Source organism: Pleionea sp. WD8-19 (assembly GCF_055326765.1).
The window spans coordinates 1-57,671 of sequence record NZ_JBUZOU010000018.1 but is presented as its reverse complement, the minus strand read 5'-3'; the positions used below and the strand labels follow the sequence as shown (position 1 = coordinate 57,671).

Below are 57,671 nucleotides of genomic sequence, written 5' to 3'. Positions count from 1 at the left end.
AAGCAGTGGCCTCTGCGACTCACCAAACCAGGCAATTTCCATAAAGTCATTATCGGGTAACGCTAGGTGTTGCCACGCTCTGGGTTGGAAATGCACCGGCATTAGCAAGGGCCCAATTAAGGTCTGCAAATGCCGATTAGTCAGAAAGAGACTGGGGGTAAAGTTTGACTCAAATATCACAACAGCACTGGATCAATTTTGATGATACGGCACACTGAGTTCATGTACGGCATCTACAAATATTTTAGCATGTTCTGGATCCACGGTTTGATGAATGCCATGCCCCAGGTTGAAAATGTGCCCAGGTCCGGAGCCGTAGCTTGCCAAAATACGGGCAACTTCTTCCTGAATGCGCTCCGGAGAGGCATAAAGAACAGAAGGATCCATGTTTCCCTGTAACGCTACGCGATCTCCCGTTTTGTTGCGAGCTTGGGAGAGATCAGTGGTCCAGTCCACACCCAAAGCATCACATCCGGTATCGGCCATAGTATCGAGCCAATCGCCGCCATTTTTCGTAAACAATGTAACCGGAATTCGTTGACCGTCCTTTTCCCGCGTTAGCCCTTGAACAATTTTTTCCATATAACGCAGCGAAAACTCACGATAATCATGCGGTGTTAAAACACCGCCCCAGGTATCAAACACCATCACCGCCTGTGCACCAGCTTCTATCTGCGCGTTTAAATACACAATGACCGAATCGGCCAGAGTATCGAGTATCTGGTGCATTAATTTCGGTGATTGGTACATCATCGCTTTAACTTCAGAAAAGTTTTTCGTCGAGCCACCTTCTATCATGTAGGTTGCCAGAGTCCAGGGGCTGCCAGAAAACCCGATCAAAGGCACCTTGCCATCCAAGGCTTTGCGAATGGTACTGACTGCATCCACCACGTATTTTAATTTATCGTGAGGATCAGGCACAAACAGGGCTTTCACATCGGCTTCGTTGCGCAGCGGCCGATCGAAAATGGGACCTTCCCCTGTTTCAAATCGTAAGCCCAGCCCCATGGCATCGGGAATGGTTAAGATATCGGAAAACAGAATGGCTGCATCAAGGTCAAACCGTCGCAGCGGTTGCAGGGTTACTTCACAGGCCAGTTCCGGATTGGTTGCCAACGCCATAAAGCTGCCGGCTTCAGCGCGTAATTGACGGTATTCGGGCAAGTATCGACCTGCCTGCCGCATCATCCAAACCGGCGTTTTATCCACTGGCTGTCGCAATGCAGCTCGAATATAGCGATCATTTTTCAAGTTCACAAATCAGACTCCCACTAAAGTTTGTCGCTATTTTACACGAAAAGGCATTATTCCGGAGGGTGATAAAATGTTTGTAATCGAAATGATCCGTTTTAAATGGGTAAGGGTTAATTTTTTAACGTGTGAATGATCGCTTTCCATGTTAAGGCCTTTGGCGAATTTCCATATGCACCTGCTTCAGTGTTTTCAGCCAAGGTTGACCTGCTTTCAGCTTCGACGATAATTTTCGTCGTTGACTATCCGCTACGGACTTCGAAGGAAAGGGCCCCATGATCACCACAAACCAATCAACGCCGTTCCGTTGAGTTCGGTAAAAATGAAGCTCTCCTTCGTTTCGGTACTGCTGCATAAAATCAACAGCATTTTCAAGAATAGCAAAGCCAGAAAGTTGAACGGCCCATTCATCAGACGATTGCCGTAACAGCCACAGTTCTTCACTGGAATACTCCACTTTTGGCGTAACCTGAGCTTTTTCTTTAGCCGCACCGGATGAAACTTCTCCTTCTATGGCTTCACTTTTTAGTTCGCTGTCTGTTTTGCTTTGTTCAACATCACTCTGAGAGCTATTTTTAAGACTCGAAGCTTCACTTTTTTTAAGAGCCACACTTTCTTCCGGAGCATCCTTTGGATCAGAGATTTCATTTTGCTTTTCCTGCAATGCTGAGTCTACGGCTTTCAACGTTGCGTCCGCATCCGATAAACCACTGGATTCTCGATTAGGTTGCGATGTATTTCCTGGGTCGGCATCGGCCAATGTTTCTAACGGATTCTTCTGGGCCTCAAAATTTGCTACCGTTTCCTTACGTGATATTGAGTCAATAAACACGTCTTCCGTTTGCTCCTGCTTTACCGGAGTAGTTGATGAAGGTTGGCTGATTGTTGGTTGAGCTTTTCGCGACTGAGGTTCGATCCATTGATTAAGCTCGTCTTGGAAAACTAAAGCAGCAATTAAAACTACGGCGCCAATTAAATACAATCCACTTTGCAATAATGACTTAAATGACGTTTTTTTTAGCCTACTAAATCCCGAGCCACTTTCTGTAAATTGATTAGCGGCAGCTTGCAGTCTTCCTGGTCGACCTAGTGCAAGTTTAATAACATGCTCTAATTTTTCTTCACCCATTAGAATCGGCAATTGATGCTCGGCGACTTTTAATTTTCGTGCGAGTAAACTTTGTGATTCGTCATCATCAAGAGGGTCCACGGCTAATAAAATTACTCGCTGAGGTGACTCTCGAAGCCAATGAATGTGTGAGCAATTGTCGTCAACGGCAATAATGCAATGAAAATTATCATCTTGCACTTTTTCCGCCAACCGCTCCATTTGTTCTATGCTAAGATGCTCGGCATTATCTAAAACAAGCAACAAATCGGAGTCAGGCTCTATTTGTCCGAGTCCGAATTGAAAACTTTGCGCACCAGCGGTGCTGTGAATACCGTATTGCGACAGCACCTGCGCCATCCAATTTTTTTCTTCGCAGTTAGCGTACAAAACTTTAACGGGTGCTGGTAGATGGCGTAATAGTATTTGAAGAATGGATGTTTTGCCTGAACCACTTGTGCCAATTAAGGCCAACAAACGATCCGAATAAACAGAAAAATGTTCGAGCCGCTCAACCAATTGCATTTGTGATTTCAATTCTATGAGCGGAACAGGAGCCATCAATTGCGAGTAGAGAGGTTCGGTAGAGTTCATCATTGACTTATCGGATACGAGCTTCAATTGCTTTGCGTATTAAATCTGAGCTGCATTCATCAGTAATGATAACTTGCCCTTCTGCATTAGGAACCACCAGTCGAACTTTTTTGCTTTGATTCTTTTTATCATGCTGCATGATTGATAGCAATTCATCCACCGGATATTGTTCTTGTAAATAGACAGGTAAATCAAAGTATTCCAGTAAAGACTCAACTCGACTCAAATAACTCCGTGATATTATTTTTTGGCTTATGGCCAATTCAAACACCATACAAATTCCGATGGCCACCGCTTCTCCATGCACAAACTGATGGTAATCACCTGCTTTTTCGATAGCATGACCAAAAGTATGGCCTAAATTCAAAATCGCTCGCAACCCGGATTCTCTTTCATCCTGGTTAACAACTTCCGCTTTAATTTCACAGCAACGTTGAACGATTGTAGCAATTGCTTCAGTGTCACGTTGTTTGATCGAGTCCTTTCGTCGCTCTAAATATTGAAAAAAATCGAAATCATAAATCAAACCGTACTTAATGACTTCAGCCATTCCCGCAGCAAATTCACGATCGGGTAAAGTGTTCAATACCAATAAATCGGCGACGACAGCCTGTGGCTGATAAAAAGCACCCACCATATTTTTCGCAAGCGGATGATTAATAGCGGTTTTGCCACCAACGGAAGAGTCCACCATTGCCAATAAAGTTGTTGGTACCTGCAAAAAAGCAATACCGCGCTGGTAACAGGCCGCTGAAAACCCAGCGATATCGCCAACAACACCACCCCCTAAGGCGATAATGGTTGCATTTCGACGAAATCCAGACTGAATTAAGGTTGAAATAATATTTTGAAAAGTGTCAAACGATTTATACCTTTCTCCGTCGGGAAAAATATAGGTTTGCACTTCAAAACTGCTCAGGCTTGTGCAAACTTTATCCATATAAAGTTTTGCTACGGTTTCATTGCTAATAACTAAAACTTGCTCAGAAGTGATAAAACGAAGAAAGCTTTCTGGATTAGAAAGCAAGTTACTGCCAATCAGGATTGGATAAGTACGGTTACCTACATCGACAGTAACTTGTTTCATTGCATTCATTGAATCATATGAAAGTACCTACAAAGTACTTTGCTGAACCAAGTCGGCGATCTTGTTCGCTACAGATTTTACAGTGTTCTCGTTCGTTGCCACCACGTAATCGGCAATTTCACGATAAAGCGGATCGCGTTCTTCCATTAAATCCGTCAATGTGTTTTCCGGATCATCGTTTTGCAGTAACGGGCGTCGCTTATCACGTCGGGTTCGTTCAACTTGCTGTTCAATCGATGCTTCAAGATAAACGACGACTCCTCTACCTGCGAGCAGTAAGCGATTTTCATCTCGAATGACCGCTCCACCACCAGTAGCGAGTACGATTCCCTGCATCGAAGTTAAATCTTCGATTACTTTTTGTTCACGGTCACGAAACCCCTCTTCACCTTCAAGGTCAAAAATCCAATCGATGGGCGCCCCAGTTCGACGCTCCAGCTCTTGATCAGAGTCGATAAATTCCAATTTCAGAAGATCTGCCAATTGTTTACCGATTGTAGTTTTGCCAGCCCCCATAGGACCGACTAAAAATACGTTACGTTTATTTTTCATTGCTGCCTAAAAGTAATCCTATCTTATTGATATTAAAGATTTTTCACCTCTCAAAAAAACAAGAACCCGCTCAAAGCGGGCTCTTGCGCCTATTTTGAGGGCCTATCTTACCCCTTCTTTGATAATTTTTGGAGTCACAAATATCAATAATTCTTGTTTTGCTTCGGATTCAGAAGTTCTGCGGAAAAGTACACCCAATCCAGGTATGTCACCTAATAAGGGAACTTTTACCACATCCTTGTTTGTCCTTTGTTGATAAATACCACCCAATACAACGGTTTCTCCATTTTCGACTAACACTTGCGTCCCTACTTCTCGAGTGTTTATTGCAGGACCTGATGGAGTATTTTCTCCACGAGTATCCTGGTTAACCTGTAAGTCCAATATAATGCGATCATCGGGAGTTATTTGCGGAGTCACTTTCAAGCTTAACACAGCTTTCTTAAAGCTAATTTTTGTAGCTCCGGCAGAAGTAGACTCTTCATATGGAATCTCCTCTCCAGCCTCTATATAGGCTTCTTTCTGATTAGCAGTGACAACCTTTGGCGACGCAATCACTTCACTTTTATTCTCACTTTCAAGTGCAGATAGCTCTATATCTAGCGAGAGATCATTACCAATACGACCAATCATCCCAATCGAACCGGCAGGACTGACAACAGGTAAGTCTACGTTATATGCATTGGGAAACTGAAGTCCTTGCGGCTCTAAGTTTCCTTGGTCATCCAAAAGAGTACCACTATACCTTAGCGCTTCTGTATGAGAGCCAGAAACTACGACTTGTCCACCGTCTAACCTTTCAGATACACCAAACTGAACACCAAGATCTTGGCCAACACCATCGTCGGCGACAACTATCCGAGATTCAATCATTACTTGTCGTACAGGAATATCTAATGTTCTAACTAATATTCGAATTTCATCAAGCTTTTTAGCCGTATCCCGAACCATTAAAGTATTGGTTCTCTCATCAACGGTAATACTCCCTCGACTTGAAAGAAACGATGTCTTGTCTCCTTGAATAATTTCAGCCAAAGTTGAAGCCTTTGCGTAATTTATTTGAATAAACTCACCACGCAAAGGAGCCAATTGTTCAACTTGTTGCTCAGATTGCAACTCAAGCGCTTCACGTGCCGCAATTTCATCTGCCGGAGCAATTAACAACACATTGCCGTTTTGACGCTTATCCAATCCTTTTGTTTTTAAAATAATGTCTAATGCTTGGTCCCATGGGACATTTTGCAGTTGAAGTGTAATCGAGCCAGCAACGGTATCACTGGTGACCATATTTACATTGGCAATATCAGCTATCAATTGCAATACTGCACGGATAGTGATGTCTTGAAATGTCAACGACATTCGCTCACCAGTATACTGAGGTTGTTCGCGACGTTTGCGTTCAACTTCCTCTGGTGTAAGAGGCTTTAGCTCTATCGTATAAATATCATCGGTTTGGTATGCTAAAAACTCAAATTCATTTTCCGTTTGAATGGTTACACGAACATTGCCACCAACTTGTTTGGTTTCAATTATTCTTGCCGGGGTAGCAAAATCCAGAACATCTAACTTCCGGATTAAACTTTGAGGTATATCGGCATCGACAAAATCAGCAACAACGTCTCGTCCTTCCTGGCGCAAATCTATTCCAATATTTGGCTCACTTAAGTCGATAATGACTCGACCTTCACCTTGCTCTCCTCGGCGAAAATCGATCGATGTAATTCCTTTTGTTCGAGTTTGAGCTTGACTTTTCGTGGTCGAACTGGTTACTGACGCTGTAGAAGTATTGCCTGTTGCAGCGACCACATTGCTAGCTTGACCAATCGTCACAACAAAATCATTTCCATCCACTTGAGTAGTATAAGGGACACTTTCAACCAAGTTAATAACAACTCGAGTACGCCCTTGAGCTTCGACAGCAGTAACGCTTCGAGTCGCTCCAATTGCAACAGGCAGTGACTTATTGGCTAGTTTTACTTGCGTATCTGAAAAGTCTAATGCTATTCGAGCTGGATTTTCCGTAGTAAACTCTCGTGGTTGTGTTGGCGTAGAGCTCATAGTAAACCTTAATTGAACTCTGTCACCTGGAAGTACATTGAAATTTATGGCATTTAATTCATTTGCGAAACTATTAAAGCCAATAAACGAAACAATCAGTAGCAAGACTGCTCTAATCATCGAAGTGTTCATCGCTTTTTTCCCCGACTTCAGCAATAACATTGTCGTTCTCCTGATCTATCTTTATTCGTTCAAGGCTAAATTAATCACACGCTTTTCCCAGCAGCCTTGCCCATCAGGAACGAGCGTTTCAATCATAATTCGAAACTCATTAATATTGACTATCCGGCCATGATTGACTCCAAGATAGTTACCGTTGGTTACTTTAAATACTTTTCCACTTGACGGCCCGGAAGTCATCTTGACGAGCCCCCAGCTCACATCACCTTTCGACATCGCTCCAACCATCTCCATTGAGTCAAGCGAAAACCTTTCTAAATCTTCACGACGTCTTTGAGGATCGGGTTGCACACTGGCATCACATCCTTCTGCGATAATTTGAAGCTCGCTCTCTACCTCAGGCTCAAGTTCAGCAAACGGACTTCGAAAGTCTCGAGCCGAATACTCAAATGAGGGTGTTTGTTTAACTTCTGGCATGGGTTCGATTGGGCCGGCGGGTTTTGCTTTAACTGACTTTACCCAAGTATCGAGATCTTCGGTATTGGAGTCGCAACCGGTTAAACTCCAAAAAAGTGTTAACATAAAAAGAGGTCGGAAAAACTTAAGCTGCATGATTATTCCTCCCCTCCTTCATCATAACGATACGTTTTAGCCGTCACGGTCATGAGCAACATTTTCTCGCCCTCTGAACCGAACACCTCCCTATCGGTAACTTTAATGTTAAAGTCGTGTAAAGTGACAATCCGAGGCATATTGCTAACCCGACTGACAAACTCTGCTAATTGGTGGTAGCTACCAGACACAATAATTTCAAGAGGCTCTTCAAAATAAATGTCTTTATCAACTTCACCTTTAAGAGAAATGTTTTCAAGCTCCAGTCCTGCGCCTGTAATGGCATAGGAAACCTCGTCGACCAGACCAGCAACTTCGCTCCTTTGTGGTAGTTGCTTAAGCAACGCTTCAAATGAATTTTGAATCATCTTCATTTGGTTTTTATAAGCTTCAAGATGAACCGCTTTCCGCTGCTTGGTTTCGAAAGTTTGTTTCAATTGCCGCTCATTATTAATTTCACGTTCAAGCAGTGCTTCATCATCACTGATTAACAATTGATATCCGAGAATGATGACTAAAATAAAAACAATGACACCCGCTATAACCTTAACCGGAATAGGCCATGAGCCCATATTATTAAAATCAAGGTCATTGACATTAAAATCCTGCAAACTGCTCATTTAAGAACCCTCCTTGACTTTAGCTTTTTCTGCCGACACTTCTTCAATGGTCAAAGAAAATGCTTTTCTCCCGGCACCGTAATCTTTATCCGAGTCAATGTCTTTTAAATGAGGGTTTTTAAACCAAGTCGAAGACTCTACTTTTCTCATAAAGGCTGTAACACGTTGAGCAGATTCCGCAGAACCTATAACAATAAGCCTGTTTCCTTTACGTTCTATAGATTTCAAATTCAACCCTTCAGGGATCGCTCTCACCAACTCGTCAAACAATCGAACAACTCTGGGGCGACTCTGTTGCAAATTGGTTATCATTTCCATACGGTCAATCAGTTGCTGACGCTCTTTTTCCAAAGCTTCAATCTCTTTTATTTGAGATTCCAGTTTTGAAATTTCGATACTTAAAAAATTGTTTCTCAATTTTTGGGCTTCAATTTGCAAGTTTACCGTGTACTTATAGGCAAACACGACGACAAGCCCTAAAACAAATACCAGTCCCAAAATACTTAAAAACTGTCGTTGACGTTCTTTGCGGAGTTCTTCCCGCCAGGGTAGCAGGTTAATCTTAGCCATTAGTCAAAACTCCTTAATGCCAGTCCGCAACAGATCATCAGAGAAGGGGCATCAACACTCAGTGCTTGCGCATTAACTCGATTCGCAATCGACATATCGGCAAAAGGATTTGCAATTGATGCCGAAACCCCCAGCCGTTCCTCTAACATATCTTCCAGCCCCTCGATTACTGCACAACCACCCGCGAGAACAATGTGGTCCACCTCACTGTATTGACTGGAAGAGTAGAAAAACTGAAGTGAACGACTCACCTGTTGAATAACCGCTTCTTTAAATGGCTCCAACACTTCGGGCTCGTAGTCATCAGGAAGGCCACCCTGCTTTTTAGCCATTCCAGACTCTTCGTAAGACAAGCCGTAACGTCTTTGTATTTCTTCGGTCAGTTGCGCCCCACCGAATACCTGTTCGCGCGTATAAATCGTTTTAAAATCTTCAAGTACGCTTAAACTCGTCATTGTTGCTCCAATATCAACAATGGCTACAATTTTACCTTCACCTTGGTCTGGCAACTGATTCTCTAACAAATGAAAGGCCCGCTCCATTGCATAGGCTTCCACATCAACCACTTTGGTCGTCAATCCGCCTAACTCAACGGCATCTACTCGGCTGTAAACATTTTCAGACCGTGAAGCGGCTAATAAAACATCAACTTTATCCGGAGCCTTTTCCGACTCGCCGATCACTTCGAAGTCCAATGCAACTTCTTCTAAAGGGTAAGGAATGTATTGATCGGCTTCGACCTGAATTTGACTTTCCATGTCGTCTTCGGAAAGGTGCTTATCCATCTGAATGGTTTTGGTTATAACAGCAGAACCAGCAACCGCAACCGCTGCATTTTTTAGACTGGTTTTGGAACGGCTAAGCACGCGCTTAATCGCCTCACCCACAGCTTCCGGGTCGCGGATATCACGTTCAGACACCGCTTCTTGAGGCAAAGGTTCTACCGCATAGGCCTCTACTCGATAGCGAGAACCCACTCGTCCTAATTCTAAAAGCTTCACGGAGGTTGAACTGATATCCAACCCAACCACAGAAGGCCGCTTTGTCCCAATTAGTTGAGCCAGCATAAGCGTAAAATTCCTATAACTTTATAGATTTACAACACATATATGTGTTTTCACATTAAATAATAGCGCTAACTATCCGATATTTCACCTAATTTTCAAAAAAATTATCCAGTAGCAACTATTAAACGATATACTGTGTCCAACTTACCGTATCACCACTAAATATATAGTTTGTAGGCAATGAAATATCTACTGAAAGCACTAAATAAGGGCGGATATCTCGTGACTTTGTTCGCATTAGCGGGCTTTATGGGATTTACCGGCCTGTACTTATACCTTGGTCCGCACCTACCCAATGTCGACTCAATCCGAGAAATTCGCTTACAAACTCCAATGACGGTCTTCAGTAAAAACGGGGAGCTCATTGCGGAGTTTGGAGACAAGCGGCGAATTCCAGTCACATTAAGCGAAGTGCCACAAACATTTATCCATGCGCTTATTGCAACAGAAGATAAACGATTTTACGAGCACTCAGGTGTTGATTTTTGGGGAGTAATCCGTGCTTTTGTGAACAATATCACAACGGGTACGCGTAGCCAGGGAGCTAGCACCATAACCCAACTGGTCGCGCGCAACGTTTACCTCAACCGCAAAAAAACATTTACTCGAAAATTTAGAGAAATGTTTCTCGCTTGGAAAATCGAGTCGGAAATATCGAAAAACGAAATTCTAGAATTATTTATTAATAAAGCTCATTTCAGTCACCGTGCCTATGGACTTGGCGCCGCGGCCCAAGTGTATTATGGAAAAAGCCTACCTGATCTTGATTTGCACGAAGTCGCTGTTTTAGCCGGAATTCCCAAGGGAGAGTCCATTTACAACCCAATCTCCAACCCGAACAATGCTTTGCAACGCCGCAATCATGTACTCGGTCGAATGCTAGCCGAAGGATACATTTCCGAACACGATTATCAACTTGCAAAAAAGCAGCCGATAGAAACGCAGAAACACGGTACCGACCCTTCTGTCTCAGCACCGTTTTTGGCAGAGATGGTGCGCCGCAATATGATTGATCGCTTCGGCCGCGAAGCCGCGTATAACAATGGTTACCGCATATACACGACGCTCGATGAAAAGTTACAACTTGCTGCGCAACAAGCCCTACGCAAAAGCCTGCAAGAATATGATGAAAGGCACGGATACCGTGGCCCACTGCAAAATGTTGCCAATGTCGTCGAGTTAACACTTGATGAACAAATCGACTTTCTGAAAAGCTTGCCTGCCAGTACACAATTGGAATCTGCATTTGTTCTGAACGTTGAAGAACAAAGCGCGGAATTACGATTAAGTGATGGCAGTACTCAGATCTTGGATTGGGAAGGCATGTCCTGGGCCGCCCCTTTTATTGATTCCGATTCTAAAGGTCGCTCACCAAAAACCGCCGGAGAAATACTTTCCGTGGGCGATGTTATCAAGGTGGTGAAAAATTCGGACAGCCAATTGCGACTTAGTCAAGTTCCTGAAGTTAATGGTGGATTTGTTGCTCTTAACCCGAAAAATGGTGCCATTGAAGCCCTAGTTGGTGGTTATGACTTTGAACTGAACCAATTTAACATGGTGACTCAGGCACGCCGACAACCCGGCTCCAATATTAAACCGTTTATTTACTCCGCCGCTCTGGAGAAAGGTTACACCGCTGCCAGTGTGCTCAATGACGCCCCTTTTGTGAAGGAAGACATTACTGCAGAAGAATTCTGGCGTCCGAAAAACGACAGCGGTCGTTACAAAGGTCTTACTCGGTTACGTGACGCGTTACGATTTTCAAACAATTCCATTTCCGTTCGACTAATGAACGCAATCAATCCAGCATTTGCTGAAGAATACCTGGTTAAGCTGGGATTTCCAGATGAGTATATGGAGCCCTACACTTCTTTAGCGCTTGGTAGCGCCAGTTTTACTCCGCTAGAAGTAGCCACCGGATACGCGGCTTTCGCAAACGGCGGTTATCAAATTAAGCCTTATTTTGTGGAACGTATCGAAACACCCAATGAAGATGTGCTTTTCGCAGCAGAGCCCATTCAGGTCTGTAAACTTTGCGAAGAATTGTTAGAGCACCAAAAAATCGCAGAACAAGAGCAGCTCGAACTTACAGAACCGGCAGCCTCAGAATTAACGGCCGAATTAATTGCGGTTAGTGACTCGACTCAACAAGATGATATTTATCAACAGCCACTCATTGCTGAACCGCAATTACCAGTCGACTTGGATAAAATTGCACCTCGTGTTATCGAAGAGCGGAACGTCTTTATTCTCAACAGTATTATGAAAGATGTCATACACAGAGGAACAGCCTGGCGCACTCTGTATAACAGTGGTAGCCCATTATTAAAACGAAATGATCTGGGAGGAAAAACCGGGACAACCAACGGACCAACCGACGCATGGTTTTCGGGTTTTAACGGCGATTATGTAGCGACCGCATGGGTCGGCTTCGCCGACTTCTCTTTAACCCTAGGCAACCGAGAATATGGTGGTAGGGCTGCTTTACCTATTTGGCAAAAGTTCATGGAAGTCGCTCTCGAAGGCAAGCCAGAAAATTCATTGCCCCAACCAGAAGGTATCGTGACGGCTCGGATCGATCCTAAAACCGGAAAGTTAGCCAACTCACAAACCGAAGGTGCTATATTTGAAATCTTTCGTTCGGAAAACCTGCCGGAAAAAGAGCCTGAAAACAGGCTCAGTGATTCGCCGAAAGATGGGTTGGATGATATCTTCTAATATACCTAATTAACCTGAAAACTTCACTTTAGGTTGATTGGGTATACTCGCTCTACTTTTCAATAAACAATAAAAAAGGCGCTTTTCAAAGCGCCTTTTTTATAATCGGAATTCGATTTATTTTTTACCGCCACGCGCACCAAAACGCTTACGGAAGCGATCAACTCGACCACCAGTATCAACAATCTTCTGCTTACCGGTAAAGAATGGGTGACAAGCAGAGCAAACATCAAGATTGATATCACGGCACAATGTTGAACCTACTTTGATCTCGTTTCCACAGCTACAAGTCGCTGTGATTTCTTCATATTTAGGATGAATACCATCTTTCATAACAAAACTCTCTTTTCAACGTGGATCGCTATTCAGTAAACTTCCCGCTCAAACTTACAAAGCACTTACCAAACACCATCCACCCAGTGTTAGGGGACGCGCGATCATACTCGCCCACCGAACAAAGTTCAACCAAATCGCAGAAGAAATTCAATAAAGCTTTACATATTAACCCAGTTGCCTAACATGAAGCTCCAAATTCACGGCTACCACGGGACTGATTACCTTTTGACATCAAAGCTGATCCGCGTTGCACTACCGGTACCCCTTCGGCAATTATTTGACTATGCCGCCCCTGGATCTCTGCCAATTATCGGTACTCGAGTCAAGGTTCCTTTTGGTTCACAGCAACTGATTGGATTGGTTGTAGCGCACCCTCAAAGTACTAAGGTCAAGAACGAAAATATCAAATCAATTATCGAAGGACTGGATCAAAAACCTCTGCTAACTCCAGCAATATGGAAACTTGTTAGAAAAGCGGCCGACTACTATCACCATTCACTGGGCGAAGCAGTTGCTACAGCGCTTCCTAATGCGCTAATGAAAGGTGTCAGCAGTGAAATAAAGCGAGAAATATTCTGGCAAATTAATACACTTGGGCAAGAGAACCTTAAATCACTTCCGCCTCGCTCGATTCGCCAAAAACAAGCTTTACTCTATTTAAACCAAGCTCAGCGTCCTGTGTCTTCAGAAGAGTTAAAAGCTCAGGAAATTACCACAGCAACGTTGAAAAACTTGTGCGAAAAAGGCTGGATAACAAGCATCGAACAAGAACCATGCCCCCCAAAGCCAACCAATCAGACTGGACTGCTATTAAACAGCGAACAAAAAGCAGCGGTGCAAAGTATTACGGCAAAGTGCGATCAATTTTCGCCATTTTTACTTGAAGGGGTCACAGGCAGTGGAAAAACCGAAGTCTATTTACAAAGCATTGAGTTTATTCTGTTGAAAGGACAGCAGGCGTTAGTGCTTATCCCGGAAATAGGTCTAACGCCACAAACCTTAAAACGCTTTGAGCAGCGCTTTCCGGGTCAAGTAGGTGTGCTTCATTCGGGGCTGACCGATCTTCAAAGACTCAATACCTGGTTGAAAGCTAAAAACGGCTTATTGAATATTATTGTAGGGACCCGTTCTGCGATATTTACACCGCTCCAAAACACTGGCCTGATTATTGTTGATGAAGAACACGACTTGTCATTTAAACAACAAGAAGGATTACGCTATTCATCGCGCGATCTGGCTTTATTACGCGGGCAGATTGAAAACATACCCGTAGTACTCGGTAGCGCAACACCATCACTTGAAACCCTTAACAATGCTATTCATGGCCGGTACCATCACTTACAACTGACACAGAGAGCCACTCAATCACAATTACCCAGCATTCGGCTGGTCGATTGCAAAGCACAACCTATGAGCGATGGTTTTTCTCAACCACTATTAAACGCCATTAAAAAGCACCTAGCGCAAGGCAATCAGGTGCTGGTATTTTTGAATCGCCGAGGCTTTGCTCCTGTTTTGCTATGCCATCGTTGCGGCTGGATTTGCGATTGTCGTCGCTGCGACAGCTACATGACATTGCATCAATCGGGAAAAGGGCAAGGACAGGATTATTTACAATGCCATCATTGCGGTAACTATCAAAAGCATCCTACACAATGTCCGAAATGCCAATCACAAGAACTGGTAGCCATTGGCCAAGGAACCGAACGCATCGAACAGTTTTTAGCTTCGCAATTCCCAGATGACTTGATCCAGCGTATCGATCGCGATACCACTCGGCGAAAGTCCGCCATGAGCGACTATATTGCCGCAGCGAAAAGTGGTCAAACCCGCATTCTTGTCGGTACACAAATGATCGCCAAGGGGCATCACTTTCCCAAAGTGTCCCTGGTCGCCATTGTCGATGTGGATGGCGCGTTATTCAGTAACGATTTCCGAGCACTGGAACGCGCAGGCCAGTTAATCACACAAGTTGCCGGGCGCGCCGGGCGCGCAGAAGTTCCGGGTGAAGTCTTGATCCAGACGCATCACCCGCACCACTCATTGTTGCAATTACTGGTGAATCACAACTATCGGGCGCTCGCCGAACGATTACTGGCCGATCGCGTTCAAGCCGAGTTGCCTCCGGCCAGTTTTATGGCCCTATTTCGCGCCGAATCCCACAACAAACAGCGTGCATTTGAGTTTTTACAGTATGTCGCCGAGCAAATGCCAACAACGTCTGAGCTCGATATTTGGGGCCCCGTAGCGTCAACAATAAGCCGTAAAGCTGGTCGCTTTCGCTTTCAACTGATCCTCAATTGTCGTAAACGCAGTCATCTACACTCACTATTAAACGCTCGCTTACCTAGCATTACAAAATCAAAGTTTGCCTCTCAAGTTCGATGGTCACTAGATATCGATCCTCAAGATTTGTTGTAATCTTATAATCGAAAAACACCTGCGTTTTTTACTCGCGACTATCGCAATAACCGCCACAATCAAGGATAATGGACGCAATTTTCACTCCCAATTATTGTCAACGCGAACCGTTAATATGAAAGACACCTTACTGCAATTATTAGAACAAGCCGTAAGCCACTTAAAATCCTCCGGCGTTTTACCGGAAGAGATGACCCCACGGCTGCAGGTGACTCATACCAAAGACAAATCCCATGGTGATTTAGCTACTAACCTCGCAATGATGCTGGCCAAACCTGCAGGTAAACCACCACGCGAAATGGCGCAATTGATTATAGATGCCTTGCCTGACTCAGGCGCTATCCAAAAGGTAGAAATTGCCGGCCCAGGCTTTATTAACTTTTTCATGGCACAAGACGCTCAATCTGCCATCATCGAGCAAATCCTTAATTCTGGCGATAAGTTTGGTCATAACCAAACCGGTAAACAACAAAAGGTGCAAGTTGAATTTGTATCGGCAAACCCGACAGGGCCATTGCATGTGGGTCACGGTCGAGGCGCAGCGGTTGGCGACTGTATTTGTCGACTATTAAGGGCCAATGGTTGGGACGTCACCGCCGAGTTTTACTACAACGATGCTGGTCAACAAATTAATAACCTGGCACTATCGGTTCAAGCTCGATGCAAAGGGTTCACTCCGGAAGATGATCTATGGCAAGAAGACTGGTATCGCGGCGATTACATCAAAGACGTTGCCGATGACTATATGGCCAAGGCTAAAATCGATGCCGAAGATCAACACGTAATCGGTAAAGGCGATGCCGACGATCTCAACGCCATTCGCCACTTTGCTGTGGCCTATTTGCGTCGAGAGCAAGATTTGGATCTGAAAGCGTTTGATGTGCATTTCGACGTTTACTTTCTTGAATCATCGCTTTATGAAAGTGGCAAAGTCGAGGAAGCCGTTAACCGACTCGTCGACAATGGCTACACATACGAAGGCTCAGACGCCTTATGGCTTAAAACCACCGAGTTTGGTGACGACAAAGACCGTGTGATGCGCAAATCCGATGGTGGCTACACTTATTTTGTTCCCGACGTCGCCTACCATTTGAATAAATTTCAACGCGGTTTTAAACGTGTGATCAACGAGCAAGGTGCCGATCACCACTCCACCATCACTCGTGTTCGAGCCGGGTTGCAGGCATTGAAAATGGATATTCCTGAGGGTTATCCCGAATACGTACTGCACCAAATGGTCACGGTTATGCGCGGTGGAGAAGAAGTAAAAATTTCAAAACGTGCCGGCAGTTATGTCACGCTACGCGATCTGATCGACGAAGTAGGCCGCGATGCGACGCGCTATTTCCTGGCCGCTCGTCGAGCGGAATCTCAATTAACTTTCGATATTGAGCTTGCTAAATCGCAAACCAATGACAATCCAGTGTATTACATTCAATACGCCCACGCACGGGTGTGCTCGGCGTTTCGACAGCTTCATGAAAGTGGGCGTGAGTTTGATGCCGTTAACGGATTACAACAATTGAGTCTGCTAACCTTAACGCAAGAAACCGATCTGATGGATAAAATGAGTCAGTTTCCTGAACTGGTGAAAAATGCCGCCAATCATTGTGAGCCGCACGTTATTGCGCATTACCTACGTGAATTGGCTGCTGCGCTCCATGGTTATTATCAACTGGGTAAAGAAAGTGACGCTTTGCGCTGGATAGTGGAAGATAAAAACTTGTGTGATGCCCGAATGGCATTAATCACTGCAGTAAAGCAAGTAATAGCCAACGGCCTAGACTTATTGGGGGTAAGCGCGCCGGAGCAAATGTAGTTTTGCCATTTCCGCATTCCCCGGATAATGCACTGCTTATCCGGGTTACCGCCAGAAAAGTCCAAAGGCAGTTTATATTCACCAACAATATCTGTTAACTTCATTAATCAAATTTAAAGCGGCTCAATTTTTAAGCCGTTAAACTTACAGCAAAAAATGAACAACGATAATGGCCAGAGATTTCGCAAAAAAAGGTTCCGCCAAGCCGCGTAAAAAACGCAGCGCCACACAACGAAAAAAAACCGGTTTTCCCACCGCAGCGGTGTTGATTGTCGGTATGCTAGTAGGCGGTTTTGTCGCCTTTCTGGTTTATCTAAAATGGATGCCGCAAGCAAAAGTGCCTGCGCAAACCACACAACAGAAACAACAGAAAAAGCCTGAAGTTGAAAAAGCTCAACCCAAGCAACCCGAAGTACCCAAGTACACCTTTCATGACCTGTTGCAAGACAAGGAAGTGGTGATACCAGAAGAAGAACTCAAGCAACCCGACAATAAAGTTTCGATGGAATATGTAATGCCTTGTGGCTCCTTCCGCAACAACGATATCGCTGACGCACTAAAAGCCAAAATAGCCTTTATGGGTTACGAAAGTAAAATTATTCCGATCGATGCGGAAAGCGGTCGCTGGTATCGAGTGCAATTGGGTCCTTATGCGAGCAAACGCCACGCGGAATCCATTCGCCACCGACTGCAGGAAAACGATATTAACGATTGTAAAATCTGGGGCAAAAAGCTTTAACAACATCCTTGTAAAACCCGGTTCGCGGAAGACGTTAACTCGCCACCACCAACTTCAATCCTTGCAGTTGTAATGATGCTTTTTCAATATGATGTTGGCATTGTTCAATCAACGTTTGATAAGCGTCAATCTCATCCGATCGGATCGCATCGTTAACCGCTTTTAAATTTTGCAGTCGCTTTTTCTCAGAGCCTAACTGATCATTCAACAATTGCATCGCTTTCGATTTTAAGTCTACGACTTGGGACTTGGCCAGTTGCTCACTTTTTTCAACCAGCGATTCCAACTGCCCTTTCACTTGCTCAATAACTTGTCGCGCCACTTTCTTTTTTAAAGGCTGGCTCAGCCTATTAAGCGCATTATGATTCACTACCTGGGAGAGATCTTTTCCACTAGCATCGATCAAAAAACGCAGTGGTTTTTGCGACAAGTATCGATTGAGTTGTAAATGCTTGGGCGCAATCGTTTGCAAGGTAAAGTAGCTTTCAAGCAACAGGGTGCCGGGTTTTAATCCTTTTACCGAAATGGTCGCCGTAGTCGCGTTTCCGACATCGCTTTTTACCAGCATGTCCATCGCCTCTACCAGCATCGGATGTTCCCAGCTTAAAAACTCAATGTCATCACGAGACAGCGCTTTTAAACGATCCAAGGTTACTGTGTTACCGTCTTCCTTGAGTCCAGGAAAATAACTGTGCTTCATATGATCACTGGGACGTAAAATCCAGCTCAGTGTCGAGTGATCTTCCTGTTCAACACCAAATTCTTCAAGCAACTGCTCAAAATATTTAGCCAGTTGTTGCGGTTGTTCTTGCTCGGCCACTAACTCCACCAGCTGATCCGCTTGCGGTTGACGGCAGGAGTTCAACTCCAACAAACGATCGCGCCCTTGCTCCATTTTCTGTGTCAGCACTTTCACTCGTTTCGCAGTCTTATCAATTAATGCTTCGTCAGAAGTTGAAGGGTTTTGTATTGCGCTTTCAATATCTTCTTGAAACTGTTCAAACACCAAATAACCGGCACTGAAACTTCTCTCGAACAAGTTTAGGCCACGATGATACCAGTCGAACATTACGTGCTGCGAAGAGGGCGTTAAATAAGGTACATGAATATTGATGGTTTCCGTTTGACCAATACGATCCAATCGACCAATGCGTTGTTCTACCAAATCCGGATTGCCCGGCAAATCAAAAAAGATCATGTGATGTGCAAATTGAAAGTTGCGTCCTTCGCTGCCAATTTCTGAACAAAACAGAATCTGTGCGCCGTCTTCACGATCGGCAAAGTAAGCCGCTGCGCGATCACGCTCCACTAACGACAAACCTTCATGAAAACAACTACTACGAAGACCAAGTTTTTTACTGAAGTGGTTATGCAGCGTTTTCGCCGTTTCCGCGTGATGAGCAATTACCAGAGTTTTTTCCGGTTTCAACTCGGCGATCTTTTCTTCCAACCAAGTAACTCGCGGATCGCGCGGTAACCAGACTTCTGGCACCAGCTCTATTTCTGGCGTTAATCCCAACCAACCATGATTCATTGGTTCGTCATCATCAGGCGTGTAAATTTCCGGACATTCGAGTGAATAAGCGTGCAGTTGACGTTTTGGAAAGCCGCTGATCGCCGAACGCGTATTTCGAAATAACACGCGACCCGTCCCGTGCTGATCGATTAATTGATTCAACAACTGCTGGCATTGCTCGGCACTCAGTTCATTCGTAATAAGCTCACCTTGCATCGATTCAGGAAGCAAAGGTTTTACACTTTCTGCAGAAACCACTTCTCCTGAATTGAGGAGTGTGACGGCTTGGGAAACAGAGCTCAGCTGTTCGGCTTCTGCACGAAAAGCGTCCAGGCTATGATAACGATCAGGATCCAATAAGCGCAGTCGAGCAAAATGACTTTCAATGCCAGCCTGCTCAGGTGTTGCCGTCAGCAGTAATAACCCCCTCGACTTTTGTCCAAGTGATTCCACCAATTGGTATTCATCACTGACATCACCTTCGCTCCAATGCAAGTGGTGCGCCTCATCAACAATCAGTAAATCCCACTGGCTTTCTAGCAATTGCTGCTGCATTTGCGGGAATTGCATCAAGCCATCGATACTGCAGATAATCAGCTGCTCCATTTCAAATGGATTGACAGCTTCTCCAGTATCCAGATCGATATCTGGTGATTCCACCAGCGCTTCAAATCGACTGCGATCATAAAGTGCGAAACGCAGATTAAACCGTCGCAGCATTTCCACCAGCCATTGGTGAACCAAACTGTCGGGTACCAAAATGAGTGCACGTGTTGCACGCCCGGTATGCAATTGATGATGCAAGATCATTCCCGCTTCGATGGTTTTACCGAGCCCTACTTCATCAGCCAATAATACGCGCGGAGCTTGTCGATTGGCCACTTCGTGGGCGATGTATAACTGGTGCGGTAACAATTCAACCCGTGTTCCCAGTAATCCATTAACCGGACTTTGGCTCAATTCATCGAGCTTACAAAAGGTATCAAAACGCAACTGGTAACTGGATTCATCGTCAATTTGTCCGTTCAACAGTCGCTTATCTGGAGAACTGAATTGCACATAACAATTGAGCTGCATTTCGGTCAGCTGTTGGCTGTTGCCATGAGCGTCTTCACACAAGTAAATCATCAAGCCTCGATGTTCGAGCGCTTCCACCACCTGGTATTCATTGTCATCCATATCCGATATACGCGCACCAACGTCGTAGGCGATCCGACTCAACGGAGCATTATCAATGGCATAATGACGGGATTCGTTAACAGCAGGGAAAAAAACTTCCATTCGGCGACCTTCCACCGATTGGATCATACCAAGGCCAAGGCTGGATTCGTTGTGACTGATCCAACGTTGACCAACAACTACAGAGCTCATAAAACAACAAACTTGAAAGACTGGGAAAAGGCCGCGCATTCTACCATTGCCGGCCAGAAAGAAAAGGGCTTAGCGGAGTGAACCGCTGATAAAAATGCGATTCGAATCGCTATGAGATTTAATTAGAATTCAAAATACTCAAAACCGCATCAGCATGTTCTGCTACTTCACGCCCTAAATCGGTCAAGTAGCCGCCATCTTCTTGGGTAATCAATTTTTTGCGATACAGCCGCTCCGTTGCTTCAATCAGCCGCTCATTGGCATAAGAATGCACTTTGATCCCTTCTTGAGCCGTGTGCAAATTAAAACGTACCAGTATATTGAGTTCTTCCACAACTTCCTGACTGAATGGCATAGCGTCTCCTGTCGGTATCAATTGTAGTGTGAATGAGAATATAGCGCTTCTTGCGCTGGCGTGCATCATTCTTCCTGCATCCAACTTGAAATCACTTAAGGCATGCCCCATATATGCCGGACATTCTCGACTTCACACAGCAGGAGCGACATTTTGGAACAATTTCGAGGAACCACGATTTTATCCGTACGCCGCAATGGTCAGGTGGTGATTGGTGGTGATGGCCAAGTCTCGCTTGGCAATACTGTTATGAAAGGTAACGCCCGCAAAGTCCGACGCTTATACCACAATAAAGTAATCGCCGGTTTTGCCGGAGGTACTGCCGATGCCTTTACTCTTTTCGAACGCTTTGAAGCCAAACTGGAGCTGCATCAAGGTAAATTACTGCGCGCTGCCGTGGAACTGGCCAAAGACTGGCGTACCGATCGCATGTTACGCCGACTTGAAGCCATGTTAATCGTGGCTGATCACGAACATTCTTTTATTATTTCCGGAAACGGTGACGTTATAGAACCGGAACTCGAAGATGGTGGCTTGCTTGCCATCGGCTCCGGCGGCGCTTTCGCCCAATCCGCTGCAAAAGCCTTACTGGAAAATACCGAAATGAGCGCTCGCGAAATCGTCGAAGCCGGATTAAAAATTGCGGGGGATATCTGTGTTTACACCAACCAGAATCTCACTATAGAAGTGCTGGATCACAACTGATCGCCAACCTTCGAATTCAATACAGAGAAAGAATTTTATTATGACGCAAATGACACCCCGAGAAATCGTCCACGAATTGGACAAACACATCATTGGTCAAAACTCGGCCAAGCGTGCCGTCGCTATCGCACTGCGTAACCGCTGGCGTCGAATGCAGGTCAACGATGAATTACGCAACGAAATCACACCCAAAAATATTTTAATGATTGGCCCCACCGGCGTTGGTAAAACGGAAATCGCTCGCCGTTTAGCAAAACTGGCCAACGCTCCATTTATCAAAATAGAAGCCACCAAATTCACCGAAGTGGGATACGTGGGCCGCGATGTTGATTCCATCATCCGTGACTTGGTTGATGCGGCTTTTAAAATGCTACGCGAACAAGAAGTGGAACGGGTTAAATTTCGCGCTGAAGACGCTGCTGAAGAACGTATTCTCGATGCCCTATTGCCTCCCGCGAGAAACATGGGCTTTGATACCGATGACAAACCGAAAGAAGAACAAAGCGCTACTCGTCAGTTATTCCGTAAGAAGTTACGCGAAGGCGAATTAGACGACAAAGAGATAGAAATCGAAATTGCCGCACCTACCGTGGGTGTGGAAATTATGGCACCCCCCGGCATGGAAGAAATGACCAGTCAACTGCAGAGCATGTTCCAGAACATGTCACCTGGCAAAACCAAGCGCCGCAAGCTGAAAGTGAAAGACGCTTTAAAAATGGTCCGCGAAGAAGAAGCAGAAAAGCTGATCAACCTCGATGACTTGAAAAACATGGCGGTAGAGTCGGTCGAACAAAATGGTATTGTCTTTCTTGATGAAATCGACAAGGTAGCCAAACGACAGGAAGCTTCAGGCGGTGATGTATCGCGCGAAGGCGTTCAACGTGACTTACTGCCTCTCGTCGAAGGCTGCACCGTCAGTACCAAGTACGGCATGATCAAGACCGATCACATTCTATTTATCGCTTCGGGTGCGTTTCATCTGGCAAAACCGTCTGACTTGATCCCAGAGCTGCAAGGGCGCTTACCGACCCGAGTGGAGTTAAAAGCCTTAACAGTAGACGACTTTGTTCGCATATTAACCGAACCCGATGCCGCATTAACCAAACAGTACAAAGCGTTAATGGCGACAGAAAATCGCAATATTGACTTTGAAGCGTCTGGAATTCAACGCATTGCCGAAATCGCCTGGCAGGTCAATGAACGTACTGAAAACATCGGTGCTCGACGTCTGCAAACAGTCATGGAAAAACTACTGGAAGAGGTCAGCTTTACGGCATCGGAAGAACACGATGCCGTAGTCATCGATGCCAACTACGTGAACCAGCAACTGGCTGAGTTGGTGGAAGACGAAGATTTAAGCCGGTTTATTTTATAATACACTCTATACTCACCTACGGCCCTTTTATGATCAAAAGGGCCAACAATGAAAGGCACTGTCATGACTGCCCCTGTATCACCGCCTTCCGATATTAAATTCCATCAAAAAAGCCAACAATTGGAAGTCGTATTCGATGATGTGGCTTACCAATTATCCAGCGAATATTTAAGAGTATTCTCGCCCTCTGCCGAGGTGCGTGGACACGGTGGCGGCCCATTAAAATTGGTACCGGGCAAAAAAAACGTCAAAATAATACAAATCGAGCCTGTCGGCCACTACGCGATTAAACTGACCTTTGATGACGGTCACGACTCTGGGCTGTATACTTGGCAAACCTTGCGCGAATTGGGTATTGATTTTGAGCAAAATTGGGCAAATTATTTACAACGTCTGAACGATGAAGGTGCCAGTCGTGAAGTTAAGCCTTTATTTAAAAAAGTTGAGTGATGCTCAGCTCACAAAAATTACCAGCCAACACAGAAGCACTGAGTAAAAACATGAGCGATAAAACACACTTCGGTTATCAAACCGTCGATGTCAAAGTAAAACAGAAAATGGTGGCCGATGTGTTTCATTCGGTGGCGGCAAAATACGACTTGATGAATGATGTCATGTCGATGGGTGTTCACCGCTTATGGAAACGCTTTACCATTGAATTGAGCAGTGTTCGAAAGGGACATCGAGTGCTCGATTTAGCTGGCGGCACAGGAGATTTGGCAGCCAAATTTGCCGACAAAGTAGGCGCCGAAGGTGAAGTAGTATTAGCCGATATTAACGAATCCATGCTCAATGTTGGGCGCGACAAGTTAATCGATCAAGGCTATGGTCACCGCATTCAGTATGCGCAAGTCAACGCAGAAAACTTACCCTTCGCAGACAACAGTTTCGATATCATTACCATCGGTTTCGGCTTGCGCAATGTCACCGACAAACCACGCGCTTTGCAAAGCATGTATCGAGTCCTTAAACCAGGCGGGCGCTTATTGGTTTTGGAGTTTTCCAAGCCTAGTCAACCGATACTGAGCAAAATTTACGATACTTACTCGTTCAATTTGCTTCCTCTAATGGGCAAAGTGCTGGTTAACGACGCCGAAAGCTATCAGTATCTGGCAGAGTCCATTCGCATGCATCCCGATCAGGAAACATTAAAACAAGTCATGTTGGATGCCGGTTTTGATGAAGTGGAGTACCACAATATGACAGGTGGTATTGTCGCCCTTCACCGCGGTTTTAAATACTGAACGTTATGCTGACACTTAACTTAGCAACCGCTGCAGTGCTTGAAAAAGCGATCAACAAACTCGTATCCCTAGACCAAGAAGCCCAAACAAAAAAAACACCCTTAATTGGCAAGCGCATTGCCATAGAGCTTAGCGACTGGAGCCTGTGTTATATCTTCAACTTTGGTGATGACGGTATCCGAATCGATACACAAAAAAATAACGACTGCCAAGTGACACTTAAGGGAACCAGTTTTTCGTTTTTTAATATGGCGAACACGGAGCGCGGTGGTGATGCTCTATTCAAAGGCGATGTCCACTTTGAGGGAGAAGTCGGTACCGCGCAGGCGTTTCAGAACTTTTGGAAATCGCTTGAAGTCGATTGGGAGGAAGAGCTTTCCAAATACACCGGCGATATTATTGCGCATCAATTCGGTCGAGTAGCCAACAGTGTTCATCAACAAATGAAGCGAATGCTGTCTACGGCGCAGCAAAATTTTTCCGAATACGTGCGCGAAGAAGCACAGGTAACGCCCAATCGAATCGAACTGGAAACCTTTTTCGATCAACTCGATGATTTAAAAAGTGACGTGAATCGACTCGATGCACGTATTCAGCGTTTAAAAGCCAACCCAAAACTTCAATAACCGCTATGGCGATCAAAAACTTCACTCGCATTTTTGCCATCAATCGCATTCTTATCAAGCACGGGCTCGACGAGTTTCTTAAACTAACGCCACTCGCCAAATACAGCGCATTATTGAAGCTGTTTGCCTTAACACCTGCCACTGAAAAGCAAAAACCTCGAGGACAGCGCCTTCGAGAAGCCTTAACCGAGTTAGGCCCAATATTCATCAAATTTGGTCAAATGCTTTCTACTCGACGCGATCTACTACCCGATGGACTCGCCGAAGAATTGACGCAACTGCAAGATCAAGTCCCTCCGTTTGATGAAGCATTGGCCAAAGAACGCATCGAACAACAGCTCGGAGCAAAAATCGACTCTGTTTTCGCTGACTTTCAGTCAACGCCCATGGCTTCGGCGTCTATGGCTCAAGTTCATAGTGCAACACTGCTAAGCGGTGAAAAAGTCGTGGTAAAAGTGATCCGTCCTGGCATTCGGAAACAAATCACGCGCGACTTAGCCCTATTGAAGCAATTGGCATTCTGGTTTGAACAACACGTGCCGGAAGGCAAGCGGTTTAAACCTCGACAGCTGGTCACTGACTATGAGGTGACTATCTATAACGAACTGGATTTACGCACCGAAGCCGCGAACACCATGCAGCTGCGTCGCAACTTTGAAAACAGTCCATTACTTTACGTGCCACAGGTGTATTGGGACCTGACACGTGAAAAAGTCATGGTGCAGGAAAAGATCCAGGGTATTCCGGTAGCGAATGTGGCTGAGCTCAACGCTGCCGGAACTAATATGCAAGAGCTTGCACATCGTGGCGTAGAAATCTTTTTTACCCAGGTGTTTCGAGACAGCTTTTTTCATGCCGATATGCACCCCGGCAACATATTCGTTGATGTCACGGATCCACAAAAACCACGTTACATAGGCATCGACTGTGGCATTATGGGCACCCTGGGCGCACAGGATAAACGTTATTTGGCAGAAAACTTTCTCGCTTTTTTCGATCGCGACTATCGACGTATTGCCGAACTGCATGTCCAGTCCGGATGGGTCCACCCAAACACTTCCATTGAAGCCTTCGAAGCCGCCGTTCGTACCGCCTGCGAACCCATTTTTGGTAAACCTTTATCCGAAATTTCCTTTGGCCAGTTTTTAATCCAGTTGTTCCAAGTGGCTCGCCGTTTTCAAATGGAGGTTCAACCACAACTGGTGCTGTTGCAAAAAACATTGCTTTATATTGAAGGCCTTGGACGCCAACTCTACCCAGAGCTGGATTTGTGGCAAACCGCACGCCCCTTTTTAAAACAGTGGGTGAATGACCAGTTTGGTCCCAAAGCCGTCTGGAATAAGCTTAAGCACAAATGGCCCACTTGGCTCGAGCAACTGCCTGAAATGCCGGAAAAACTGGCGAACTATCTCGATCAGGCCAAACAATCGCATACACAAATGCTAACTTTGCAGCAGCAACTCCAAGAGCTGAAAGAGCAACAGAAAAAAAGTCGGCAAATGACCTTATTGACAGCCATGGGTGTCAGTATCACGCTGTTCAGTGGTTTTTTGCTGAGCAGTGGCTACATCGATATGGCAGGCGTATCATTGGCCGCAGCTGCAATAGCCTTTGTGTTGGCAATTAAACAAGGGTAATCATTCGAAAATACGACACAGTTGCCTGAAAGTTCACAGCAGTTTGACATAAACTTGGTATCATCCATTCCCTGAGTTACCATTGGCTGGTACTCCAACATAAAAGGTCTGCATCATGAGCGATTGTTTATTTTGCAAAATTATTGACGGTGAAATCCCATCGAAACAGGTTTATGAAGATGAGCATTTGGTGGTATTCCACGATATTGCCCCAAAGGCCCCAACTCACGTGTTGGTGGTGCCAAGAAAGCATATTCGTTGTTTGAATACCGTAGAGCAAGACGATGGTGAACTGATGGCACACGTAATGCTGACCATTCCTAAAATTGCGCAACAATTAGGATTGGACCAAGGCTATCGCACGGTACTCAATACCGAACATGGTGGTGGTCAGGAAGTGTTTCATATTCACTTTCACGTGCTCGGCGGTGGCCGAATGCCGTTTGCATAACCGATTAATACTCTAAGTAAAGTTGAATTGAGGTTTACATTATTATGCCTAGCATGACTCAAATTATAGTTGTATTGCTAATCGTACTATTGCTGTTCGGTACTAAAAAACTGCGCAATATGGGAAGCGATTTAGGAGCGGCAATAAAAGGGTTTAAAGACGGAATGAAAAAAGACGAGGATGAAGAAAAGGAAAATAATAAAAAGCAGGAAAATCTAGAGCAACAAAAAGGCGAAACCATTGAAGGCGAAATCACCCAAAAAGAAGAAAAGTCCAAATAACGCTTTAAACACTCAATATGCCCTTTGATATCGGATTTTCCGAACTCTTTCTTATTGCATTGATAGCGCTACTGGTTTTGGGACCAGAGCGTTTACCCGTTGCCGCCCGATCACTTGGTCGCTGGATAGGTAAAGCACGACGTGCTTTTTTCTCAGTGAAAAATGAGATCAATCGTGAATTGCAATTGGATGAATTACGCCAGCAGATAAAAGAACAACAGCAAAAAATGGAACAGTTGGTTCAAAACAATCAACTCGATCAACTCACCAAAGAGACTCAAGCGCAAATTGATGAAACACGCGAAGCGTTTCGCAAAGAAATGGAAGAGCAAGAGCAGCAATTGACTCAAGAAAAAGAACTGTCAGGTTGCGAAAATCCCGTTGAGTTTGAGCCATTACCACGCAATTCTAAATCCGATTCTGAAACCAACCCCGATCAACCCAGTATTCCCCCCTCTGATCCAAACGCTAAGTCGGACACTTCAAAGTCATGAGTCAAAGTGAAGATTCCCAAGATAAAGAAATGCCGCTACTTGCTCATTTGGTGGAGTTGCGTTCTCGTTTATTAAAAGCGACGTTGTCCGTTGTTGTTATATTTCTTTGCTTGATTTACTTTGCTAACGACCTTTATTTGATTGTTTCCAAACCTTTGATGGCAAGTTTACCTGCTGGTAGTGAAATGGTTTCCACCAGTGTCATTGCTCCTTTTTTTACGCCATTTAAACTCACTCTTGTGCTCTCCATATTTCTTTCTATTCCTGTAATATTGCATCAACTCTGGGCTTTTGTTGCGCCGGCACTTTATAAGCACGAGAAACGCTTGGCGATCCCTTTATTAGTGAGCAGCATTGTCCTGTTTTACGCAGGTATGGTGTTTTGCTATCTGGTGGTATTTCCATTAATGTTTAAGTTTTTTCCTTCCGTAATTCCCGAAGGAATTCGTTACATTCCGGATATGACCGATAGCTTGAACATCATGTTAAAGCTCTTCTTTGCTTTTGGTATTGCCTTTGAAGTACCTATTGCGACCATTTTGTTAATCTGGAGCGGCGCGACGACTGTCGAAAACTTAAAAGAAAAGCGGCCTTATATTATTGTCGGCGCGTTTGTATTTGGCATGTTGTTGACACCTCCCGACGCAATTTCTCAAACGCTGCTCGCTGTGCCTATGTGGATATTGTTCGAGTTGGGCATTCTATTCGCACATTGGTTAAAACCAGCCAAACCGAACAAAGCTGCGAATACCGAACCCTAAACAAACGAAGAGTTGCAGGTTGTTCATCTTAAAGGTACCATAACAACTGGTACGACCAGACAACATTGAACAATGCGACGCAAACTTAGCCCAAAATGGCTCAAACGACTCCTCAACTTATGGCCTCCTTATCTTGGCTCTGGTATTCGAGTATTGGAAATTGGTGAAAACTGGGACTACGTTCGAGTTAAACTGAAAAAAGGACTTTTGAATACGAATTATTTTGGCACAGCGTACGGCGGCTCTTTATTCTCTATGACCGACCCTTTTTACGTATTGTTACTGACGAATCGTTTAGGACGCGACTACATCGTTTGGGACAAAGGCGCTTGCATCAAATACATCAGCCCCGGAAAAACGCATGTTTTTTGCGAATTTAAACTGGATGAAGAAACGGTAAATTCGGTAAAAGCCCATGCCGACGCTAACGATAAACATGAGCCAGAATTTGAAGTCGATGTTTTCGACAGCCATGGCAATTTAGTAGCGAAAGTGTCAAAACGCCTTTACGTACGTCGGAAGTAAAATACCGACAATATTCACACCAATTTTAAATGTATTCTTGAGCTTCTCCTCAGTATACTCCGCGGCCGCATTCGAACATGACCGGAGAAACTGGGTGAACCTATTGAGATTAATCTTTTCGCTAATTTTAGTTGTATTGGCTTCAAACTACGCTCGTGCAGAGATTCAGCCTCTACTGAAAACCACGTGGGGGCAAAGTGGCGTGTGGCAAAGTCAAACCCCTTTGAAAAACAATCGTCCTACCTACCCAGGATGCACAACGATCGCTGTTGCACAAATTTTGTATTATTATCAGTATCAAAACGTTGCGCAAAGCCCTGTCGATTATGTACTTGAACACGATGGACTATCAGGCCCTGACATAGAAAATGGCGTTCTCAGCATCGATCTGACTCAATTTCAAAATCAATGGAGTGATATGGCACTCACTTCAAGCGAGAGCGATGCAAAATTAAAAAGTACAGCGACGTTTATTTATCATGTAGCCACTTCATTAAATGCACAATTTGGCGGTGGAGAGGGTTCATCTGCAACCGGAAAACAAATCGAGAATGCATTTCGTTATCAATGGGGTTACAACAATATTTCTCGTCGTAAAATGTCGATCATTTCGAAGTCTGCATTTGGCTTTAATGATCAAGAGTGGGCCGATCTCATTCGTAGCGAACTCGATAACGGTCGCCCTGTTTTGTATATGGCTCAACAAGTCGACGATAATGCAGGACATGCCTTTGTCATTGACGGATATCGCAGTGATGGAAAAGTACACGTCAACTGGGGTTGGAATGGCCAAGCGAATGGCTACTACGATCCTAACCAGTTAACCGATCCTTATGGAAGAAGCTGGAGCCGTGATGCAATGATTTTCCGCGGACTTGAGCCCAGCGAAGGTTTTGCCTTATCGGTCATGCCCAGTGACACAAGTGAGGCCAAAAACTTTAACTGGGAAGGCAACGGTTCAATCATTAGCTTTAATTCAGGCTCCCTCACTGGCTATGGTCTTACGATGGATGAAGCCCAAATTCACGCCACCGACTCGCTCCCCAGCGTGGTGACTTTTCAATGGCAGGTCGACCAACGAGATGGCCGCTACCTGAAAATTGACTCCGACTCTGCAAAGTCTGCTAGCATTACTTATGGGGTATGGGAAAATCGCGATTCCGATAGGCTGTATAAAAATGTTGATCTACCCTTCGTCCTTGATCCACAAAAAGATGGGTTCGGCGAAATCGAGCAAGAATACTTTGTGATTGCGATAACTTTTGCTCAACAAACCTCACCAGGAACGGTGACTGCCGAAGTCATAAAAACAAATCAGTTGTCAGAGGTACAAAGCCAAACAGCACGTTCTGTTATGATTAACGGATTCCAATGGGCAGGTAATGGCTCACTGATAAGCTACTCATCCGAGAACCAAACGGGCTATGGCCTTACTCAAGACGAAATAAAACTTCATCCCAGTGAAACTCTTCCCGTTGTTTTTCTTCAATGGCAACTGGATGCAAACGATGGTGACAAACTGGAAGTGAGTGGTCCTAATTTACCGGTTAAAATCACCTACGGCCCGTGGAATGATCGCAATCGAGACATTGTGCACCATGTTACATTACCTTTTACCATCGATCCTTCATCCGATAAGTTCAGTTTAAATGATGGTGACTACCTAACGGTAAAAGTTGAGTTCTTAAACAAAATTTCTTCAGAAAGTCTTATCGAAGCAAAAATCACTCAATAGCTTTCAGCGCCAAGTTTATCAAGCCTCTAATTGGCTTGGTAAACTCTATTTTTCAGCGTTTCTTAGCTGTTCGGTTGAGCCAGATAAATTTTAAAACTATCCTTACCAGAAGACTTTACTTTATACAGTGATTCATCCGCATAATTCAGTGCAGCACCTAATTCGATAGGATGATTGGGAAAACAAAGACAGACACCGATCGATGACGTAACGTTTAAAGCGTTGTTTTCATTGACGTTGAACGACTCACTTCTTATTGAATTTAGTATACGATTGCAAAACTGCTCTAAGTGCTCCTGGCTATCGGTTATCAAAGCAAATGCAAACTCTTCTCCTCCATATCGGCAAAATGCGTCTTCTTGTCTAAAAATTATTTTTATCCGCTCCGCAAAGGTAACAAGAACATCATCTCCAGCCGCATGTCCAAATTGATCATTAATCTTTTTAAAGTTATCGATATCGAGTAGGCCTATCGCTATCATACTGTTTTGCCTTCGACAATAACTCACCAATCGTTCACCTTGTTCCATAAAATATCGACGGTTCGGCACTTTCGTCAATTGGTCATAAAATGCTAACTGACCGAGTTTATCATTTAACTTTCGAAGCTCTTGTGTTCTTTTATCTACCAACGCCTCTAAATTACTTTTAATATGTTTTAAATCTTGATTGCGCTTTTCAAGTTGCTCTTGATAAAACCTTTGTTGAGTCACATCCCTTTCTATTGCTGCAAAGTGTGTTACTTCGTTGTATTCGTTGATTAAAGGAAAAATGCTCATCTCTAACCAATAAGGCATTCCCTTTTTAGAATAATTTAAAACTGTTTCATTAATTGGTTTTTTATTTTTAAGCGCTTTATAAATTCGCTTTCGTGCGGCACTATCCGTCATATCCCCCTGTAACAAACGTGGAGTTTCTCCGACCACTTCATCGCAGGTATAGCCGGTCAGCTTTTCAAATGCCTTGTTGACGTAAACGATTTTAGGGCCTAATGGCGGATCGATATTATCGGCTTCGGTAACAACAACAATGTCTTGTGTATTTTCTATAAGTTGCTGCAATGAAAATTGTTTTTTCTGATCGGAAATGTCATTAAAAGTAACCACAATAAAACCATCTTGTGTAACCGGTTGAAACTCCTTATATGCATTAACCATAAACCACGTAATATCGGGTGAGGAACTGTCAATCACACCAAGAATATTATTTCTCAAAGGATCTGGCATTTTTTTTACTAGGTTTACAGGATATTCATCAACATTCAAACGTTGGTGACTTTCGTTAATGAAGTGCCACTGAGGATCCATTGCATCCTTGCCAATAATTTGATTATACGTCAGTCTTAATAAACTTAATGCTGTGGGGTTTGCGTATACAATTGATGTGTCCCATCGATGGATCACAACACCAATGTGTGCAGTGTCCAACAACTTTCTTAAATCTAAATCGTTGATTTTCAGCATTTCAATCGGAGATTAGCCTGGCTTTTTTACAGCTTAGCTGAATTGCACTGTTTTGCCAGCTTCACGACTTTTAAACCTTAAGATACTCAATGATAATGAAATACATTCAGCTCATATTTCATGCCGAAGTAATACCCGGTAAAGAGGTTAACATCACATTCAATCAGATAGGTATTATCGAGTTGACTCTTGCTTTTGTTGGTACATCCGTTCATCCGCTTCCGCCATCATATCGTCTATGCTTCCAATGGATTTCGCGGGGTAACTGACGCAACCCACACTGTATTCAATGTTGTAGCCTCGCTGTTCTCTTTGGTTTATTTCATCGATTGCATTCTTAAAGCGCTCCAATACCGGTTTAACACTTTCTTCATCGGAGTCTGAAAGTAAAGCAATAAACTCATCACCACCAATGCGAGCAAATACATCCGACTCTCGAAATACATCACGCATCACATTAGCAAATGTCATTAAAACACGATCACCTTCAGCATGACCAAATTGATCATTAATGGGTTTAAACTTATCTAAATCAAATAACAGAACGGTTACGGGCATGCCCTTTCGGCGACAAAGCTGAAGGGTGTGCTCCGATAATGCAGTAAACCCCCGGCGGTTTGATATCATGGTTAACTCGTCCAGAGTCGCCAACTGAATCGCCGCAATTTCTTGCTCTGCCATAGCGGCTAAATCTTTAAGGAGTTGTAAATCTTCTTCGTCAAGCTCACGAGGTTTTCTGTCTATCAAGCACAGTGTTCCAAGCTTGCTTCCATTCGACACTTTCAAAGGACAGCCTGCATAAAAGCGAATGTTGGGGTTTTCGAGTACCAGCGGATTATCTTTAAACCTTTCGTCTTCAAGCGCATTCGGAATGATAAAGACATCCTCACCCAATATAGCGTGACCACAAAACGATACATCACGTGAGGTTTCATCGGCGTCCAACCCTTGTTTGGATTTAAACCACTGCCGGTCGCTATCCACTAAACTCACTAATGATATCGGGACACCAAACATGCGTTTCGCCATTCGAGTGAGTCGATCAAATCGCTCTTCTGGCGCCGAATCCAAAATTTTTATTGCTCGAAGGGTTTCCAATCGCTTGTGCTCATCTTCTGGCAATTCTGGAGTTATCATAAATAACCTACCCATTCACTGACACAACAAACTTTACTATAGCAACCTGGATTGAATTTACTAGCAGCACTTTCGCCATGCTCTTCATTTTTCACAGGATTCATGATTTAGGTCAATTAATGCTTAAGAAGTGACTTTGTTCCAAAGCACAAGTTTGTCGATCTAACTTTCTATAGAAGTTATACCTGCCAATTAAAAATTTTCTTTAATAATCAATGAGAAAAGCCAATCATCCGCTTTAGAGTGCTTTTCAAGTGGCAAAGCGAAATCAATATGGATAATATTGCGAGCTAGCGCTCGCGAAGACATAAGACGTAAACCAAAACCGATATTGGAAAGTTTACCCCCTTGCTCAATCCCGTTGAGCCAAACTTTACCTAAATCAATATAAGCAACCATACCAACTCGAGCCAACTGTAACCAGTGCCAATCGGTATACCAGCGATTCTCCAGTTGCCATATGGCACTTTCATTACCCGCAATGAAATTTAATGGATACCCCCGCATCCCATTAACCACATCCAACTTTAACAAGTATTCATTACCCACTCGATAGTATCGACTGTAATTAAAATGAGAGTAAAAAGTTTGCTTTTTATGATGAAAATTAAAATAGCGAGCATCAAATTCGAAAATGCTGTCAAATAAACGCTTTTCATTTTGCTCAAGAAAGCCTTCAAAATGAAAGGCCGTCATCCAAACATTGTCTTCATCATAATAAAAATTCTTTTCCGTAACGACTTTAAAGTAAAGTTTATCGTCACTGTACTTTTCGTCTGCCCAACCCAAACGAGTTTCAACTTTCCAACCTAAGTTCAGATCTTCACTCACGTCCATAACCAAAAGGTTGTTAAACACTTTAAAATCGGGCTCTATCAAAGTGAATCCCACCCACGGATAGAGGTATCGCCTATCACTTGGCAACCATTGGGTTAAAGAAGCGCTATCGCGGTGAGCTTCGTAGTGGCTTTCAATACCCTCATACCCTATATAAAACCGACGAATCCAATTTAAATCAGATCCTAACTTCCACCCCGTAAATATAGAAGCAAATTTGCGGCGACGATAAAACTGATTAATCGACTCGGTGAATCGATATTGCTCAATATCTTCGTCTAGATCTTCCCATTGAACCGTAAATGCAGTCTCTGTTTGTAACTCAAAGAAAGGACGACTTAAAAGAAAGCGATTTTGCTCTCCAGCTTCCGACGTTGCGTGCTCCAACCGTAATCGGTATCTGAAGTTGAATACATTAGGATCTTCGTAAACCACGACATTAAAGCGATCATTAAAATCTTTTTCATGCACAATCGAAATTCGCTTTCCAGTGCCAAGAAAATTACTGTCTCTCACACCTATTCGACTTTTTGATTCCCCCCCTACAGAAGAATAAGAGAAGTCAGGAACCAATGACCAGGTGTCTCGTGTGATAACTAGAATATCTACTTTTTCGCCGCAAACTCGATAAGGTACAACTCGAGCATCATATAAATATTTTTGTTGACGCAACAATCTCTCTGTCTCGTTGATCGTTTGCTGATCATACAGGTCACCCTCAGCAAATAATAAATAAGACTGAATTACATACTCTCTGGTAAGCCAGTGCAACCCGTTACCGAAACGATAAAAACCACCCTGCTCTTTTGGATTTTCAGGGTCAAAGACATTGTGACGTTTTAAAAGAATATCATTGATAATATAACGTTCCCCAGTTTCTAATTCTGGGCGTTCAAATTGAAAGTTAAAACTGTTCAGTTTCGGGTTAATCAAATAATGACAATCACTCTCACCAGCTTTACTCAGCGAGTGAAAAAATACAAAAGCCCACACCACGCAAAATGTTTGGCTCCAATAACCAACATCACGCGATTTAAAAACAGAAAAACTGAGTAACCTGGTTAAAACAAACATGGCCCACCCTACAAAAGAGTGAAAGGTTTACTATTGAAAGTAGCATTCATAGATTGCGCAAGCAAAGTCACTGCATTAAGGTATCGAATCGAGGCAGCTTATGCTCAATTCTCGTTGCGAGATATTAATTAGGAGGTAGCATGAAAGGCAGTTGTTTATGTGGAAATGTCAATTATCGTATTGAACCACCGTTCAAAGTATTTCAATATTGTCACTGTTCTCGTTGTCGAAAGTTTACCGGTAGCGCCTTTTCTCCCAATATCTTTGTTCCATTGAAACGCTTTCACTGGCTCAGTGGTGAAGCGTTTGTCGGGCGATATGAAGTGAAATCGGCCAGGTATTTTGCAACTAGTTTTTGCAAGAGTTGTGGCTCTTCTTTGCCATGGAAAGTTCAAGGTGTTGATAATGTGGTTGTTCCAGTCGGCACACTGGATGATGATCCGGAAATAAAACCGCAGCAAAATATTTTTTGGGCTTCACGAGCACCTTGGTATACTGACGCGTGTGAACTAACCTGTTATGATGAACTACCTAAAAAGAGTTAAAATCAAATAAATTAAATATTAATTTCTTTTTTGAAATTCCGCATAAACTTCCAGGGTCACTTCGTTACCTACCAAAGGCAGGTATTGATCCATTCCAAAATCAGAGCGTTTGAATTTCCCAAGCGCAGAAAAACCCAATGTGTAGTATCCTGTCAACATGTTGTTCGCTCCTCCATGAAAAGTGGCAACTAATTGAATCGTTCTTGTCACGCCACGTAACGTTAACTCTGCGTTAAATAAAAACTGATTAGTATCTTCTAGCGGCTCGACCGAAATCGTATTTAACCAGGCTTGTGGAAATTGCTCACTGTAAAGCCAATCCGACTCACGTAACGTCTCTTCTAGCCCTTCGTTATTCACATCAACACTTGCCGTCATTACACTGGCTTGTAATTGAGTACGCATGAGTTCATTTGGATAAAAGTCGAGGCTGGCATCCATTTCGTTGAATCGTCCAACAAACGTCGAAAGTTTCAAATGTCCCACTTTAAACAATACGGTCGTATGAGAAGGATCAAGCCGATATTGCCCTTGCTTTAACTGCTTAATTTCCGTTTTCACTTCGGGTGTGAGCAACCAACTGCACCCCGTTAGTATACTCACAACAAATAAAACGGACGTGATTTCAATTATCAACGACAAAAAAGGAGCTTTCGCTCCTTTTTGTAACTTTCTATATGCCATCGTCGGCATTCATCGTTTGTCTTAACTGTTCTTCTTGATCCTTTCCTTCCCAAGCGGGCCAGTATTTCTCACGTTTTGCCTTTATGTCATCTTTGTTCTGTTGGTACCATTTATCTGCACTAGCACTTTTTTCTACAAATTTACCGTTTTTCGTCCAGTTAGCAAACTCTTTCGAGGTGACCGTAAACTCATCATCACCACTTTTTCGAATTGGCCGAAGTGAAAAGCGAGCTTTCCAAAAACCCATTCGAGGTGCAACTACAGCGTAGTAAACTTTTCCTGCTTCTAGTGTCGCTTTCATAAAGTCGGCACTTTCACCAATAACCATAAACTTGTGTTCACCAGGAGCCACTTCATAAGGCAGCTTCGTCTGATACGAACTAACACCTATAAACTTTTCCTCTTCAGAAGAAACATCAAATAAAGGCGCTTGAACGGCTTGCCCCAACCCAGACGGCCGAATAAAAATGACCATCGCTTTATCTTGACTGGGAGAGTAATCTGTTTTTTGCGAAAATGTCATGTGTTGAGACATCGTCGAGCACCCCGTTACTAGTGCAAAAACAGCTAGTACACCCAACAGCCTTATTATCTTCATATTTATCTCCATATTTTTTGTATTGTTTATTTTTTGAAAAATTTACTACACCTTGCAATAAATATAAATCAATTCTCGGTTTGATATAAAGTACAAATGGCTCCAGCCGGATCTTCAATAACAGCATAGGGGCGATTTTCTGCAGCAGGCTTTAAAATTTTACCCCCCAACTTTTGACAGGCAGCAAGCGATGATTGCAAATCATCTACCGTAATGTAAACCATCCACACAGGTGGAATATCGGCATTGCCTCCTCGAGCATGGCAAATACCAACTGCAGGATCTTTGCTGTTCGCAGGCATCATATTAAAGTCATCGTACTCTCCCATATTAACCGCTAGAGGATGCCAACCGACCACTTCTTGATAAAAGGACTTGATCGATTCAGCGTCTTCAATGGTTAAATCGGTCCATGCAATTTTGCCTGCCATAATTGGCTCCTAATTGTTAATTTTTCACTTGTAAGCTACCGCTGCTCTAAAAAGCGCTTGATCTGTTGCCCTATCTTAATATTACGATGATGACCAAAGAAAATCTCAGCTCCCGGCCCATACGCATACAAATTAACATCAACTCCGGTATGCCCACGGGTGGTCCAACCGGCAATAGCATTCGCGTCAACCAATAATTTAATAAAGGTTTTTATCGCTTCTTGTTCCGGTATTTCCAATAATGCTTGCCATTGTTTTTTCTCACTTTCAGTGAGCTCTATGCCGGTATCAGCGAGAAACGACTGTAAGCTTTTTTGCTCAACGGCCAAATGCGCATATTGACCGACGCTTTTCGTCATTCGCCGAATGTGTGAAACATTAAAAGCATAGTGGCTATTTCCGTTAATGCTAGCACCAATGGAAAATCCACCCGTTTCATGGTCGGCTGTAACCAGGACTAATGTATTCCCATCGCTTTTTGCAAATTCTATGGCGGCCACAATAGCTTTATGAAAATCGTCAATCTCATACAACATGCCCGCTAAATTATTATCGTGCGCCATCCAGTCGATTTGGCTGCCTTCCACCATCAAAAAGAACCCTTCAGAGTTTTGCAGTCGTTGAATGGCAGCATGAGTCATTTGTGCGAGAGATGGATGCTTTTCTTGCCTTTCTAATACTTCCGGAATACCTACGTTTGCAAAAAGTCCTGCAACATTATTTTGTGAAGACTCTAGTTCCGTGGCATCGCGAATGACTTGAAATCCATACGCTTTTAATTCCGCGACTAAATCGCGATCCGGTCGATAGAAATATTCCCAGCCCCCCCCCAGGAATAAATCGAATACCGGTTTGCCTTGCCACCGGTTATCTAAAAAAGAATCCGCAATTTGATTGTATTGCTTGCGATGTTCCACATGTGCAATAAATGCTGCCGGTGTCGCATGAACAATTTGCGAGGTAGATACCAATCCAGTGCGCATATTTTTCTGTTTCGCAAGCTCCAGTACCGTTGGTTGTGGCAGCTTATTAAAATCAACACCTATCGCGCCATTGTATGTTTTAATACCCGTACTGTAAGCAGTTGCTGATGCCGCGGAGTCGGTTACCCGGTAACATCCTGGACACATACTGCGTTCTTCTTCTGTAAACAAGGCTTCGGTGGATAAACTGCCCACCAGAAACTGATCCAGCAAGAGTGAATCGGTCAATGGTGTTTGCGGATCATCATTAAAGATACGATACGCGTTTATTTGTGCTGGCCCCATACCATCCCCAATTAACAAAATAATATTTTTCGGGGTCGGAGTCGTTGGAGAGAAATCGGTCGTTTGACAAGCGGTCAGTAATAAACAAACACTTAACGCTGACCCAATTTTTTTTAGCATGAAAAGTTTCCTGTTGTTACATTCAATTTTGATAAGTCAATTCGACTTGAAGCAATTTTATCAGCCCACCGGGTTGGCTCTGGCAGTTTAAAGCCACGAGTTAATCGCATTGTCCAGTCTACGGCAGCATCTAAATTAATCAGATGCCCAGTCGATACGAACACGGGTTTAACATTATCTCGAGTACAGAGTGCAACACCAACGGTTTCATTTTTGTGGGAAAGTCCAGTGATATTACCACGCTGCAATGACAATTCTGAATACTCACCGATCAGGCGTGATTTAGCCACTCCAAAACAAGGTCGTTTCAGTAACACACCCAGATGACAGGCAATACCAAATCGCCGCGGATGAGCATACCCCTGCCCGTCACAAATCACCAAATCCGGCAACTGTGGCATTTTATCAAATGCCATCAATACTGCCGGTAATTCTCGAAAGGAAAGAAAGCCGGGAACGTAAGGAAAAGTAACTGGCGCATTTGCAATACGATAGTTCAATATTTCAGCTGTCTCTGCATTACAGTAAACCACTGCAGCGCGAACCGTCTTACCATCGTCAATGTAACCGGCATCAACACCTGCTACAACACGAATATTTTCAGGCTCACCCTCTAGGATAAGACTGGAGGAGAGCTGCTCCTGAAGTTTTCTTGCTGCAGAAAAATCTTGGGGCCAGCTTTCAAGGAAAGAAGACAGCATAACGTTTAGCGTAATGAAAAGCCGTACTTTATGTTGCCTGGTTAGAGAGATCAATGATTTCGACCGAGCAAAATCAACACCAAGATTCCCGATTGAAAATAATGCCATAAGGATTATCAGATAAAATCAATTGACGGTGTTTTTTTAAACGGATGTCGCAATTACGGTTGACTTCTGTTGCTGAATTAAATGGGCAAATCCAATACACAACAACCACGCGATCAATGGATCGGTGATTTCAGCGGTATGATGCAGCAGTTTCATTTGCAAAAACTCAACCAGTAACAAGCTAAGACACAATATCAAAGTGGTTTTCCACCACCTTTGTAACCAAAGCTGTAGAAAATAGAAGCTGGCACCATAGAAAAATAATTTTTCGAAGAGGATGTAACTGTATAGCCATTGCGACCCTTTTAAAAAGCCACCAAAAGGCAAAAAAGAAAAAGATTGTGCATGTGCAGCCAATTTAAATGGATAAGCACCTTTAACCAGCACCCATAACAACAGCATCAGCGCCAAATTGCGAGCTTCCATAACTCGGACATAACGCAATAAAGCAATGGACAGTAAAGCACCCAAGCAATTATCGAGTGATAGGTGATTGCGCACAATCAGCACTTCGCCTAAAAGGACAATACCGATAACAATCAATCGCTTTTGCCACCGGATGGGGTCCGACAGCACTTTTTGCAAAAGCAACCAGAACACACTCCACGCCACCACTTTATCCAAAAGCGAGAATAAATTGAGAAAAGTCCAATCTGTCAAAGGAAGCAAACTGCGTTGGATCTGTGAAAAATCAAGCGAAGGAATAAAAGGAAACCAAAGATAACCTATCCAACATAGGCAAAGGATCAATGGAATAGAAATAAGCGCGGTTGCATTTTCGCCGTCGAATCGCTGTGCCGCCCATTGGCTCGACACCAGCTTTGCGACCCCGAGCCCAATCAAGACACCGACAAAGTTGCTTAAAGCGTCAGCCATACTTGCTATGCGACTTGGCAGATAAAGTTGAAACAACTGCAAAGCAATGGCGTACAACAAGCCTAAAATGGTCAAAAATAACAAAGGTACCAAGGTTGCCCTGGCGTTCAAGCTCAGAGTACCGAAAAAACCAAAGGGCACAAATAGCAACACATTGCCGAGTATATCGCCTCTTGTCGTGCGCTGCTCAAACCCCCAAAACCATTGATTCCAGTTGAATTGTGACAAATCCACCATCACAAACTCAAATGGAAAAAGTGATCCATAGGTAATCAATATTATGACAATTATAAAAACCAGCCGCATAAACTGTGAGTGCTTGCTGACGTATCCTGCCGACCATGCTACACTATGCGCCTGCCTTAATAACAGCTTTTTCAACAAGTTAGCCGCTAAATACTCACCTAACCCATGCCGGTGTTCTTCCCACGGTCCAATTTAAAAGTTTACTTTTGATGATAAATACCGCTTATGAGTGAATTGCTGACAGATTTAATCGAACAAAGTGCCAAAAATTATCCCGGTCGTGTCGCCTTAATCCATAAAAACCGTCACTGGAATTATCGCGAACTCGCCGCTGCCGTTCGAGCCTGCGCCAGCGGTTTACGACAACTCGGGTTAGCTGCAGGTGCACGAGTCGCCGTTTATTTACCAAAACAGTATGAAACCGTGGTTGCTTTGTTTTCGGCACCCAGCGCTGGTGGGGTAATGGTCCCTATCAATCCGCAATTAAAACCGACTCAATTGAAACACATCATCGATGACTGTCAGGCTGACTTTCTGATAACCTCTCGCCAGCGGATGCAGCTCTCACAAGAAGTTTTACAAAGTTGCTCTTCCTTAAAACACATCATTCTGGTGGATGAACAAGGACCAGAGCCCGAAGATCCTCGTTGCATTCACTGGTGTCAGCTCCCTCAAAGTGATTTACTTGCACACCGCCGGATTAGCCAAGACATTGCCGCTTTACTCTATACATCGGGCAGTACAGGTTCGCCGAAAGGAGTGGTGCTGTCGCATCAAAACCTTGTCGCCGGCGCCAAAAGTGTTGCCCAGTATTTAAACAACCACAAAGATGATCGCTTGTTGGCTGCACTTCCACTCAGTTTTGATTATGGGCTTAGCCAACTGACCACTGCGTTTTTAACCTCAGCGAGTGTGGTTTTACTGGAATACTTGTTGCCTCGAGATGTGATTCGCGCGGTGAATAAATACCAAGTCACCGGACTGGCAGCAGTACCACCCCTTTGGGTTCAGCTGGCGGATCTGGACTGGCCCAATGGCGCACCATCGCTGCGTTACATTACTAACAGCGGGGGTACCATGCCACAAACTACACTTGCCGCTTTGCGTCAACGCTTACCCAACACGCGTCCTTATTTAATGTACGGCTTGACCGAAGCATTTAGAAGCACCTACTTGGAACCGGATCAACTCGATAAGCGCCCAACATCGATAGGTAAAGCCATTCCCAATGCAGAAATCATGGTCATGAAACAAGACGGCTCTCCCTGTTCGCCTAACGAACCCGGCGAATTAGTGCATCGAGGAGTGCATGTGGCTTTAGGATACTGGAATGCACCCGAAAAAACCGCCGAACGTTTTAGACCAATCGCGAAAACACACAGTGGTCACTATGGTGAAGTTGCCGTATGGTCAGGTGATATCGTGACCATGGATGAAGAAGGCTACCTCTATTTTGTAGGTCGCAACGACGATATGATCAAAAGTTCCGGCTATCGCATCAGCCCTTCAGAGTTGGAAGAAGTGTTATACCAACACCCAGACGTTGCCGAAGTCGCCACAATTGGAGTACCTCATCGGCAACTGGGCCAGGCGATTGTTTTAGCCATCAAACCCCGAAACAACGTCGATCAATCGATGATCCTGAGCTACTGTAAGCAGGAGTTGCCAAACTTTATGCAACCCAAGCATATCGAGTTATATTCAGAGTTACCACGTAACGCTAATGGTAAAATCGATCGACCACGATTGGCCGACGAACTCAGTAAACGTTTCGGTGAACAATAATTAACGGAAGTAAAAAATGAGCAACGCACGCCCACAGCATTGCCCAATGTCACAATTTCAAGTGCATGATCAACAGTTATTAATTAACGGAACACCGTTGTCGCAGTTAACACAACGCGTTGGACAAACACCTTATTATGCTTACGATCGTTCTGTTATACATCAAAATATTTCAGCAATACGGCATCGTTTCGAGTCAGTCAGTTTGCATTTCGCCATTAAAGCGAACCCGATGCCCGCATTGGTAGACTTTATCGCGCCACTGGTAGACGGACTTGATGTCGCCTCAGGTAATGAACTTACCACAGCCCTTAATAGCGGAAAGCCTTCTTCCAACATCAGCTTTGCAGGACCAGCCAAGTCAGAACGAGAGCTATTAATGGCGCTTGCCTCAAATATCACGATTAATTTGGAATCGGAAACCGAACTTCAGCGTGTGATTACACTCTGCAAACAGCACTCATTTGTTGCCAATATTGCCATTCGCATAAATCCCAACTTCGAGTTAAAAGCATCGGGCATGAAAATGGGAGGAGGTGCGCAACAGTTTGGGATCGATGCCGAGCAGGTGCCCAAAATGATCGCGCAGATTCAAAATGCCAACTTGAACTTTCAGGGCTTTCATATTTTTACTGGCTCACAGAACTTAAACGCTGACGCCATTTGTCAGGCGCATAATAATATTTTTAAATTGGCGAGCGATTTGGCTCAACAGTGTCAAATAAAATTATCCACTCTGAATATCGGGGGTGGCTTCGGTATTCCTTATTTTCCAGGTGAACAACCTCTCGATGTAACGCCAATTGCAGAGAATTTGAAGCAATTACGCCAACAATTTACAAAGGACTTTTCCGACACTGAAATTATTCTGGAGCTGGGTCGGTACCTCGTTGGAAATGCAGGCGTCTTCGTTTCGAGAGTATTGGACAAAAAACGGTCGCGTGGTGAGACCTTTATCATGATAGATGGCGGCTTACATCATCACTTGGCAGCTTCGGGTAATTTTGGTCAGGTCATTCGAAAGAACTACCCAGTAGCAGTGGGTAATAAAATGCAACAAAACGAAGAGGAAGCAGTCACCATCGTTGGTCCCTTGTGTACACCATTGGATTTAATGGCAAAGAATATGACGTTGCCAACTATAGAAATCGGCGATTTGATTGTGATCTATCAATCAGGGGCTTATGGCTTTACCGCCAGCCCGAAAGAGTTTTTAAGCCACCCGGCTCCCATTGAAGTTTTAGTGTAATTAATCCTAGGGAATAAAAGCCCCAAAATCGACAAAGAGAAAAAAAATGCTTGGACTACGCAAACTGTATTTCAGCCTTGCAAAATTGCCTCTGGATGCATTAGTAAGAATAAAGTCGCTACCGGAAGATCCGACAAAGTCATTGAATATCGATCAAGATAAGCCCATTTACTATGTGATGCGTACACGTTCGACCAGCAGTTTTATTATGCTGGAAAAAGAGTGTAAAAAACTCGGATTACCAAAACCGCAATTTATTGACGCTCATTGCACAACCATTCCAAACGGAGGTGTCTTCTTCGTTCAACACAAACAAATTTTCGGCCGTCGTCCTTCTACCATAAAAAAATATTTTCATTTATTGCAACAGCTACTAAGAAAGTACGAGGAAAGTCCCGAAGTTCCTCAAATCATCCCGGTTTCCATTTATTGGGGACGTAATCCAGGCAAAGAAAAGTCGCTGTTTCGCTTACTCCTTACCGACAGTGAAAGTGCCAATCCATTTCGTAAGCTATTAATGATACTTTTTCAAGGTCGAAACAGCTTTATGAATTTCGGTAAGCCTCTACAGTTAAATTTATTAAAAAAGCAGTCCAGTATTGAGGCTAAAGCGCGAAAAGTAACACGAACGTTGCGGGTATATTTCCACCACCAGTGGATTGCAGCTATGGGGCCACTGGTTGCCAATCGTAAACAGATGATCACGGGACTACTCGCTCGCGATGAAGTCATTGAAGCAATTAAGCGTGAGCAGAAGAAAAAGAAAATAAGTTATCAAAAAGCACAAAAACTTGCGTATAAGTACGCTGATGAAATCGCTTCAAATTACTCGTATAAAACCGTACGCTTTATGAGCACTGTACTGTCCTGGGTTTGGAATAAAATGTATGGCGGTGTAGAAGTTATCAATGCGGATCGCGTAAGAGAGTTAGCAAGGGATCATGAAGTGGTTTACCTTCCTTGTCATCGCAGTCATATCGACTATTTATTATTGTCTTATACGCTTTACTACGAAGGATTGGTACCACCTCATATTGCCGCCGGAATCAATCTTAATTTTTGGCCAATAGGTGGTGTATTACGACGTGGAGGCGCCTTTTTTATTCGTCGCAGTTTCAGTGGTAACAAATTATACACCGCTGTTTTCAATGCTTATTTTCACTCGCTGTTAAACAAAGGTATACCCGTCGAGTTTTTCCCCGAAGGTGGTCGCAGTCGTACTGGCCGATTATTGCACCCCAAAACCGGCATGCTCGGTATGATGGTTCAAAATTATATGCGAGGATGTCACAAACCCATCGCCATAGTACCGGTTTATATTGGTTACGAGCGCATGATGGAGGGCAAAAGTTACATTAAAGAAATGCAAGGCGCACAAAAGAAAAAGGAGTCCATGGGGCAATTACTTAAAGTTCGTAAACAATTACAGCAACGTTATGGTCGAGTTTACGTTAACTTTGCTAAGCCTATTCACCTAGACCAGTTACTGAATGAGCAACACCCAGACTGGAAAACCACTAACCGCGACGAACGACCACAATGGCTCTCAGATTTTGTTTTAAAGCTGGGCGAAAACGCAATGACGCGCATCAATCAAAGTACTGCTATCAATTGCGTAAATTTGGTAAGTCTAATATTGCTATCAACACAGCGCCATACTTTGGGTAAAAGTGAACTGCTACAACAAATCGAGTGGTATTTGTCCATACTCAAAAACGCGCCGACGGAAACTGATATCTTCATTCCCGACGCAACAGCAAATAATCTGCTGGAAGATGCTAAACAATTGGGTGCGTTATATGAATTCAGCAACCCGCTAGGTAATTTATGCCAATTACCGGAAAAGTCAGCGGTTTTACTCACTTATTATCGAAACAACATACTTCATTTATTAGCGCTACCAGCACTCATCGCTTGCTGTTTCCGCCAACACGCCAGTTTAAAGCGTGCCGAACTCACTGCAAATTGCAAAGCAATTTACCCACTTTTGAAAAGAGAACTATTTTTACCTTATGAGTTGGACAACCTGGATACAATTGTTGAACATTATTTACAGCAATTCAATGAGCAGCAATTGCTCAGTATCAGCGGCGACAACATACTGCGCCCTTCAATTAATAGCGATGCGTTTTCACAATTAATGTTGCTGGCAGACACTTTAAAAGAGACTTTGGAGCGCTATGGAATTACTTTAACTCTACTCGCGACACATGCTGGACAAAAAGCCATCAGTCGAGCACAATTGGAAACGCAAAGCCAAAAACTCGCACAACGAATTGCCGCACTGTATAACATTTACGCTCCTGAATCGTTTGATAAAAGTTTATTCCAACAAATTGTTGGCTCATTAAGACGAAGCGGTTTTATCGCGACCGGTGAAGGCAGAGATTTGATCATTAATGCCAGCGTTCCGGATTTACAACACTTGGTAATGTCGATGCTCAGTCACTCGACACAACAGAGTTTGTTAAAAACGGCTCGCTGGGCAATAACAAAATGGGGAGAGTGAGTTATCACTGCTTGAAAATATCCTAAAGCGTAAATGCCGCATACTTGCACGCTCATGAAGCTTTGGGATAAAAAATACGCTTTTCAACTGCCTAAAAGCCAGCTCGACAATACCTTTTGCTACTGAGTCTGCGTCGCGGAAGTTCGCCCAGTACTCATTGACACCCTACAGGGATACAGGAATTGCAAATTATGCAGGAGCAGTTATCTTTTTTGTGTAAACGATGACTTCTCATTAAATCTCGACTAAGTAACTGCCAAATATACCAAAAAACAAAATCATTCCGACATAATGGTTGTTTAGAAACGCCTTAAAACATTGTTCCGGTTTGCGTTTTCGAGCAATCCAGAATTGATAGCCAATTAAGCCAGATGCAAAAAGCCAACCGACATAATAAGGCCAGTTCAACTCATAGCGCGAACCTATCATCAACATACCCAACAAAAACAAACCTTGAATAATGCCGATAATTGGAAGGTCAGCGTCACCAAATAAAATCGCCGTGGACTTTACGCCTATTTTCAAATCATATTTGCGATCCACCATTCCATAAAAAGTATCGTAGGCCAGCACCCACATTAATGTAGAAATGTACAGCACCCACGTTTCTGCAACCAGAGCGTTATTCACTGCAGCAAACGCCATCGGGATCGACCAGGCGAAAGCCGCCCCCAAGATGACTTGTGGGAAATAAGTATATCGCTTCATGTATGGATAAATCGAAGCAATGGCTATCGCACCAAATGATAATGCAATGGTATATGGATTAAGCGTCAATACCAGAAAAAAGGCGAATAACGAAAGCGTTAAAAACAACGATAGCGCTTCTTTTTCGGAAACATTTCCTTGTGCTAAAGGGCGTTCTTTCGTGCGTGCGACGCGGTTATCGATTTTTCGATCAGCAAAATCATTAATCACGCAACCCGCGGAACGCATTAAAAAAGTTCCGAGTGCAAAAATAACCAACAAGGATAAGGAGGGCGCACCATTGGCGGCCAAGAACAAGGCCCATAAAGTAGGCCACAGTAACAACCAAGTACCAATGGGTTTATCGATGCGCATCAAACGACCGTATTGAATTAAACGATCGGCAACAATGGGTGGCAAATATCGAAAATAAAGCTCTCGTACAGGCAGTAACAGCCACGGCACATTGCGGTGAATTTTGCGTGTAAAAAGCAACCAGAAGTCAGTGGCTTGTTTTTTATTTTTTTCCATACAATGGGTGTTCTGGTAAAAAGAGTTCTCTTAACAATAATGGTTTATGCGCAACATAAAAAATGGATCGTCTGCACCAAAGTTGTTGTTTCAATTTGCGATTTTGCCAGCGAACCTCGTCCACTTCAGCAAAATCGATATCACACCGTTCTGCACTCAGTCGATTAAACAACAGAGGCCCCAAAGGCTTTTCTCGTAACAATCGAATTCGCTTGAGTTCACCTTTTAGTGAATACAAAGGCACAAAGGTTCTCGCTAATAACCAAGGTTGCTGCTTGATCGACAGTTCAACTTCGCGAATCCATCCCCATTGTCGCGGTAATACCCCCAAACAAAGGCGTTCCTCGTGATCTGCCGCCGCCATACCTTGCGCCAGCACCCGAACACTCATTCGAGCACCGCTCACGGCTTCCATTTTTTCAGTCAGCGACCCTCGAAAGGTCAGCCAATTCAAACCCTGCATAATTGGTGTAGTAAAACCTGAACACAATTGAGAGCTGAATTGTATCTTGATTTACGCTCAGGCTGAAATGCCTCTGATCATATTCTCTTAAGAGTCTATACTTATCTTCAAGTAAACGAGGAAGCAGGCTATGCTACAATATTCAGTCTTACAAACGCTCTCATTGATAATTTTATTGTCGCTCAGCACATTAACTGCCTTTTCACAAGAAGCCCCCCCTTCTGAGTCTGATCCTGCCGCTGCTAACGAACCCAAACCCGACATCCGTTATTATGACTTAGATCCAAACATTATCACCAACTACCAAAAGCCTCCCTCACGTCGTCTTGGCTTCGTTACGGTGGACGTGCAGTTTCAAGTGATAGGAGACGAAGGGCTTGATCTGATCGAGCACAATAAGCCTTTAATTGAAGACACATTGATCGATGTGATCAATTCACTCGACGAGGAAACAATTAAGGATATTGGCAAACGCGATCAGATCCGCTCGCAAATCAAAAAGCGACTGGCTGAGGTGCTCATGGAGGAAACCGGTAAAGAAGTCATCGATGATGTTCTATTTACCAAATTTATTTATCAATAATCGCTATTCAAATTCATATTGATGCTTCCAGGCTTCAAAGCCACCATCCATGCTGTACACCTGTTCAAAGCCTTGGCCAGCCAAAAACTGCGCCGCTTGCTGACTTGAGTTGCCGTGATAACACACCACAATCAGTGGAGCTTGTTTGTTTTGTTCAGCAATAAATTCAGCAAGGTTATCGTTTGTTAAATGATGTGAACCATACATATGCCCATGGTCATAGGATTGTGGATCGCGAATATCGGCAACTACCGCCTTCGATTCGTCGATTAACTGTTTAGCTTCGACGATAGAGATACGTTTAAACATCGTTCAATTCTCAATAATACCGGTGAAAGCGAAACACTTTCACATCCAACCAAGCCAATGTGATGCCCGTTAAAAAGCCGGAAAGATGCGCTGTATCGGCCATACCACCTATGATACCGGCAAAACCAAGGGCCATCCATATTAACAAAAAGGTCAGTATCGCTGGGTTTACTTTAAATCCAAGACGGGCATCAATTTCACCACGGATCCAGAAATAACCCAACAGCCCAAATACAACACCAGACAATCCGCCAAATATAATTCGCGGGCCAGATACCAAATATTGCGCGGTGTTGGAAATCAGGCCAATTACCAATATGTGGTAAGCTAATGCCAAACTGCCCAATCGCTTTTCCAGCTGACCACCTAAGTCCCATGCCCACATCAAATTAAACACCAAATGTAAAAATGGGATCCCTAAGATTGGAAAGTGCAAGAAAATGGGCGTTATCAGTCGATAAACCTCCCCATGCAAGATTAATTGAGGCTTATAGGTGAACCACTCGGTAAGATAATTCGTACCAAAACCTGTGAGTAAGGTTATTAAAATCGCAATAATGGATACGCCTTGCGTTACCGGTCCAGCACGCTTTAAAAAATCACCCATTATCTTTTGAGATACCAGAGGCTTTCCACTTGAATGTATATCAGGTTTACCCGCCAACCAAGACGCCGATAAATACTTTTCTTGATTGGGCGATTCGATAAATTGCTGTAACTCCGTTCGCGCTTTTTCCAAATCATCTTGTTTTGCCACCAAAACCAGAGTGTGCCCCTCTTCTTGTCGAAGGCTCGCTTGAATGCGATTGGCGTTAAGGTAATCACAAAACGCTTGGGCTGCGCGATGGGAATTGATCTGCCCAATAGGATACATACGAAGAAACTACCGAACCTGTTTCGCAAGACGACGCATCAAAATATGTTCAATGCCATCTTCGTCGTAAGGCTCCGAACATTGTTCAAACCCAAAGCTTTCATAAAACCGTTTCAAGTAATGTTGCGCGCCTATCTGGGTCGACTGCTGCGGATAGTTTTGATCAATATAGTCCATCGCATGCTGCATTAATTGTCGCCCAATACCAAATCGACGCACGGATTGATGTGAACAAACGCGTCCAACGGAGCATTGACCGTCATAAGGCTGGAATTCAGGAAACAAACGCAATGTGGCGACCAGCTGTCCGTCTTGCCACCCCATCAAATGCAGAGCCTGTTCATCCTTACCGTCAATATCGGGGTAAGGACAATTTTGTTCAACAATAAATACGGACTGGCGCAATTGAAACACCGCGGCCATCTCTTGCAGCGTCAGTTCCTTATAAGCTTTCCAGCGCCATTTGATGGATTCAACTGCCTGTTCACTCATGTGTTTGCCCAGTCCAGTACCACTTTGCCCGATTGACCGGAACCCATTGCATCAAAGCCCTGTTGAAACTCATCTATCGCAAACCGGTGAGTGATGATTGGCGAAATATCCAACCCAGACTGCAACATGCTTACCATTTTGTACCAGGTCTCGTACATTTCACGTCCGTAAATACCTTTGATGATCAACCCTTTAAAAATGACGTGATTCCAATCAATCCCCATTTCACCCGGCGGAATACCGAGCATGGCAATCTTGCCTCCGTGCGTCATGGTATTAAGCATTTGCTTAAAAGCCTGGGGTACGCCCGACATTTCCAGTCCAACATCAAAGCCTTCGGTCATGCCTAAATCGCTCATGACATCTTCCAGCTTTTCTTTTGATACATTTACGGCTCGACTGGCTCCCATTTTCAGTGCCAGCTCCAGCCGATATTCGTTAACGTCAGTGATCACCACATGGCGCGCCCCCACATGACGACAAACAGCTGCAGCCATAATGCCAATAGGCCCAGCGCCGGTGATCAAAACATCTTCCCCCACCAAGTCGAACGACAAAGCGGTATGCACTGCGTTTCCAAACGGGTCAAAAATTGACGCTAAGTCGTCGCTTATATCATCAGGAATTTTAAAGGCGTTTTCCGCGGGTATCGCCAAATACTCTGCAAAAGCACCACTACGGTTGACGCCAACACCAAAAGTATTACGGCACAAATGACGCCGCCCGGCACGACAATTTCGGCAGTGGCCACAGGTGATATGACCTTCACCCGATACCCGATCTCCTATTTGAAAACCACGCACCTCTTGGCCAATCTCAGCTATTTCACCGACAAACTCATGGCCAACGATCATAGGCACCGGGATGGTTTTTTGTGACCACTCATCCCAATTGTAGATGTGCATATCGGTACCACAAATTGCGGTTTTTCGAACTTTTATTAATACGTCGTTATGCCCAACTTCTGGCTTGGGTTGATCCACCATCCAAATCCCGACTTCGGATTTGGCTTTGGTTAATGTTTTCATTGCTGCCTACTCTTAAAATACAAACGTTTTTACTGGAATCATCAAATAATAGCCAAATCGCGACCTACTTTCTCAAAGGCGGCAACCGCTTTGTCGATATGATGCAACTCGTGTGCGGCTGACATTTGCGTACGAATGCGCGCCTGACCTTTCGGCACCACCGGAAAAGAGAATCCCACAACGTAGATACCAAGCTTTAGCATTTCATCGGCAAACTTTTTTGCCAAAGCGGCATCGCCGATCATTACCGGAATGATCGGGTGTTCACCAGGTAACAAGTTAAAGCCGAGCGCACTCATTTTGCCTCGGAAATATTCGGCATTGCGGCGCAGTTTGGCACGAAGCTCATCGCCACTTTCCAACATATCCAGTACTTTTATGGATGCTGCAGCAATGACCGGCGCCAACGTATTGGAAAAAAGATAAGGACGAGAGCGCTGACGTAACCACTCAACCACTTCTTTTTTACCCGAGGTATAGCCGCCAGAAGCGCCACCCAAGGCTTTGCCCAATGTTCCGGTAATAATGTCCACTCGGTCCATCACATCGCAATACTCGTGAGTACCGCGACCTTTATCCCCCACAAAGCCAACCGCATGCGAATCATCTACCATGACCAACGCGCCGTATTGGTCGGCCAAATCGCATATGGCTTTTAAATTTGCGATGTAACCATCCATCGAGAAAACACCGTCAGTGGCGATTAATTTGTATCGAGCGCCATCGGCTTCAGCTTGTTGCAGCTTGGCTTCCAAATCCGCCATATCGTTGTTGTTGTAACGATAACGTTTGGCTTTACATAGACGAACACCGTCGATAATCGATGCATGGTTAAGCGCATCGGAAATCACCGCGTCTTCCGGATCCAACAAGGTTTCAAACAAACCGCCATTGGCATCAAAACACGACGAATACAATATGGTGTCTTCCATGCCTAAAAAGTGGCTGATGCGTTGCTCAAGTTCTTTATGTACCGCCTGGGTCCCGCAAATAAAACGAACCGAAGCCATACCGTAACCCCATTTATCCAAGCCCGCTTTACCTGCATTGATCAGTTCGGGGTGATTGGCTAACCCCAAATAATTATTCGCACAAAAATTAACCACCCCCTCTCCGGAAGTTACATGAATATCGGCCTGCTGCTGTGAATCGATGACGCGTTCATCCTTATACAGGCCTTCATCGTGTAACTGAGAAATTTGCGTTTGGAGATGCTTGAAAAAATCTTGTTTCATCTTCTGATTTCCTGAGGCTTTAGGTGCCGGCGATTGTATCATAAGCTTAGACTCTGCACTCGACTTCAAAAGATGTTTGACCAGGCCAGTTTGTTTTTAAATTTTAACAATCTCGCATTGATCTAAAGAAGCCAAGCTAATTGGTAAAATTGTCTATAATTACGAGTGAAATCAATATATTAATAACTCTGCCTATGAATGAAAGTGAACTGGCCATTCTGGTTGCGCTAGAAATCACGTTGTTACTTAACCTCGTGCTTGCAGGCGGATTGTGGTTCACTTTTCGAGAATTAAAACGCGTAAGACGTCTGAATATGAAACTCAGACGAGAGCACTCTCGATTAAAAAGAACCACGAAGAGTGTTTTTAGCCAATCCTCATCGGACAAAAACTCCACTTTAGATGAAACAGCATCCACTTCAAATCGAGTATCAACGGACCCTTTAACATTCTTAAAAGAGTCACTGCAAGCAACAGAAGAGTATTACCTACAAAAATACAGCGATAACTCAATCGATCAAATCGGCACTCAACCTTCTGGTGAACCGTATTTACTTGCGATTCGGCGGCAATTGTTGTTATCTGAACTAACGGTTCGACAAGAATACACCGGCGATCTTCCGTTAGAACAATTCATCCTTCAATTAAAACCTCTCTTAAAGCAGCTGCAACCGTCTCAAACATCCGCCGAACCGCTACCCGATACTCCGGTAAACACCGATCGCTCAGGGGAGCTTGAGGGGCAGTTATCGCATTATAAAAAGCTCTACGATGACTTACTGATCACCTTGCAGCGCAGTAAGGAAACGATTCGCTCATTGGCATTAAGGCTGTCCGATATTATCGATGAAGGGATGGACGAAACCCAACTTACGATTTTATTGGATGAACTCAACAGCAGCATGGATGCCTTTGGAGAACTTTCAGGAATATCCACTCCCGATGCGGCAGCGCAACTTGAAGATGAAGTTAAAGAAATTCGACGCGCATACGAGCAAGGTATGAACTTAATGGAGCACTTTGAAAATGCAATAAAACAAAGCGAAGGTATCGGAGAGTCGATAAAAGAGCACTCACAACTCGTAGAAAGTAACCGAATGAATTACGAAGAAGGAGAAACCATCGATCGAGACAGCGTACTTTCAAACAACAAGCGCTACAGTCGAATTCTTGGTGAAGCACAGACCATTTGCGACAAGCTGCACACAGAAATAGAAGGCGGCAAAGCAATCATAGGAAACTTCCTTGCTATGACACGAAAGTTTCAGGATCAATCGACACGAATTGTGATCTTACAATCGAGAGAGAAGCAACTTACAACCGACCTCAAACAAACTCGACAACTGCAACAAGAATCAGAACTTCACCTTCAAGCCCGTGATTTGCAATTGGACGCCTTGCATAAGAAATTCATCGATAACTCAGAGGATGACGTATTAGAAAAAATTTGTGTCTTGGCCAATGAGATTTTTGGCGTTGAAAAAGAAATTAAAGCGCTCGAAAACCAAGAGGCATCCACGAGCAACAAAAATAAAAAGCGTGACTTAATAAAGAAACGCATGGCCTTAGAAACGCAAGTACGCGTTGCCGCAGGACTGGAGGAGTAATCATTGCGAGTTGCGAGTTGCGAGTTGCGAGTTGCGAGAAAAGATAAAGTCCTGTTTCCATCGGTCAAAAAAACTGAATATCTTTAATCAAAACTCGTAACCGGAAACTCGCTACAGGTTTTATGCGGTTTCAAAAACCTCTCGCCCAAAAGGTGTAAAGCCCAAACGCATCATTTTGAAGTGCTGCAATCCAAAGGGTATGCCAATAATGCTGAAGCACAACACAACACCCCAAAATAAATGGCAAAGCACAACCCAAATACCACCAAAAATTAACCAAATAATGTTTGCAAACAAGTTTAAAGTATCGCTGGTCGCTTCATTTAAAGTGGGTCGTGTATCGCTTCCAAAGGGAAACAACGAGAAAACGGCCAGCTTAAAACACTGAAAGCCCCAAGGAATGCCCACCAAAGTCAAACACAGTGCAATACCGCCCCCTAAATACCCGAGAAACACAAAAAAACCACCAAACACAATCCATAATATGTTGAAAAGCAAGCTCATTATTTACCCTTATTGATTTGATACCATCTGCATATTAGCAATTTAGCTGCCAACTTTTAACTTCTTATATTTCAATAACTTAATACATCTACTTAATTAAACTTAGTGAATTTCACCACATTCTGATTGTATTGCCACGCGTAAAAAAAGGAGCCGAAGCTCCTTTTTCAGTCACACTAAAGGCATCAGGGTAGCAAATGACTGACCGCATCGCGCTCTTCAGCCAACTCTTGCTCGGTGGCTTTCAACTTATCACGGCTGAAATCATTAATATCGAGACCTTGGACGATTTCCCAATCGCCATTTTTACAAACACAAGGAAACGAGAAAATCAGCCCTTCTTGTATCCCGTAACTGCCATCGGAATAGACCGCCATCGATACCCAGTCATTACCTTGACTGCCTAATGCCCAATCATGCATATGATCGATTGCGGCATTTGCTGCAGAAGCTGCAGACGATGCGCCACGAGCTTTAATAATTGCAGCTCCGCGTTGCTGAACAGTAGGAATAAAATCGTTTTCGTACCAATCTTGCTCCACTTTATCAATCGCAACATCACCCGCAACTTTTGCATGATACAAGTCAGGAAATTGCGTAGATGAGTGGTTACCCCAAATGGTCATATGCGACACTTCCGTGACGGCTTTGTCTGTTTTTTGAGCCAACTGAGTCAGTGCGCGATTGTGATCGAGACGCGTCATTGCCGTAAAATTGCGAGGATCTAAGTCTGGGGCATTGCGCTGTGCGATCAAAGCATTGGTATTGGCCGGATTACCCACCACCAAAACTTTCACATTTTTGTTCGCGTTGTCGTTCAATGCTTTACCTTGAACCGAAAAAATTGCGGCATTAGCTTCCAATAAATCTTTACGCTCCATTCCAGGACCCCGTGGGCGAGCACCAACCAATAACGCGTAATCAGCGTCTTTAAATGCAACGTTAGGATCATCGGTACAAACTACATCGTGCAACAAAGGAAAAGCGCAATCATCCAACTCCATTTTCACGCCTTGCAACGCATCCATCGCGGGGGTGATGTCTAACAATTGTAAGATGACCGGCTGGTCATTACCTAACATGGCGCCAGAAGCAATACGGAAAAGCAAAGCATAGCCGATCTGCCCAGCGGCACCAGTGACAGCAACACGTACAGGTTGTTTCATCCTGATATCCTCTTGAGATTTGTTCTAGTGTAATACCCTGTAGGCATTACCACAGGTTTCGTTAGATTGCGGACGCGGATTTTAGCATAAGTGTAGTCGCTATTCCGCTGTGAAGAGGTAATAAGTCTCAGTTCACACATTTTTGCGCATTTCTTGAGCCACACAACGCTTGCAAAATTGATTCATATTTGAGATGTCGGTATATTGTGCGCCGAATGTACAACCAGTAAACAGGAAAATAAAACCATGAATTATGGAACAAAGCTTAGTAGTTTAATTTTAGCGGCAACATTACTCAGTGCCTGTGGGGGAAGCAGCAGCAGTGTCGAGGAAATTATAGACTCTGTTGATCTTGGTGGTGATACTTCCACTTTAAATATCGTTTCGGTTACACCCACAGATAACGCAACTAAAGTTTCGGTTGTGGCCAACTTGCGTGTCACATTTGATGCCACTGTTTCGAGTTCCGATCTTGAGCATATCGACATCTCTTTAAAACCATTCGGCACTCACATTCACCGCCCTGGTTTATTTGGCTCAGCAGCTTTAGCGGACGTACCTTTCACTGTCAATATCGAAGGGGATACGATTGCCATTGATCCTCATGTACCCTTAGCTTACGGAACTGAATATGAGCTTACAGTGGGTAGTCAGCGCTACACCTTCACGACGTTTCAGAACAAAATAGCGTCTCGAAAGTATTACGATCCTAACGACGACTCCATAATCTTAGCGTATCGTGAATACTCACCGAGTGAATACAAGTCGGACTGGGTAAATTACATTTCCAGTGGCCAAGACAATCAATGGTTTACTGCAGATGATCAGTCGGACTCTCATTATATTGAAGAACTGGACAACAATAATTTTGTAAGCAAGTCGCAAACGTTTAGAGATGGGCAATTGGTCAGCTACCGAACCTATACTCGAACGGCGCAAGGCTACGTTACCCGGGAAACCGAATATGTATCCAATCAAAGCGAAGGAAACGATGGAGAGCTTGGAACGATGGACGATATTCCGGCATACAGTAGAGTTTCAACGTACAACAATTCCGATAACTTTTACGTTTCTTATTACTCACCTGGAAGCGATGACGTATGGTTTACTTCCGACGATCTGCAAAGCCAATACACTATTGAAACGACCGATGAAAATAATTTCTCCTTGTATTATTACACGTTTGACGGACCTGGTGACGACACGGTTTGGGGCACAGCAGACGATAATTTGTCATACGGTTTGACATACGTTTATAACGCTGATGGAAATTTGGAGCAAAGTTCTGATATCACTGGACCCGGTCCAGATAATACTTACTTTACTTCAGATGATACTGTGTCGTTCGCTTTAACTTGGCAATACACGGATTACCTGCGCAGTGGCGGACAAGTGATTACGACTCCAGGAACAGACGAGCAGTGGTTTACCGGCGACGATCTCATTAATGGTGAAAAAATGTACACCTACAATAATGAAGGTCAACGCACTTTATACCAAGTGACTTATCGAGGAGACGACGGTGAGTTTGGCACCGATGACGACCGCGTGATAAAAGTCGAGACATCATATGACGATCAAGGCAACACATTAACTCGAACCGTTAAAAGAAAGAACTACTTTGGCATCGCTCATGAATTTGTCGAGTCAGTAGAAGAGTTTAACACAACGTTTTAAGTTCAAAGGCGGGGAGGGCGTTCAGAATTCTGTGTCAGCCTAAAAATTAAAGTTCTAGTTCACCATCTAATCGACCTTCAAAGTGGATGGCCAGTTGTGACAATGTCAGGTTCCAGTTTTGAACTGGCATTGTCCA

54 protein-coding genes (1 of these 54 running past the window's edge) are annotated in these 57,671 nt (G+C 44.0%); 23 read left to right on the top strand and 31 right to left on the bottom strand.

All coding sequences use genetic code 11. The features are described from left to right. From ACTUJY_RS17645 to ACTUJY_RS17600, 10 genes are all read right to left on the bottom strand, one after another. Nucleotides 1-180: the beginning of a hydrolase gene (locus ACTUJY_RS17645; RefSeq protein ID WP_463617447.1), read on the bottom strand. Its footprint begins 795 nt before the window's first position; the window shows 180 of its 975 coding nt (coding positions 1-180); its start codon is at nt 178-180; the stop codon falls past the left edge of the window. Nucleotides 181-192: 12 nt separating this feature from the next. Next, nucleotides 193-1,257 carry a uroporphyrinogen decarboxylase gene (gene hemE / locus ACTUJY_RS17640; RefSeq protein WP_463617446.1) on the bottom strand — a complete coding sequence of 355 codons (1,065 nt, stop codon included), beginning with the start codon at nt 1,255-1,257 and terminating at the stop codon, nt 193-195. A gap of 142 nt (nt 1,258-1,399) precedes the next feature. Continuing rightward, nucleotides 1,400-2,956 (bottom strand): SPOR domain-containing protein, encoded by a 1,557-nt coding sequence (locus ACTUJY_RS17635; RefSeq protein WP_463617445.1) that lies wholly within the window; start codon nt 2,954-2,956, stop codon nt 1,400-1,402. Between the two features lie 4 nt (nt 2,957-2,960). Further along, nucleotides 2,961-4,040, bottom strand: a complete 1,080-nt coding sequence (gene aroB / locus ACTUJY_RS17630) for a 3-dehydroquinate synthase (RefSeq protein WP_463617444.1) — start codon at nt 4,038-4,040, stop codon at nt 2,961-2,963. Nucleotides 4,041-4,067: 27 nt separating this feature from the next. Beyond that, nucleotides 4,068-4,592 (bottom strand): shikimate kinase AroK, encoded by a 525-nt coding sequence (aroK, locus tag ACTUJY_RS17625; RefSeq protein WP_463617443.1) that lies wholly within the window; start codon nt 4,590-4,592, stop codon nt 4,068-4,070. Nucleotides 4,593-4,694: 102 nt separating this feature from the next. After that, nucleotides 4,695-6,812, bottom strand: a complete 2,118-nt coding sequence (gene pilQ / locus ACTUJY_RS17620) for a type IV pilus secretin PilQ (protein WP_463617442.1) — start codon at nt 6,810-6,812, stop codon at nt 4,695-4,697. 21 nt (nt 6,813-6,833) lie between these two features. Continuing rightward, a complete protein-coding gene (locus ACTUJY_RS17615) occupies nt 6,834-7,382 on the bottom strand; it encodes a pilus assembly protein PilP (RefSeq protein WP_463617441.1) in 549 nt (182 codons plus the stop codon). A 2-nt stretch (nt 7,383-7,384) separates the two neighbouring features. Then, the gene (locus ACTUJY_RS17610; protein ID WP_463617440.1) at nt 7,385-8,002 is read right to left on the bottom strand and encodes a type IV pilus inner membrane component PilO; all 618 of its coding nucleotides are present in this window, start codon (nt 8,000-8,002) and stop codon (nt 7,385-7,387) included. Further along, nucleotides 8,003-8,572, bottom strand: coding sequence for a PilN domain-containing protein (locus ACTUJY_RS17605; RefSeq protein WP_463617439.1), 570 nt, complete (start codon nt 8,570-8,572; stop codon nt 8,003-8,005). After that, nucleotides 8,572-9,639, bottom strand: coding sequence for a pilus assembly protein PilM (locus ACTUJY_RS17600; protein ID WP_463617438.1), 1,068 nt, complete (start codon nt 9,637-9,639; stop codon nt 8,572-8,574). The genes ACTUJY_RS17605 and ACTUJY_RS17600 overlap by 1 nt, the downstream gene beginning before the upstream one ends. 180 nt (nt 9,640-9,819) lie before the next feature. Here ACTUJY_RS17600 and ACTUJY_RS17595 point away from each other — a divergent pair, with 180 nt between their 5' ends. Then, nucleotides 9,820-12,357 (top strand): penicillin-binding protein 1A, encoded by a 2,538-nt coding sequence (locus ACTUJY_RS17595; RefSeq protein ID WP_463617437.1) that lies wholly within the window; start codon nt 9,820-9,822, stop codon nt 12,355-12,357. Between the two features lie 117 nt (nt 12,358-12,474). On the opposite strand, the gene rpmE is transcribed toward ACTUJY_RS17595, so the two are convergent. Further along, nucleotides 12,475-12,690 carry a 50S ribosomal protein L31 gene (gene rpmE / locus ACTUJY_RS17590; protein ID WP_463617436.1) on the bottom strand — a complete coding sequence of 72 codons (216 nt, stop codon included), beginning with the start codon at nt 12,688-12,690 and terminating at the stop codon, nt 12,475-12,477. 186 nt (nt 12,691-12,876) lie between these two features. On the opposite strand from rpmE, the gene ACTUJY_RS17585 reads away from it, so the two are divergent. The 3 genes from ACTUJY_RS17585 (at nt 12,877) to ACTUJY_RS17575 (ending at nt 17,672) form a co-directional block, all read left to right on the top strand. Continuing rightward, nucleotides 12,877-15,114, top strand: a complete 2,238-nt coding sequence (locus ACTUJY_RS17585; RefSeq protein ID WP_463617435.1) for a primosomal protein N' — start codon at nt 12,877-12,879, stop codon at nt 15,112-15,114. 115 nt (nt 15,115-15,229) lie between these two features. Continuing rightward, nucleotides 15,230-16,933 (top strand): arginine--tRNA ligase, encoded by a 1,704-nt coding sequence (gene argS / locus ACTUJY_RS17580; RefSeq protein WP_463617434.1) that lies wholly within the window; start codon nt 15,230-15,232, stop codon nt 16,931-16,933. A gap of 169 nt (nt 16,934-17,102) precedes the next feature. Continuing rightward, entirely contained in the window at nt 17,103-17,672 is a 570-nt protein-coding gene (locus ACTUJY_RS17575) for an SPOR domain-containing protein (RefSeq protein WP_463617433.1), read from the top strand. A gap of 34 nt (nt 17,673-17,706) precedes the next feature. Here ACTUJY_RS17575 and rapA read toward each other — a convergent pair whose 3' ends face one another. Together rapA and ACTUJY_RS17565 are read right to left on the bottom strand one after the other, a co-directional pair. Continuing rightward, complete coding sequence (rapA, locus tag ACTUJY_RS17570; protein ID WP_463617432.1) at nt 17,707-20,559, bottom strand: RNA polymerase-associated protein RapA; 2,853 nt, start codon at nt 20,557-20,559, stop codon at nt 17,707-17,709. 118 nt (nt 20,560-20,677) lie between these two features. Beyond that, nucleotides 20,678-20,914: a TIGR02647 family protein gene (locus ACTUJY_RS17565; protein ID WP_463617431.1), complete on the bottom strand. Its 237-nt coding sequence runs from the start codon at nt 20,912-20,914 to the stop codon at nt 20,678-20,680. Nucleotides 20,915-21,067: 153 nt separating this feature from the next. On the opposite strand from ACTUJY_RS17565, the gene hslV reads away from it, so the two are divergent. From hslV to ACTUJY_RS17505, 12 genes are all read left to right on the top strand, one after another. Then, complete coding sequence (gene hslV, locus ACTUJY_RS17560; RefSeq protein WP_463617430.1) at nt 21,068-21,619, top strand: ATP-dependent protease subunit HslV; 552 nt, start codon at nt 21,068-21,070, stop codon at nt 21,617-21,619. A 40-nt stretch (nt 21,620-21,659) separates the two neighbouring features. Continuing rightward, on the top strand, nt 21,660-22,994 hold the full coding sequence (hslU, locus tag ACTUJY_RS17555) for an ATP-dependent protease ATPase subunit HslU (protein ID WP_463617429.1): 1,335 nt from the start codon (nt 21,660-21,662) through the stop codon (nt 22,992-22,994). Nucleotides 22,995-23,057: 63 nt separating this feature from the next. Then, nucleotides 23,058-23,444: a gamma-butyrobetaine hydroxylase family protein gene (locus ACTUJY_RS17550; RefSeq protein ID WP_463617428.1), complete on the top strand. Its 387-nt coding sequence runs from the start codon at nt 23,058-23,060 to the stop codon at nt 23,442-23,444. A 38-nt stretch (nt 23,445-23,482) separates the two neighbouring features. Then, nucleotides 23,483-24,238: a bifunctional demethylmenaquinone methyltransferase/2-methoxy-6-polyprenyl-1,4-benzoquinol methylase UbiE gene (gene ubiE / locus ACTUJY_RS17545; RefSeq protein ID WP_463617502.1), complete on the top strand. Its 756-nt coding sequence runs from the start codon at nt 23,483-23,485 to the stop codon at nt 24,236-24,238. 5 nt (nt 24,239-24,243) lie between these two features. Beyond that, a complete protein-coding gene (locus ACTUJY_RS17540) occupies nt 24,244-24,864 on the top strand; it encodes a ubiquinone biosynthesis accessory factor UbiJ (RefSeq protein WP_463617427.1) in 621 nt (206 codons plus the stop codon). Between the two features lie 5 nt (nt 24,865-24,869). Beyond that, nucleotides 24,870-26,501, top strand: coding sequence for a ubiquinone biosynthesis regulatory protein kinase UbiB (ubiB, locus tag ACTUJY_RS17535; RefSeq protein ID WP_463617426.1), 1,632 nt, complete (start codon nt 24,870-24,872; stop codon nt 26,499-26,501). 115 nt (nt 26,502-26,616) lie between these two features. Further along, nucleotides 26,617-26,952 (top strand): histidine triad nucleotide-binding protein, encoded by a 336-nt coding sequence (locus tag ACTUJY_RS17530; protein ID WP_463617425.1) that lies wholly within the window; start codon nt 26,617-26,619, stop codon nt 26,950-26,952. Nucleotides 26,953-26,996: 44 nt separating this feature from the next. Beyond that, the gene (gene tatA / locus ACTUJY_RS17525) at nt 26,997-27,233 is read left to right on the top strand and encodes a Sec-independent protein translocase subunit TatA (protein WP_463617424.1); all 237 of its coding nucleotides are present in this window, start codon (nt 26,997-26,999) and stop codon (nt 27,231-27,233) included. A 17-nt stretch (nt 27,234-27,250) separates the two neighbouring features. Then, nucleotides 27,251-27,727, top strand: a complete 477-nt coding sequence (tatB, locus tag ACTUJY_RS17520) for a Sec-independent protein translocase protein TatB (protein WP_463617423.1) — start codon at nt 27,251-27,253, stop codon at nt 27,725-27,727. Then, nucleotides 27,724-28,488 carry a twin-arginine translocase subunit TatC gene (gene tatC / locus ACTUJY_RS17515; RefSeq protein ID WP_463617422.1) on the top strand — a complete coding sequence of 255 codons (765 nt, stop codon included), beginning with the start codon at nt 27,724-27,726 and terminating at the stop codon, nt 28,486-28,488. Before tatB ends, tatC begins: the two co-directional genes overlap by 4 nt. A 72-nt stretch (nt 28,489-28,560) precedes the next feature. Beyond that, the gene (locus tag ACTUJY_RS17510; RefSeq protein ID WP_463617421.1) at nt 28,561-29,013 is read left to right on the top strand and encodes a DUF4442 domain-containing protein; all 453 of its coding nucleotides are present in this window, start codon (nt 28,561-28,563) and stop codon (nt 29,011-29,013) included. A gap of 94 nt (nt 29,014-29,107) precedes the next feature. After that, nucleotides 29,108-30,748: a C10 family peptidase gene (locus ACTUJY_RS17505; protein WP_463617420.1), complete on the top strand. Its 1,641-nt coding sequence runs from the start codon at nt 29,108-29,110 to the stop codon at nt 30,746-30,748. A gap of 62 nt (nt 30,749-30,810) precedes the next feature. Here the strand turns inward: ACTUJY_RS17505 and ACTUJY_RS17500 are convergent, their stop codons facing one another. The 3 genes from ACTUJY_RS17500 to ACTUJY_RS17490 form a co-directional block, all read right to left on the bottom strand. Next, nucleotides 30,811-32,211, bottom strand: a complete 1,401-nt coding sequence (locus ACTUJY_RS17500; protein WP_463617419.1) for a sensor domain-containing diguanylate cyclase — start codon at nt 32,209-32,211, stop codon at nt 30,811-30,813. Nucleotides 32,212-32,385: 174 nt separating this feature from the next. Further along, nucleotides 32,386-33,348, bottom strand: coding sequence for a GGDEF domain-containing protein (locus ACTUJY_RS17495; protein ID WP_463617418.1), 963 nt, complete (start codon nt 33,346-33,348; stop codon nt 32,386-32,388). A 192-nt stretch (nt 33,349-33,540) separates the two neighbouring features. Beyond that, nucleotides 33,541-35,259, bottom strand: coding sequence for a BamA/TamA family outer membrane protein (locus ACTUJY_RS17490; RefSeq protein WP_463617417.1), 1,719 nt, complete (start codon nt 35,257-35,259; stop codon nt 33,541-33,543). Nucleotides 35,260-35,399: 140 nt separating this feature from the next. Between ACTUJY_RS17490 and ACTUJY_RS17485 the strand changes: the two genes are divergently transcribed. Beyond that, the gene (locus ACTUJY_RS17485) at nt 35,400-35,804 is read left to right on the top strand and encodes a GFA family protein (protein ID WP_463617416.1); all 405 of its coding nucleotides are present in this window, start codon (nt 35,400-35,402) and stop codon (nt 35,802-35,804) included. Between the two features lie 18 nt (nt 35,805-35,822). On the opposite strand, the gene ACTUJY_RS17480 is transcribed toward ACTUJY_RS17485, so the two are convergent. The 6 genes from ACTUJY_RS17480 to ACTUJY_RS17455 form a co-directional block, all read right to left on the bottom strand. Next, nucleotides 35,823-36,446: a YceI family protein gene (locus tag ACTUJY_RS17480; RefSeq protein ID WP_463617415.1), complete on the bottom strand. Its 624-nt coding sequence runs from the start codon at nt 36,444-36,446 to the stop codon at nt 35,823-35,825. A gap of 31 nt (nt 36,447-36,477) precedes the next feature. Beyond that, nucleotides 36,478-37,023, bottom strand: coding sequence for a hypothetical protein (locus ACTUJY_RS17475; protein ID WP_463617414.1), 546 nt, complete (start codon nt 37,021-37,023; stop codon nt 36,478-36,480). 131 nt (nt 37,024-37,154) lie between these two features. After that, on the bottom strand, nt 37,155-37,517 hold the full coding sequence (locus ACTUJY_RS17470; protein WP_463617413.1) for a VOC family protein: 363 nt from the start codon (nt 37,515-37,517) through the stop codon (nt 37,155-37,157). A gap of 35 nt (nt 37,518-37,552) precedes the next feature. Next, on the bottom strand, nt 37,553-38,905 hold the full coding sequence (locus ACTUJY_RS17465) for an alkaline phosphatase (RefSeq protein ID WP_463617412.1): 1,353 nt from the start codon (nt 38,903-38,905) through the stop codon (nt 37,553-37,555). Continuing rightward, nucleotides 38,899-39,606, bottom strand: coding sequence for a deoxyribonuclease V (gene nfi / locus ACTUJY_RS17460; RefSeq protein ID WP_463617411.1), 708 nt, complete (start codon nt 39,604-39,606; stop codon nt 38,899-38,901). The genes ACTUJY_RS17465 and nfi overlap by 7 nt, the downstream gene beginning before the upstream one ends. A gap of 144 nt (nt 39,607-39,750) precedes the next feature. Next, entirely contained in the window at nt 39,751-40,896 is a 1,146-nt protein-coding gene (locus ACTUJY_RS17455; protein WP_463617501.1) for a VanZ family protein, read from the bottom strand. Nucleotides 40,897-41,061: 165 nt separating this feature from the next. On the opposite strand from ACTUJY_RS17455, the gene ACTUJY_RS17450 reads away from it, so the two are divergent. Genes ACTUJY_RS17450 through plsB form a run of 3 tightly spaced genes read left to right on the top strand, consistent with a single transcriptional unit; the run spans nt 41,062 to nt 46,379 of the window. Next, nucleotides 41,062-42,621, top strand: coding sequence for an acyl-CoA ligase (AMP-forming), exosortase A system-associated (locus tag ACTUJY_RS17450; RefSeq protein ID WP_463617410.1), 1,560 nt, complete (start codon nt 41,062-41,064; stop codon nt 42,619-42,621). Between the two features lie 16 nt (nt 42,622-42,637). Beyond that, on the top strand, nt 42,638-43,870 hold the full coding sequence (locus ACTUJY_RS17445) for a pyridoxal-dependent decarboxylase, exosortase A system-associated (protein ID WP_463617409.1): 1,233 nt from the start codon (nt 42,638-42,640) through the stop codon (nt 43,868-43,870). A 46-nt stretch (nt 43,871-43,916) separates the two neighbouring features. Then, nucleotides 43,917-46,379, top strand: a complete 2,463-nt coding sequence (gene plsB / locus ACTUJY_RS17440) for a glycerol-3-phosphate 1-O-acyltransferase PlsB (RefSeq protein ID WP_463617408.1) — start codon at nt 43,917-43,919, stop codon at nt 46,377-46,379. A 234-nt stretch (nt 46,380-46,613) separates the two neighbouring features. Here the strand turns inward: plsB and ubiA are convergent, their stop codons facing one another. Both ubiA and ACTUJY_RS17430 read right to left on the bottom strand, forming a co-directional pair. Then, complete coding sequence (gene ubiA, locus ACTUJY_RS17435) at nt 46,614-47,597, bottom strand: 4-hydroxybenzoate octaprenyltransferase (RefSeq protein WP_463617407.1); 984 nt, start codon at nt 47,595-47,597, stop codon at nt 46,614-46,616. Further along, complete coding sequence (locus ACTUJY_RS17430) at nt 47,584-48,060, bottom strand: chorismate--pyruvate lyase family protein (protein WP_463617406.1); 477 nt, start codon at nt 48,058-48,060, stop codon at nt 47,584-47,586. Before ACTUJY_RS17430 ends, ubiA begins: the two co-directional genes overlap by 14 nt. A 130-nt stretch (nt 48,061-48,190) precedes the next feature. Here ACTUJY_RS17430 and ACTUJY_RS17425 point away from each other — a divergent pair, with 130 nt between their 5' ends. Further along, complete coding sequence (locus ACTUJY_RS17425) at nt 48,191-48,643, top strand: flagellar basal body-associated FliL family protein (protein ID WP_463617405.1); 453 nt, start codon at nt 48,191-48,193, stop codon at nt 48,641-48,643. 3 nt (nt 48,644-48,646) lie between these two features. Here the strand turns inward: ACTUJY_RS17425 and glpE are convergent, their stop codons facing one another. Genes glpE through ACTUJY_RS17400 form a run of 5 tightly spaced genes read right to left on the bottom strand, consistent with a single transcriptional unit; the run spans nt 48,647 to nt 52,581 of the window. Then, nucleotides 48,647-48,952 (bottom strand): thiosulfate sulfurtransferase GlpE, encoded by a 306-nt coding sequence (glpE, locus tag ACTUJY_RS17420; RefSeq protein WP_463617404.1) that lies wholly within the window; start codon nt 48,950-48,952, stop codon nt 48,647-48,649. Nucleotides 48,953-48,962: 10 nt separating this feature from the next. After that, entirely contained in the window at nt 48,963-49,826 is an 864-nt protein-coding gene (gene glpG, locus ACTUJY_RS17415; protein WP_463617403.1) for a rhomboid family intramembrane serine protease GlpG, read from the bottom strand. Nucleotides 49,827-49,835: 9 nt separating this feature from the next. Beyond that, nucleotides 49,836-50,318 carry a GNAT family N-acetyltransferase gene (locus ACTUJY_RS17410; RefSeq protein ID WP_463617402.1) on the bottom strand — a complete coding sequence of 161 codons (483 nt, stop codon included), beginning with the start codon at nt 50,316-50,318 and terminating at the stop codon, nt 49,836-49,838. Beyond that, complete coding sequence (gene tdh / locus ACTUJY_RS17405) at nt 50,315-51,346, bottom strand: L-threonine 3-dehydrogenase (protein WP_463617401.1); 1,032 nt, start codon at nt 51,344-51,346, stop codon at nt 50,315-50,317. Before tdh ends, ACTUJY_RS17410 begins: the two co-directional genes overlap by 4 nt. Nucleotides 51,347-51,387: 41 nt before the next feature. After that, entirely contained in the window at nt 51,388-52,581 is a 1,194-nt protein-coding gene (locus ACTUJY_RS17400; protein ID WP_463617400.1) for a glycine C-acetyltransferase, read from the bottom strand. 194 nt (nt 52,582-52,775) lie between these two features. On the opposite strand from ACTUJY_RS17400, the gene ACTUJY_RS17395 reads away from it, so the two are divergent. Further along, nucleotides 52,776-54,188: a hypothetical protein gene (locus tag ACTUJY_RS17395; protein ID WP_463617399.1), complete on the top strand. Its 1,413-nt coding sequence runs from the start codon at nt 52,776-52,778 to the stop codon at nt 54,186-54,188. A 120-nt stretch (nt 54,189-54,308) separates the two neighbouring features. On the opposite strand, the gene ACTUJY_RS17390 is transcribed toward ACTUJY_RS17395, so the two are convergent. Both ACTUJY_RS17390 and ACTUJY_RS17385 read right to left on the bottom strand, forming a co-directional pair. Then, nucleotides 54,309-54,692 (bottom strand): YccF domain-containing protein, encoded by a 384-nt coding sequence (locus ACTUJY_RS17390; RefSeq protein WP_463617398.1) that lies wholly within the window; start codon nt 54,690-54,692, stop codon nt 54,309-54,311. 185 nt (nt 54,693-54,877) lie between these two features. After that, entirely contained in the window at nt 54,878-55,858 is a 981-nt protein-coding gene (locus ACTUJY_RS17385) for a malate dehydrogenase (RefSeq protein WP_463617397.1), read from the bottom strand. 246 nt (nt 55,859-56,104) lie between these two features. On the opposite strand from ACTUJY_RS17385, the gene ACTUJY_RS17380 reads away from it, so the two are divergent. Then, nucleotides 56,105-57,535 (top strand): Ig-like domain-containing domain, encoded by a 1,431-nt coding sequence (locus ACTUJY_RS17380; protein WP_463617396.1) that lies wholly within the window; start codon nt 56,105-56,107, stop codon nt 57,533-57,535. Nucleotides 57,536-57,671: the final 136 nt, after the last annotated feature.

Coding starts and splice junctions, on each gene's coding strand:
- ACTUJY_RS17635 (WP_463617445.1), bottom strand. CDS start 2,956: ATGATGAACTCTACCGAACCTCTCTACTCGCAATTGATGGCTCCTGTT.
- aroB (WP_463617444.1), bottom strand. CDS start 4,040: ATGAAACAAGTTACTGTCGATGTAGGTAACCGTACTTATCCAATCCTG.
- aroK (WP_463617443.1), bottom strand. CDS start 4,592: ATGAAAAATAAACGTAACGTATTTTTAGTCGGTCCTATGGGGGCTGGC.
- pilQ (WP_463617442.1), bottom strand. CDS start 6,812: ATGTTATTGCTGAAGTCGGGGAAAAAAGCGATGAACACTTCGATGATT.
- ACTUJY_RS17615 (WP_463617441.1), bottom strand. CDS start 7,382: ATGCAGCTTAAGTTTTTCCGACCTCTTTTTATGTTAACACTTTTTTGG.
- ACTUJY_RS17610 (WP_463617440.1), bottom strand. CDS start 8,002: ATGAGCAGTTTGCAGGATTTTAATGTCAATGACCTTGATTTTAATAAT.
- ACTUJY_RS17605 (WP_463617439.1), bottom strand. CDS start 8,572: ATGGCTAAGATTAACCTGCTACCCTGGCGGGAAGAACTCCGCAAAGAA.
- ACTUJY_RS17600 (WP_463617438.1), bottom strand. CDS start 9,639: ATGCTGGCTCAACTAATTGGGACAAAGCGGCCTTCTGTGGTTGGGTTG.
- ACTUJY_RS17595 (WP_463617437.1), top strand. CDS start 9,820: ATGAAATATCTACTGAAAGCACTAAATAAGGGCGGATATCTCGTGACT.
- rpmE (WP_463617436.1), bottom strand. CDS start 12,690: ATGAAAGATGGTATTCATCCTAAATATGAAGAAATCACAGCGACTTGT.
- ACTUJY_RS17585 (WP_463617435.1), top strand. CDS start 12,877: ATGAAGCTCCAAATTCACGGCTACCACGGGACTGATTACCTTTTGACA.
- argS (WP_463617434.1), top strand. CDS start 15,230: ATGAAAGACACCTTACTGCAATTATTAGAACAAGCCGTAAGCCACTTA.
- ACTUJY_RS17575 (WP_463617433.1), top strand. CDS start 17,103: ATGGCCAGAGATTTCGCAAAAAAAGGTTCCGCCAAGCCGCGTAAAAAA.
- rapA (WP_463617432.1), bottom strand. CDS start 20,559: ATGAGCTCTGTAGTTGTTGGTCAACGTTGGATCAGTCACAACGAATCC.
- ACTUJY_RS17565 (WP_463617431.1), bottom strand. CDS start 20,914: ATGCCATTCAGTCAGGAAGTTGTGGAAGAACTCAATATACTGGTACGT.
- hslU (WP_463617429.1), top strand. CDS start 21,660: ATGACGCAAATGACACCCCGAGAAATCGTCCACGAATTGGACAAACAC.
- ACTUJY_RS17550 (WP_463617428.1), top strand. CDS start 23,058: ATGACTGCCCCTGTATCACCGCCTTCCGATATTAAATTCCATCAAAAA.
- ACTUJY_RS17540 (WP_463617427.1), top strand. CDS start 24,244: ATGCTGACACTTAACTTAGCAACCGCTGCAGTGCTTGAAAAAGCGATC.
- ubiB (WP_463617426.1), top strand. CDS start 24,870: ATGGCGATCAAAAACTTCACTCGCATTTTTGCCATCAATCGCATTCTT.
- ACTUJY_RS17530 (WP_463617425.1), top strand. CDS start 26,617: ATGAGCGATTGTTTATTTTGCAAAATTATTGACGGTGAAATCCCATCG.
- tatA (WP_463617424.1), top strand. CDS start 26,997: ATGCCTAGCATGACTCAAATTATAGTTGTATTGCTAATCGTACTATTG.
- tatB (WP_463617423.1), top strand. CDS start 27,251: ATGCCCTTTGATATCGGATTTTCCGAACTCTTTCTTATTGCATTGATA.
- tatC (WP_463617422.1), top strand. CDS start 27,724: ATGAGTCAAAGTGAAGATTCCCAAGATAAAGAAATGCCGCTACTTGCT.
- ACTUJY_RS17510 (WP_463617421.1), top strand. CDS start 28,561: ATGCGACGCAAACTTAGCCCAAAATGGCTCAAACGACTCCTCAACTTA.
- ACTUJY_RS17500 (WP_463617419.1), bottom strand. CDS start 32,211: ATGCTGAAAATCAACGATTTAGATTTAAGAAAGTTGTTGGACACTGCA.
- ACTUJY_RS17495 (WP_463617418.1), bottom strand. CDS start 33,348: ATGATAACTCCAGAATTGCCAGAAGATGAGCACAAGCGATTGGAAACC.
- ACTUJY_RS17490 (WP_463617417.1), bottom strand. CDS start 35,259: ATGTTTGTTTTAACCAGGTTACTCAGTTTTTCTGTTTTTAAATCGCGT.
- ACTUJY_RS17485 (WP_463617416.1), top strand. CDS start 35,400: ATGAAAGGCAGTTGTTTATGTGGAAATGTCAATTATCGTATTGAACCA.
- ACTUJY_RS17475 (WP_463617414.1), bottom strand. CDS start 37,023: ATGTCTCAACACATGACATTTTCGCAAAAAACAGATTACTCTCCCAGT.
- ACTUJY_RS17470 (WP_463617413.1), bottom strand. CDS start 37,517: ATGGCAGGCAAAATTGCATGGACCGATTTAACCATTGAAGACGCTGAA.
- ACTUJY_RS17465 (WP_463617412.1), bottom strand. CDS start 38,905: ATGCTAAAAAAAATTGGGTCAGCGTTAAGTGTTTGTTTATTACTGACC.
- nfi (WP_463617411.1), bottom strand. CDS start 39,606: ATGCTGTCTTCTTTCCTTGAAAGCTGGCCCCAAGATTTTTCTGCAGCA.
- ACTUJY_RS17455 (WP_463617501.1), bottom strand. CDS start 40,896: ATGCGGCTGGTTTTTATAATTGTCATAATATTGATTACCTATGGATCA.
- ACTUJY_RS17450 (WP_463617410.1), top strand. CDS start 41,062: ATGAGTGAATTGCTGACAGATTTAATCGAACAAAGTGCCAAAAATTAT.
- ACTUJY_RS17445 (WP_463617409.1), top strand. CDS start 42,638: ATGAGCAACGCACGCCCACAGCATTGCCCAATGTCACAATTTCAAGTG.
- plsB (WP_463617408.1), top strand. CDS start 43,917: ATGCTTGGACTACGCAAACTGTATTTCAGCCTTGCAAAATTGCCTCTG.
- ubiA (WP_463617407.1), bottom strand. CDS start 47,597: ATGGAAAAAAATAAAAAACAAGCCACTGACTTCTGGTTGCTTTTTACA.
- ACTUJY_RS17430 (WP_463617406.1), bottom strand. CDS start 48,060: ATGCAGGGTTTGAATTGGCTGACCTTTCGAGGGTCGCTGACTGAAAAA.
- ACTUJY_RS17425 (WP_463617405.1), top strand. CDS start 48,191: ATGCTACAATATTCAGTCTTACAAACGCTCTCATTGATAATTTTATTG.
- glpE (WP_463617404.1), bottom strand. CDS start 48,952: ATGTTTAAACGTATCTCTATCGTCGAAGCTAAACAGTTAATCGACGAA.
- glpG (WP_463617403.1), bottom strand. CDS start 49,826: ATGTATCCTATTGGGCAGATCAATTCCCATCGCGCAGCCCAAGCGTTT.
- ACTUJY_RS17410 (WP_463617402.1), bottom strand. CDS start 50,318: ATGAGTGAACAGGCAGTTGAATCCATCAAATGGCGCTGGAAAGCTTAT.
- tdh (WP_463617401.1), bottom strand. CDS start 51,346: ATGAAAACATTAACCAAAGCCAAATCCGAAGTCGGGATTTGGATGGTG.
- ACTUJY_RS17400 (WP_463617400.1), bottom strand. CDS start 52,581: ATGAAACAAGATTTTTTCAAGCATCTCCAAACGCAAATTTCTCAGTTA.
- ACTUJY_RS17395 (WP_463617399.1), top strand. CDS start 52,776: ATGAATGAAAGTGAACTGGCCATTCTGGTTGCGCTAGAAATCACGTTG.
- ACTUJY_RS17390 (WP_463617398.1), bottom strand. CDS start 54,692: ATGAGCTTGCTTTTCAACATATTATGGATTGTGTTTGGTGGTTTTTTT.
- ACTUJY_RS17385 (WP_463617397.1), bottom strand. CDS start 55,858: ATGAAACAACCTGTACGTGTTGCTGTCACTGGTGCCGCTGGGCAGATC.
- ACTUJY_RS17380 (WP_463617396.1), top strand. CDS start 56,105: ATGAATTATGGAACAAAGCTTAGTAGTTTAATTTTAGCGGCAACATTA.